The sequence below is a fragment of the Demequina gelatinilytica genome (genome assembly GCF_000971115.1).
Lineage (GTDB): Bacteria > Actinomycetota > Actinomycetes > Actinomycetales > Demequinaceae > Demequina > Demequina gelatinilytica.
On the sequence record NZ_BBLV01000009.1, the window covers coordinates 24,432 to 79,591 of the forward strand.

The following is a 55,160-nucleotide window of genomic DNA, read 5'->3' on the forward strand; positions in this document are numbered from 1 at the left end:
GCCGGCACGGGCCGACGTCGCCTGCGAACCCGCCGACACCTCGGCGTTCGCCGCCGACAGCTCCTCCGCAGCCGCAGCCACCGTCACCGCCGACGACACCACACCCGACATCGTCTCCCGCAGCGCGGACTGGGCCGCGGACAGCAGCTCCGCCATCTCACCCATCTCGTCACGGCTGGAGACCTGAGCGGTCACGGTGAGGTCGCCTGCGGCCAGCGCAGCCATCGACTCCTTGAGGATCGCCGAGTTGCGACGGATACGACGACCGACCAACCACGCGAAGGCGGCTCCCGCGCCGGCGCCGACGGCCAGCACGATGAACAGCAGGGTGGTCGCGCTGGCGGCGTCATCCGCCACCTCGACCGACGCGGCCTCGAGGTGCATGTCGACATGCGCATCGAACTCGTTGAACTGGGACTCGACCGTGGTGTCGAAGCCGGAGCGCTCCGCCTCGGATGCCGGACGCACGCCCTCGGTGGGCTCCCACGCCGACAGCACGGCGGCCTTGTACTCGCCCCACGTGCTGCTCGCGAGCTCGGCGAACGGCAGCTCCTCGCCGAAGGTGTCCGCGTAGAGCTGCTCGAAGGAGGCCAGCTCCTGGTCCACGAGGTCGTAGCGATGCTTGAGCCTGTCGACCAGGTCGGGCACGGCGGCCTCGGCGGCCGCGTCGAGCTTGAAGCCCGCGAGGCGCGCCTGCCACAGCGTGTCGAGCAGGTCCGCCATGCCCTCGGTCATCGCGGCCTGGTCGGCGCGCAGCTCGGCGTCCCGGTCCTGCAGCTCGCTGACGGTGCCGATCGACACCGCGGTCGCGAGCCCGAGGGCGGCGAGCACGCCGCCGACCGCGCCGAAGACCTGTGCCGCGAGCGGGAAGCGGCGTCCATGACGCGTCCCAGCGACCTCATGCGTGTTCATGTCTCTCCAGTCCATTGGTGAGGAGGGCGCGAACGCCCCCTAGGGGTCCTAGTAGGTGAAGGTCTCGACCTTGGCGCGCAGGTCCGCGGACAGCTCGGCGAGCTCCGCGACGGACGCACCGATCTGGTCGAGCACGGCCGCGGCATCCGAGGACGCCTGCGCCACCGTCGAGATCGAGCCCGCGATGTCGCCCGATCCGGTCGCTGCCTCCGCAACGCCGCGGCTCATCTCCGCCGTGGTCGCGGTCTGCTCCTCCACCGCCGACGCGATGGTCAGCTGGAAGTCGTTGATCTGCTTGACGATGTGCGAGATCTCGCCGATCGCCTCCACGGCGCCACCGGTGTCCTCCTGGATCGCAGAGACCCTGCGTGCGACCTCCTCGGTCGCCTTCGCGGTCTCCTGCGCCAGATCCTTGACCTCGCCGGCCACGACCGCGAAGCCCTTGCCGGCCTCGCCGGCACGAGCGGCCTCGATGGTCGCGTTCAGCGCCAGCAGGTTCGTCTGCTCCGCGATCGAGGAGATGACCTTGATGACCTCACCGATCTCCTGGCTCGAGACGCCCAGACGGGCCACCTTCTCGTTGGTGGACTCCGCCACCGTCGTGGCCTGAGCCGCCACACGAGCGGCCTCGTTCGCGTTGTGCGAGATCTCCTTGATGGACGCACCCATCTGCTCCGCACCCGACGCGACAGCCTGAACGCTGCGGTTGACCTCATCGGCAGCGTTCGCGACCACGCCGGCACGGGCCGACGTCGCCTGCGAACCCGCCGACACCTCGGCGTTCGCCGCCGACAGCTCCTCCGCAGCCGCAGCCACCGTCACCGCCGACGACACCACACCCGACATCGTCTCCCGCAGCGCCGACTGCGCGCGGGCGAGCGAGGCGGCCATATCACCCACCTCGTCGTTGCTCTTCACCGTCGCCTCGACCGTGAGGTCGCCGTCGGCGAGCGCATCGATCGACGTCTTGAGCGCACGGACACCCCGCAGGATCGCCCGCGTGATCACCGTGCCGACAACGATGCAGCCGAGGAGGGACAGCACGACCACGATCGCGATGAACACCCGCGCCTGGTTGCCCCCGTCGATGGTCTCCTGGAGCTCGAGGCGTGCCTGCTCAGGCGCCTCGCTGGTCATCGCGACCACGCTCTCACCGAGCGCATCGCTCAACGCGGCCATCTCCTGGCCTGTGGGGGCCGTGGCGGCCAGCGCGGGATCGCCCTGCGCGAGCGAGCCGCTCTTGAAGGCCTCCCAGGCAGCAGCCGCCTCCTCGTCATCGGGAAGCGGCGACCCGTACGCCTCCTCGAACAGGACGGCGTACGTGGCCACCGCCTCCTCGAAGTCGGCGAACAGGGTCGCTGAGCCGTCGGGGTTGCCGGCACCGATCTGGGAAAGCACCGCGTTGAACCGCACCTGCCACAGCGCCTCCGTGACCGCCGCGGCGGCGGCGTTCAGCTCGAGCGAATGCTCGATGGTCTCGGTGTCGCGGTCGCCCTGCCAGGTGATCTGGCTGAGCGCCGTGACGCCCAGCAGCGAGACCAGCACCGCGAGGGTGCCGAAGGCGGCGACCATCCGCGCGCCGAGCGTGAAGCGGCGTCGCTTGGTTCCGGAAAGGGCGGTGTGCGCGTCCATGCGGGTTCCTTCTTGTTGCTTCCGTGCGAGTACGGAGGGAATGGGATCGGATCAGTAGGTGAAGGTCTCGACCTTGGCGCGCAGGTCCGCGGAGAGCTCGGCGAGCTCCGCGACCGACGCACCGATCTGGTCGAGCACGGTCGACGCCTCCGAGGCGGCCTGCGCGACGGTGGAGATGGACGACGCGATGTCGCCCGATCCGGTCGCGGCCTCCGCGACACCCCGGGACATCTCCGCCGTGGTCGCGGTCTGCTCCTCCACCGCCGACGCGATGGTCAGCTGGAAGTCGTTGATCTGCTTGACGATGTGCGAGATCTCGCCGATCGCCTCCACGGCACCACCGGTGTCCTCCTGGATCGCAGAGACCCGACGGGCAACCTCCTCGGTCGCCTTCGCGGTCTCCTGCGCCAGATCCTTCACCTCACCGGCCACGACCGCGAAGCCCTTGCCGGCCTCACCCGCACGAGCAGCCTCGATGGTCGCGTTCAGCGCCAGCAGGTTCGTCTGCTCCGCGATCTGGGAGATCACCTTGATGACCTCACCGATCTCCTGGCTCGAGACGCCAAGACGGGCCACCTTCTCGTTGGTGGACTCCGCCACCGTCGTGGCCTGAGCGGCCACACGAGCGGCCTCGTTCGCGTTGTGCGAGATCTCCTTGATGGACGCACCCATCTGCTCCGCACCGGAGGCGACAGCCTGAACAGACCGGTTGACCTCATCGGCAGCGTTCGCCACCACACCGGCGCGGGCCGACGTCTCCTGCGAACCGGCCGACACCTGAGCGTTCGCGGCGGACAGCTCCTCGGCAGCCGCGGCGACCGTGACCGCGGAGGTCACCACACCCGACATCGTCTCCCGCAGCGCCGACTGCGCGCGGGCGAGCGAGGCGGCCATATCGCCCACCTCGTCGTTGGTGCGGACCGTCGCCTCGACCGTGAGGTCGCCGTCCGCCATCGCGTCGATCGCGCCCTTGAGCTCACCGGCAGCGCCGGTGATGCGGCGTGCCAGGACCAGGCCGAGCCCGATCGCCACCGCGATGCCGGCGACGACGATCGCGGTGAGGAGGGTCGCGGCCGTGGAGACCTCGGAGTCGCTGGCCTCGATCTCGGCCTGGATCTGCGGGCCGATCTGCTCGGTGAGCGAGCCGACCGCGGCCACCATCGCGTTGCCGAGCTCCGCGCGCTCCTCCTTGGTGATCTCCTCACCCGTGTAGGAAGGGTCGAAGGCCGAGGCCTGCGCGAGCTTGTAGCGCGCGTAGGTCTCCGCCGCGCTGCCGTCGTCGGCGAGGGGGACGCCGAAGAGCTCCTCGAACTCGGCGCTCAGCGCCGCGTACTCGCCTTCGAAGGCGGCCTGGAGGTCGGTGAGGGTCGCGTACTCCGCGGCCAGCTCCGCCGGCTCCGTCGCGCGCAGGCGCAGGCTCTGGGCCCGCATCTGCCAGAACGCATCGGTGAGGCTCGCGACCGCCATGTCCGCGCGGTAGGCGTGCTCGGTGGTCGCCCTCTGAGCATCACCCTGGCGATGCATCTGGGTGATCGAGAAGACACCGACGGTCGCGAGGATCGCCACGACCAGCCCGAAGGCGCCGAGGATCTTCGCGGTCAGGGGGAAACGCCGTGAGGTGGCGTGCGGCACAGCGGGCAGGACGTCCATGACTCTCCAAGGGGGTCGCGTTGTTCACAGCTTTGACGCGGGTCTCATCGGCCTGGCGAGGTCCGTGGTGAGCGTTACCCGGGTGCGGCGCGTATCACGGTTCCGTGCCGTCCGGAACGCTCAACCTGCCCGGTCCGGAGCCGATGGGGCACGGGAGACCTGCATGGAGGGAGCCGCCGGTGGACGCGATCGCCGCGATCGAGCAGCGCATCAGCGAGATCCACTCGCTCATCGGAGCGGTCAGCCCCGGGACCGCCTCGACGGCGGTCGCGTACTCCGCCGCCGCATCGTCCACCGCGTTCGCGACCACCTTGGCGACCGCGGTCTCCTCGGTGGACCCGCTCGCCACGGCCGCGGCGCAGCTCAACGCCGACGGCGTCCCGACCACGCTCGCCGGCTACGGCAACGGGCTCATCCCGGAGAGCGCCCTGAGCCCGATCACGGGCTCCACCGAGCGCCTGTGGGCACCCGCGGCCGAGCAGCTGGACGCGCTGCTCGCGGACGCGCAGGCGGACGGCGTGGTGATCGGCATCACCGACGGGTATCGCGACTACGACACGCAGGTGGGCGTCGCCGCGTCGAAGGGGCTGTACCAGTCGGGCGGGCTCGCCGCCGTGCCCGGCACCAGCCAGCACGGGTGGGGCCTCGCGGTCGACCTGAGCCTCGACGACGATGCGCTCGCCTGGATGCGCGAGAACGCGGGACGCTACGGCTTCGTCGAGGCCGTAGCGCGCGAGCCCTGGCACTGGGAGTTCCAGCCCGCCGCCTGACCGGCGCGAGCCGCACGCGACGACGGCCGCGCTCCCGAGGGGGAGGCGCGGCCGTCGCGAGGCGCGGAGGTCCGGCGTCAGTAGGCGACGACCACCGAGATGCGGCCGGTGCCGTACCCCTGGATCTCGAGGGCGCCGTCGATGCGGCTGCCCTGGAGCAGGCAGAGGTCGTTGACGTCCGCCGGGAGCGTCTCGCGCGGGGCGAAGGTCTCCCTGAGCTTGAGGTGCGGCGTGTCCGACTTGTTGAACATCGAGGCGGCGACGTTGAGGATCTCCGCCATGTTGTCGAACATGGCGGGGCTGATGAGGCCGTCCTTGACGGCGCTCTCCGCACCCATGGGCGGCATGAGCGCGATGGCCGAGCCGGCGCGCGCGGTCAGCGGGACGTCCGCGAGCGCGACCGCGGCGAGGTTGCCGAGGTCGTCCACGTACATCGCGACGGTGGCACCGTCGAGCGGGTCGACGCGCTTGGCGTTGCCGTCCCATTCGACCTCGCGGCCGAGCATCCCGGCGAAGAGCTCGCGGATCTCGAACGCGCTGGGGACGGGGGTGGGTCGCAGGCCTTCCATCGCGCTCACCCGATGAAGGGGTCGATGGTCTCGCGGAAGATGTCCGCGGTGAACGGCTTCGCGATGAGGAACAGCGCACCGGCCTCATCGGCCTGCTCCCGCATCTGCGGCGAGCCCTCGGAGGTCACGAACGCGAACGGCGTCTCGTTGCCCTCAGCGCGCAGGGCGCGCAGCAGGTCGATGCCGGTCATGTTCGGCATGTTCCAGTCGGAGAGCACGAAGTCCGGAGCGGTCGCACGGATCTTCGCGAGCGCGTCGGCGCCGTCCTCGGCCTCCTCGATCTCCCACCAGTCGTAGCCCGCCTGCCGGAGCGTACGGATCACGATCTGCCGCATCACGCGGCTGTCATCGGCGACGATCACCTTCATGTCGTCGGCCTCCCTTCCCTACTTCGAAGAACAGTGTGCGTCGGTGCCGCTACGGCAGCACCCAGAGCGAGACCGTGAGCGGCGCACCGCGCCAGCTCAGGCACGCGTCGACCAGGCGCTCGCCGTCGCCGAGCGGCGGCGGCGCATCGGCCACCACGGGGATGGTGAGCGTGCCCGGGTGGGTGACCAGCGACTTCACGTTGCCGCACACCACGTTGGCGACCTCGCCGACCGCGTCGACGAAGTCCTCGTCGGTGACCTCCTCGCCCGGGGCCATCCTGAGCAGCGCGCGCGTGATCGCCTCGCCGGTCTCGCGACCGGTGCCGATCACCACGCGCACGATCTGCTCGTCGGCGACGTCGACCCACGTGTGGCGCGCGTCCTCGAGCTCGGGACGCTCGCCCTCCCAGTGGGACACGTACCCGGGCTCGTCGTCGATCATCGTCGCGAACAGGTCCTGGGTGATCTGCAGCAGCGGGTCCGCGTCGAGCACGGGGGCCCAGTCGACCGTGGCGGTCATACGGAGACCTCCTGGTCGAGCAGGCCCAGGTAGTCGAGCTTGTCGATGATGACGTCCGCCGTGAACGGCTTGATCACGTACTCATGGGCGCCGGCCGCGAGCGCGCGGACGATCTGATCCTGCTCGCCCTCGGTGGTGATCATCATGAGAGTGATGTCGCGGTACTCGGGCTTGGCACGTGCCGCGACGATGAACTCGTAGCCGTTCATCACGGGCATGTTCCAGTCGATGCAGCACAGACGCACGTCCGGGTGCTGCTCGAGGCGCATGAGCGCCTCCTGGCCGTCGCCCGCCTCGACCACCTCGAAGCCGACGTCCTTGAGGATCGTTCCCACGATCCTGCGCATCACGCGAGAGTCGTCGATGACAAGAGCCTTCATGCTGCCTTCCCTTCCCGGGGCCGGTACAAGGCGCCGCCCGCGACGGGCACGCGCTCCCAGATGTCGTCGACGCCGATGGTGCTCTCCGCCGCGCCCAGGAAGACCCAGCCGCCGGGGGCGAGCACCGACCGCACGCGACGCATCACGTCACGCTTGGTCGCCACGTCGAAGTAGATGAGGACGTTGCGGAGGAACACCACGTCGTAGGGGCCGCCCAGGGGCGGCGCGTCGAGCAGGTTGTGGCGACGGAACGACACCATCGACCGCAGGCGCTCGTTCGCCTCGAAGAAGGCGCCCTTGCGCTCGAAGTGGCGCACGAGCATCGGCGCCGGGAGGCCGCGGTTGACCTCGAGCTGCGAGTACTGCCCGCTGCGGCCCTTGGCGAGGACCTCCTCGGACAGGTCGGTCGCCACGATGCTCGCGCGGACGTCGGGGAAATGCTCCGCGATGGTCATCGCGATCGAGTACGGCTCCTGGCCGGACGAGCACGCGGCGGACCACACCTTGAGGTGCTTGCCGCGTCGCGTGATCGCGTCGGGGATCACGGTGTCCTTGAGCACGGTGAACGGGTGACGGTCGCGGAACCACGAGGTCTCGTTGGTGGTGAGCGCCTCCACCACCTTGTCGTGCAGCGTGACGTTGGCACGCACGGAGCGGATGTACGACTCGACGTCCGCGGCACCCGCGGAGCGGGCCAGCGGCGCGAGGCGGCTCTCGACCAGGTACTCCTTGCCGGAGTCGAGCTGGATCGCGCTGCGGCGCCTCACCAGGGTCGCGACGAAGTCGAAGGAGTCGGGGGCGATGGTCATGCGACGGCCTCCTTCCCGGTGGTGCCGCCTTGCGTGGCACGCACGATGGCGGGCGCGATCGCGTCGAGCGGCAGGATCTCGTGGGCGAGCCCCGCACCGGCGACCGCTCCAGGCATGCCCCACACCACCGAGGTGGCCTGGTCCTGCGCGATCATGCGGCCACCCGCGTCAACGAGCCCGCGGGTCGCGTCGCGACCATCGGAGCCCATGCCGGTGAGCATGACGCCCAGGAGGTCGCCGCCGTAGACCTTGACGGCCGAGCGGAACAGCACGTCGACCGCGGGACGGCAGAAGTTGACCTGGGGCCCCTTGTTGAGGGACGTGATCACGGCGTTGCCGGCCTGCCGGACCTCGAGGTGCATGTCACCGGGGGCGACGTACACCGTGCCCGGCGTGAGCCGCTCGTTGCCGGCCGCCTCGACCACCCGCGACGGACCGATGCGGTCGAGCCGCGCGGCCAGCTGCGTGGTGAACATGGGCGGCATGTGCTGCACGAGCACCACCGGCACCGGCAGCGGCGCGGCGAGCGCGCCGAAGACCTTCGACAGCGCCTCGGGACCTCCGGTCGAGGAGCCGATCACCACGGCCCGCGGCGGACGTGCCGGCGCGGTCGCGGCACGCGTGCGGACGCTGCCCGCCGCGATGGCGGGGGCGCCGCACAGCGCCTTCACCTTGGGGATGAGCTGCGAGGTGATGACGCGGATCGCCTCGGCGGGGTTGGCCACCTGCGTGGGCTTGGTCGCATAGTCCGACGCCCCCGACGCGAGCGCGTCGAGCGTCGCCGACGCTCCGTGCGACGTGAGCGTCGAGAACATCACGATGGGGGTGCGCACGCCAGAGCGGCGCAGCGCGCGGACCGTCTCGATGCCGTTCATCACGGGCATCTCGATGTCCATGGTGATGAGGTCGGGCTTGAGCGTCGCGACCTTGGTCAGCGCGATCGAGCCGTTCTGCGCGACCCCGACCACCTCGATGGCGGGATCGGACGCGAGCGATTCTGAGACGATGCGCCGCACGACGACCGAGTCGTCGACGACGAGCACCCTGATCGGGGACATCCGTGCTCGCCTAGACCTGGACCGCGAGATCGACGTCGAGCGCGAGGAGCAGCTCGTCGTCCAGCTGGTACACGCCGGTGACGAAGTCGCGCAGGGCGGGCTCGAGCGTGGGCGGCGGCGAGCCGAAGCGGCTGCCGTCGATCTCGAGCACGTCACCCACCTGGTCCACCAGGAGCGAGACGGGCTCGCCGTCGACCTTGACCACCATCATCATCGGATCGTCGTCCTCGCCGAAGCCCTCGCGGCCCAGACGCACGCGGAGGTCGACCAGCAGGACCACCTGACCGCGCAGGTTCACCAGGCCGGCGACGCCCTTCGGGGCGTGCGGGACGGGGGTGTGCGCCTGCATGCGCAGGGCCTCCTGGACGCGCGCGACGTCGATGCCGTAGAGGCAGTCGTCGAGCTTGAAGGTCGCGAGCTGGTGTCGCATCTCAGTGCTCCGATCCGGCGCCGACGAGCTCGGCGTCCTGCACGTCGTAGAAGGCGGAGTCGGCGTCCCTCACGGTCGCCTCGAGGTCCAGCAGCTCGGTGACCCGGCCGCGGACGATGATCGAGCCCAGCAGGCCGTAGCCCGAGACCTCGGAACGGTCGGCGATGGCGCACTCGACGATGTCGACCACCTCGTCCGCGACAAGCGCCACCGAGCGGTCGCCACGCTGGCAGACCACCACGGCGAGCTCCTCGCGGAACGTCGAGCCGAGCCCGAGCACCTGGGCGAGGTCGACCACGGGGGTGATGCGCTCCCGGTACTGCATGACGAGCGAGCCGGAGACCCGCTCGAGCACGTCCATGGGGAAGCGCTCGAGGCGCGTGACGGCGCCCATGGGCATCGCGACCTGGCGGTCCTCGCCCACGGAGACGATGAGCATCTGCTCGGTCTCGCCCGTGCTCGTCGCCACCACGTCGCGGTCGTCCCCGATCGCCTCCTGGAGCTCGAGCGCACGGCGCGCCACGGCGGGGATGTCGAGGATGAGCGTCACGGAGCCGTCGCCCAGGAGCGTCGCACCGGCGTAGAGGCCGATGCCCTTGACTGCGGCGGCGATGGGCTTCGCCACGATCTCCTCGGTGTTGCGGACGTGGTCGACCAGCAGGCCGAACCGTCCTCCGTCCGCGTGCATCACCGCGATGACGGCACCCACGAGCGACTCGCGCGGCGTGCGGCCGAGCACGTCGCGCAGGTCGACGAGCGGCAGCAGGCGGCCGCGCAGGCGGAACACGGGGGCCTCGCCCACGTACTCGACGCCGCTCTGCTTGTCGTCGATCGCGAGCAGCTCGAGCAGGTTGATCTGGGGGATCGCGTAGGTCTCCGACGCGCACTCGACGGTGAGCGCCGGCATGATCGCGAGCGTCAGCGGGATCCGCAGGCGCCACGTGGTGCCCACGCCGACAGCCGACGTCACGTCGACCACGCCGCCGATCGCGTCGACCTTGGTCTTCACCACGTCCATGCCGACACCGCGGCCGGACACGTGCGTGACCTTCTCCGCCGTGGAGAATCCGGGCAGGAACAGGAGCTGGAACACGTCCTGGGGCGCGAGGTCCGCGACGTCGGCGGCGGAGCGGAGCCCCCGCTCGACCGCCTTCGCGGCGATGGCCTGAGGATCGATCCCCTTGCCGTCGTCGGCGATCTCGATGACCACCTGGCCGCCCTGGTGGAAGGCGCGCAGCGTGAGCACGCCCTGCTCGGGCTTGCCCGCGGCGACGCGCTGCTCGGGCGCCTCGATGCCGTGGTCGATCGCGTTGCGGATGAGGTGCGTCAGCGGGTCCTTGATCGCCTCCAGGACGCCGCGGTCGAGCTCGGTCTCCTTGCCGATCATGTCGAGCCGCACCTGGCGGCCCAGCGAGGCGGAGATGTCGCGCACCATGCGCGGCACCTTGGACCACACGTTGTCGATCGGCTGCATACGCGTCTTCATGACACCCTGCTGCAGCTCGGTCGCGATGAGCGCGAGGCGCTGCGTCGCGTGCACGAGCGCGGGGTCGTCGATGTCCGCCGCGATGCTCGTCATGGCGTTGCGCGCGAGCACCAGCTCGCCCACGTGGCGCATGAGCGCGTCGAGGACCTCGACGTCCACGCGGATCGAGGACTCGGTCGCGGAGCGCACGGGCGCCTCCTCGGCGGAGGGCTCGGCCGCGGCCGGCTCGGGGGCGGCTGCGGACGGTGCCTCGGCGGGCTTGGCAGGCAGCGGGGCCTTGGCCTTCTTGCCCGGCAGCACGGGGGCGGGCTTCGCCTTCTCCGTCGGAGCCTCATCCACGGGTGCGGCGTCCACCGGCTCGGGCTCGACGGGAGCCTCCTCCGCGGCGGGCGCCGGTGCGTCGGTGCCGTCGAGGACGGCCTGGATCGAGGCGACCACGGCGGTGGTGTCGAGGTCGCCCTCGGCGCCGGTCGACTCGATCGAGCGCAGCAGCTCGCGCACCGTGTCGACCATGGTGAGCAGCACATCGGTGGTGCGCTGCGTCATCTCGCGCTTGCCGTCGCGGAGCTCGGCGAGCAGGCTCTCGCCCACGTGCGTCACACCCTCGAGCGCGCCGAAGCCCAGGAATCCGCTGGTCCCCTTGATCGTGTGGATGGTGCGGAACACCGAGCTCAGCAGCGAGCGCGAACCCGCGTCGCCCTCGAGAGCGACCAGATCCGAGTCGAGCTGGTCGAGGTTCTCGTAGCTCTCCACCACGAACTCGCGGACGATCTCGTCCATCGCGTCCATCGTCATGCTCCCTCACCCGTCAGGGGCGGCATCGCCGCCATGTCGGGGGACCCATCGGCCGGAGCCGTCGGGTGGTGAGCAGTCCTGCCGCGTGGGCGAGGAGGAGCGTCAGGGAGTCGGCGGGGCGAGGGAGCGCAGGCTCTCCTCAGCGGCGTCGTCGGCCTGCGCGGCCGCCGCGTTCTCCTGCTCGATCGCCTCGAGGATCTCGGCGCGGGTCACCCGCACGTCGCGCGGCGCGTCGATGCCCACGCGCACCCCGTCCGAGCGCACGTCGAGCACCGTCACGACGATGTCGGTGCCGATGACGAGCTTCTCGCCGATGCGGCGGGAGAGGACAAGCATGGGTCAAAGGTAACGGCTCAAGCGCGAAGGCGACGAACCGGCGTTATGCGCGCGCCGTCCGCGCCCTCAGCATCGACAGCGCCTCGTCGAGCCGTGCGGCCCACGCGACGCGCGTCGCGGGCACGCCGTCCATCCACGCGACCGGCAGCGGATCGCCGAGCGCACGGCCCGGCTCCTGAGACCGGGCGAGGCCCGCGACCGCGGTCGCGTCGACGCTGCCGGCGGCGATGAGCGACTCGACCGGGGCACCGCCGCGACCGTCCGCGTCCACGGCCGCCCAGCACGCATGCGCGTCGAGCGCCTCGACGAGCGCCGCCGCGAGCGAGGCGTCCGAGGCCGCCTCGATCCCGAGCGCCACGATCGTCCGGGCCGTGGCGTCCGGGCCGCCGGCGCGCTCGCGCAGGCTGCGGGCGGCGGCCGCCGTGCGGATCCGCCGGCCATGCCCCGGCACGGCCGCGGCATCGCCCGCCAGCGCGACGTCGGTGGTGGCCATGCCGCGCCATCGCGCCACCTGGCAGGCGACGTCGAAGGCACGGTCGGGCGCGCCCACGACCACCAGCAGCTCGCCGGGCGCGGACGCCTGCGGAACGATGTCGAGCCCGCGGACCAGCGAGGCCAGCGCGATGCGCGATCCGGGCTCGTCGTGCTCGAGCAGCGCGGCCGGGACACCCAGCGCGAGGAGCTCGTCCGTGGTCGGGTCCGCATCCCGGTCCGGTGCGGAGGCCTCGACGGACACGTCGTCAGTGGCAGGCGCCGCCTGCCGCGCGGGCTCGCGGACCACGATGCGGTCGGCGGCATCGGCGACGGGGAAGCGCGCGGGCACGAAGTCGCGCATCGTCGCAGGCTCCGCCGCAGGCACCGCAGGCTCCACGGCCCACGCCGGGACCGGAGGGAGCGGCTCGGCCTGCGCAGCGTCCTCACGAGGCTCGGCGACCAGCCGCGCGAGCAGCGCGCCGAACTCGTCCTGGGCCTCCGCCGAGCGCCGCGCGGGCGCCGCGTCGCGCGCGACCGAGGCGAGCAGCTCGCGGCTCACGGCCGCGACGTCCGCGAGCTCGTCGTCGAGGTCCGCGTCGTCGCGCGCGCCTACGCCCGCTCCCGCGAGGGACGATGCGGGGCGCAGGCGCCCGGGCGCCTGGTCCGGGACCTCGACCGTGAGCGCGTAGGTGTCCTTCGCGAAGAATCCGAGCACGCCTCCGGTGCGCACGCGCTCCGCGTGCACCACCCGCGCCTCGGGGCCGTGCTCCTCACGAGCACGCACGAGCAGCGCCTCGGGGTCGGCACCCTCAAGCAGCAACCTGCGCGGCATCGCTCACCACCCCCACGGCCTCGACCTGAAGCGGAGCGCACGTCACCTCGGAGTAGGACAGCACGGGCACCAGCGGCAGCGCGGTCGCGACCGTCCGACGCAGCGCCGGGCGCAGCGCGGGCGCGCACGCGACCACGGCCTCGTGGCCCGAGTGCTCGACCTCGGCCAGGCGCCTGCGCAGCGAGCCGATCATGCGCTCCAGCCGGTCGGGGTCGACCGCCAGGATCATGCCCTCGTCGCCCGGGCGACGCTGCTCGACCAGGTGCTGCTCGAGCAGCGGCTCGAGAGTGACCACCCGCAGCACGCCGTCCTCGGCGTACGGCGCCGCGATCGCGGGGCCGAGCGCGCCGCGCGCCGCCTCGATGAGCCCCTCGGGATCCGTCGAGACCTTTGCGCGCAGCGTGAGCCCCTCGAGGATGCGAGGCAGGTCGCGGATGGACACGCGCTCCGTGAGGAGTCCGTGCAGCACGCGCTGGACCTCGCCGAGCGACAGCAGGCCGGGTACCAGCTCGTCGACCACGGCGCGGTCGAGCTGCTTGACGTTGTCGACCAGGATGCGGACGTCCTCGCGGCTGAGCAGGCGCGGCGCGTTGGCCGAGATGATCGAGCCCAGGTGCGTGACGAGCACGGACACGCGATCCACCACGGTCGCCCCGGAGAGCTCGGCCTGGGCGCGCACCTCGGCCGGGATCCATCGGCCCGCGAGCCCGAAGACGGGCTCGCGCACCGGGGTGCCCATGAGGTGGTCGAGGTTGTCGCCGAGCGCGAGGAGCCGGCCGGGAGGCGCCTCGCCGCGTCCGACCTCGACGCCCGCGATCTTGACCACGTAGGTCGAGCGCGGGAGATCGACGCTGTCGCGCGTGCGCACGGGCGGGATCACCAGGCCCAGGTCCATCGCGATCTTGCGCCGCAGGCCGCGGACGCGGGCGAGAAGGTCCTGCTCGGAGCACGAGCCGACCAGGTCGACCAGGTCGGGGGCGAGCTGGATCTCGAGCGCGTGGACCCTCATCTGGTCCATGAGCGCCTCCGGGGAGTCGGGCTCGGGCGCGCCGGGCTCGAGCTGCGCGGGTCCCGCCTCGGCCTGGGCGAGCTCCGCCTTCTCCTTGGCGCCCACGCGCTGACCCGCGATGAGCAGCACCGCGCCGACCAGGACGAACGGCACCTTGGGCAGGCCCGGCACGAGCGCGAGCATGATCGCCGCGCTGCCGGCGATGAGCAGCGCGATGCGCGACTGTCCCAGCTGGCGGCTCGCGGTGGTGCCCATGTCCTCCGAGGCGGTGGCGCGGGTCACGATGATTCCGGTGGACACCGACAGCAGCAGCGCGGGGATCTGCGAGACCAGGCCGTCGCCGATGGTGAGCATCGAGAACTTCTCGATCGACTCCTGCGGGGACAGGCCCATCTGCATCATGCCGACCGCGAAGCCGCCGATGAGGTTGACGATGGTGATGATGATGCCCGCGATCGCGTCGCCCTTGACGAACTTGGAGCCACCGTCCATGGCGCCGTAGAAGTCCGCCTCGGCCGCCACGTCCGCGCGGCGCTGGCGCGCGGTGGCCTCGTCGATGAGCCCCGCGTTGAGGTCCGCGTCGATGGCCATCTGCTTGCCCGGCATCGCGTCGAGCGTGAAGCGCGCCCCGACCTCGGCGACGCGGCCCGCACCGTTGGTGATGACCGCGAACTGGATCACCACGAGGATGAGGAAGATCACCAGGCCGATGACGAGCGAGCCGCCCACCACGATGTTGCCGAACGCGCCGATGGCCTCGCCCGCGTAGCCGTCGCGCAGGACCAGCCGCGTCGACGCCACGTTGAGGCCCAGGCGGAACAGCGTGAGCACCAGCAGCAGCGACGGGAACACCGAGAAGTCGAGCGGCCGCTTCACGTACATCGACGTGAGCAGGACCACCAGCGACATCGCGATGTTGAACACGATGAGGAAGTCGAGCATCGCCGCGGGCAGCGGCACGACGAGCAGCATGACGATGCCGACGACGCCGACCGGCACGGCGAGCGTGCTGATTCGTAGCTTCACAGGGTTCCCTCCTGACGGGACGGGCGGGGGGCGGGAAGGGTGCGGGACGGGTTCATGCGGTGACCGCCTCGGCTCGGGGGTCGGCGACCTCCTCGGCCTGCGGATCGCGATGGATCCCGGAGGCGGCGCCGCGGCGCCGCAGCGCCATGACGAACGCGAGGACGCGCGCGACGGCGGCGTACAGGTGGGCGGGGATCTCCTGGCCCACCTCGCAGGCATCGTGGAGCGCGCGTGCCAGCGGGATGTCCTGGACCATGGGGACCTGGCCCTCGGTGGCCTTCTCGCGGATGCGGGTCGCGATATGCCCGCGACCCTTGGCGATCACGCGCGGCGCGCCCGTGCCGGGCTCGTAGCGCAGCGCGACCGCGACGTGCGTGGGGTTGACCATGACCACGTCCGCGTTCACCACCTCCGCCATCATGCGGTTGCGGCTCATCGCGATCTGACGCTGACGGATCTGGCCCTTGACGTGCGGGTCGCCCTCGGACTGCTTGTGCTCGTCCTTGATCTCCTTCTTGGACATGCGCGTCTGCTTGCGGTTGCGCTTCATGACCACCAGGGCGTCGAAGCCGGCGAGCACGAACCCCGCGATCACGGCGGTCTTGATGAGCGTGGTCGCGCCGCCCACCGCGATGTCGAGGGTCGAGGTGAGCGAGTGCGCACCCGACCCGATGAGCAGAGGCACCACACCCTGGATCACCAGGTAGAGCACCGTGCCGATCGCTCCGGCCTTGAGCGCGGCCTTCGCACCGTTCCACCAGGCCTGACCGCCGAAGAGCTTCTTGGCGCCCTGCTTGGGCGAGAAGTGCTTGAACGAGGGCTTGAGCTTCCTGGGCGCGACGCGGATCCCGCCTTGCGCGGCGGCCGCCACCACGGCGGCGAGGACGGCCGCGGCGAACGCCGGCGCGAGCGTGGTGAGGAGCGAGCCGAGGGCGTCGCCGAGCATCTCGAGCGCGACCCACGGGTCCGGCGCGGCGGCGACCGCGTCGACGCGCGCGAGCTGCCCGTGCGCGGCGTCGCGCGCGTTGCGGATCACGAACGGCAGCGCGATCACGACCGCGCCGATGACCATCCACGCGGACAGGTCCTGCGAACGCTGCAGCGACCCCTCCTTGCGGAGCTTCTTCATCCGCTGGGGTGTGGCCTTCTCGGACTTCTCGCCGGAGTCGTCCTTGCTCACCATGCACCTCCGCCCGCGAGGTTGGTGGCGCGGTCGGTGAGACCGCTGATGACGGAGGGCAGCGCGAGGAAGGCGATCGACCCGAGCGACAGGGTCACCAGGATCTTGAGCGGGAAGCCGAGCGCGAACGCGTTCAGCGCAGGCGCGACGCGCGTGAGCAGGCCCAGGCCTACATCGGTGAGGAACAGCACCGCGATGAGCGGGCCCGCGATCTGCAGCGCCGCGATCATCATGTCCGCGATGCCGCCCGTCATGAGCTCGCCCAGGACGGCCAGGTCCATGCCGCCGCCGAGCGGCAGCGCGTCGAAGGAGCGCACCATGCCCGCGAGGATGAGCTGGTGGCCGTCGGAGGCGAACAGCAGCGCGAGCGCCGCCATGTTGTAGAAGCGGCTGAACTGCGCGCCCTGCGAGCCGCTGGTCGGGTCGAAGGCCGCGGCGACCTCGAAGCCGCCGAACAGGTCGATGAGTCCACCCGCGGTCTGGACGGCCGCGAACACGAGGCGCACCAGGAAGCCCAGCGCGAGCCCCACGAAGGCCTCCGTCACCACGGCGCCGATGAACGCGCCGGTGTCCGACACCAGCATCGTCCCGGGCTCGACCCCCGCCCGCGCCGCCGCGGCAGGCCCGACCGCGAGCGCGAGGCCCAACGCGAGCGCGACCTTGACCGTGCCGGGGAACACCTTCACGTGGAACGGAGGCGCCACCACGAGGAACGCGACGATGCGCACGCTGGTGAGCATCGTCGTCTCGATGAGGCCGAGGTCGAAGGTCAGGTCCATGTCAGCCGCCCAGGAGCGAGGGCAGCTTGTCGAAGAGCGTCTGCGTGAAGTTCACGGCCTCCTGGATCATCCAGTGGCCGCACACGAGCAGCGCGACGGCCACCGCGATCGCCTTGGGGACGAAGGACAGCGTCGCCTCCTGGATCTGCGTCACGGACTGGAACAGGGAGACGGCGAAGCCCACCACGAGCGCGGTGATGAGGAGGGGCGCGGAGAGCTTCGCGGCGAGGAGCATCGCCTCGAGCCCCACGTTGAGGACGGCGGACGTATCCATCAGCCGTAGCTCCCCACCAGCGCGGAGATGATGAGCGTCCAGCCGTCCACCAGCACGAACAGCAGCAGCTTGAAGGGCAGCGACACCATGACCGGCGGCAGCATCATCATGCCCATCGACATGAGCGCGCTCGACACGACCAGGTCGATCACCAGGAACGGCACGAAGATGACGAAGCCGATGATGAACGCGGCCCGCAGCTCCGACAGCATGAACGCGGGCATGAGGGTGGTCATCGGCACCTCCGCGGCGGTCGCGGGGTTGGCGGCGTCCGCGGCACGCGTCATGAGCGCGATGTCGGACTCGCGGGTGTGGGCGAGCATGAACTCGCGCAGCGGGTCGATCGCGGCCTGCAGGCCCTCGGCGAACGTCATGTCGCCCGCGAGGTAGGGCTGCACGCCCAGGTCGTTCATCTCGCTCAGCACGGGCGCCATGATGAACATGGACAGGAACAGCGCGAGGCCGGCGAGCACCTGCGCGGGCGGCGTCGACTGGAGGCCGAGCGCGTTGCGGGTGAGCCCGAGCACCACCAGGATCTTGGTGAAGGCGGTCGTGAGCAGCAGCAGCGACGGGGCGACCGACAGCAGCGTGATCGCGATGAGCACCACGATCGACGTCGACGGCGCGCCGTCGACGCCGTAGATGCCGACGCCGATGCTGTCCTGGACCTCGGGGGAGATCGGGGTGCTCGGCGACACGGGCGTGTCAGGGTCGACGGGCGCTGCCAGGGACGGCGCCGCGACGATCATCATCAGCATCGCGGTGACGAAGACGATGAGCATCGAGCGTCGCACGGTCCGCAGCTGGACCCCGAGCGCGACTCGGTTCATGAACGACGGATGGTCCGATCTTGCAGCGCCACCACCGCCTTGCGCCACGTGTCGGGCGCGAGGATCGATCCGTCGAGGGGTGCGTGCTGCCGTGGGACGTCGGCCATCCGGGCCTGCGTCAGGTGGGTGTTGTCGGGAAGGGTGCGGGGGTCCGCGGAGGCGTGCGCCTCCGCGGCGAGCGCCCGTTCGAGGTCGGCGTCGAAGCCGCCCGTCTCAGGCGTGGACGATGCGGGCTCCGGCTCGGGCTCGGGCGCGTCCCCCGCATCGTGCAGGAAGGACACCCCCTGGTCGCCGTACCCGACCACCAGCCGGCGGCCGTCGACCTCGATGAGGGCGACGCCGCTGCGCTTGGTCAGCTGCTGGCGGCCCACCACGCTGAGCGTGGCGCGCCGCTGCGTCCTGCCGTTGGACTGGAGCTTGCGGGAGAGCCACAGCATCAGTCCGAGCACGGCGACCAGCGAGAGGCCGACGCGCAGCACGAGCAGGAGCGTGTCCATGGGTCAGTGGCCGCCGTCCGTGGCGACGATCTCCGAGATGCGGATGCCGTAGTCCTCGTCGATCACCACGACCTCGCCGCGCGCGACGAGGCGGCCGTTGACCATGACGTCGGCGGGGGCGCCCGCGGAGCGGTCGAGCTCGAGGACCGTGCCCGGCACCAGGTCGAGCACCTGGCGCATCGGCAGGCGCGTGCGGCCGATCTCCGCGGTGAGGACCAGCTCGACATCGTGGAGGACGCGCATGCGCGAACGCTCGGATGCGGCATCGACATGTCCCGGGGCGGCCGGGGCGGGGGCCGCGGCCCGGACGCGCATGGCGAACCAGGCGCGCGCCGTGCCGGTGGCGTCGACCAGGGCGAACACCTCGGTGTCGGCGTCCCCGAAGGCATCGCCGAGCACGTCGACGCGGGCGGTGTCGAGCACGCCGGCGCCCAGGTTCGAGGCCGCGGCCTCGAGCGCGGGACGCAGGATCTCCGCGGCGGAGACGTCGCCTCCGGCGGCCGCGATCGCGTCGGCGATCACCTCGTCCGCGACGACCATGAGGTCGGCGCTCGTCGCGCCGACGAAGTGCGCGCGCACGCACGAGGCGCCGGCCGCGGGGGCCGCACCGGGCGTGGGCTCCGCGACGGTGAGCGGGACGGCGCTCGGGATCTGGGCCGCGAGCTGCTCGGCGGCGCCTCGGGCGGTGGTCAGGGTGGTCATGCTTCCTCCTCGGTCGCGACGACAAGAGCGGCGGCGCGGGTTCCGTTCGCGCCGATGGCGGCGTGCGCCAGGATCACGTCACCGACGACCACCTCGAGCGGCTCGTCGGAGCGGTGGCGCAGCGGCACCACGGATCCGACCTCGAGCGCGCTCACGGCGGCGGCGGTCATCTCCCGTCCGGTGAACCGGACGGACACGGGCAGCGGCACCTCGCCCAGGCGTGCGGACAGCAGCTGGACCGCCTCCTCGTGCTCGCGCTGCTCCTCCGCGGAACGGCCCTCCTGGGCGTCCGCGGTGCGCAGCAGCGTGAGCACGGGCTCGGCCATGAGCATGAGCGTGATGGGCGCGGTGACGGGCCCGAGCGAGAGCTCGAGGCGCGCGACGATCACCTGTTCGGAGGCCGGCACCAGCTGCATGAAGCCGGGGTTGTACGCGACCGACCGGACCTGGAAGGCCACCTGGCCCACGGTCGCGAGCCCGTACGCAAGATCGCTGCAGGCGTACTCGAGCATGTCGCTCATGAGCTTCCACTCGATCTCGGTGAGCTCGCGGAAGGGAAGGTCGAGGTCCATCGCGGGACCGCCGAGCATGCAGTCGACCAGCGCCATCGTCGCGCCGGTGGGCACCTGGATCAGCGCGGGGGCGCGGCTGGGGTCCATCTGGAGCACCACGGCGGTGGTGGAGCCCGGCAGCGAGTCGATGTAGTCGCCGTACGTGAAGATGTCGAGCCGCTCGAGGCCCACCGTGGTGAGCACGCCCAGGCGCGAGGTCAGCAGCGTGCCCCACTGGCGCGCGAAGCTCTGCAGCCCCACTTCGAGCGCGCGGGCATGCTCGCGCGTGAGCGTCATCGGCTGACGGAAGTCGTAGAGCTCGGGCACGCCGGAGCCCCGCTTGCGTCGCGCTGGGGTCTGGGGAGTCACGCGCCCCACATCGTCGCCGCGGCGGACGATGTGAGCGTTATGCCCGGGACGTGCGCGATCCCACGCACGGAGTGTGACGAACGTCTCCCCCGCGAACCCTCACGCGCGTCCCGCGCGCCCTTGTCACGCCACCCGGATCACTGGGTGACGAAGTCGGTGTAGTAGACGCCGACGACCTCGCCTTCGTAGAGCTCCTCGAGCGTGTGGGCGAGCTCGGTCTTGAGCTCCTCGCGGACCGCCGCATCCGCCAGGTCCGTCTGGCTGTGGCCGGAGAACAGGCTGATCGCGGCGTCGAGCGCCTTCGCGGTGTCGACCTCGCCGTGCGCGTCCGCGGGGAGCTGGAGGCCCAGGCCGATGCGGAGGTAGTGGCCGCCGCTGAGGTTGAGCGAGATGGGCTCGAGGATCTGGACATCGCCCAGCTCGACGTGCTCCACGGCCGCCTCCGCGGCGTCCGCATCGGACGCCGCGCCCGGCCCCGCGAGGAACCAGTACGCCGCGGCGGCGCCGACCACGATGAGCAGGCCGATGATCAGGCTCGGGAGACGCTTGCCCTTGCCCGCGGGCTTCTCGGGCTCGGGCTCGGGCTGCGGCGGCAGGGAGGACGTCGGGGGACGCATGCCGATCTTCGGCTTGGGCGCCATCACACGGGTCTCGGTGCTCATAGGTCTCCTGCTTCCTTCGGTGCGGCGGTGGCCGCCGCGATCTCGGCGCGCACGTCCCCTGCGGTGATCGCCCCGGTATCGATGGCCTCGGCGATCTCGGCGAGCAGCGCGCGGACCTCCTCCGAGGCCCCCGACCGCACCACGATGTCGACGCGACGGTTGGACTCGAGCGCGCGCTTGCTGTCGCCCTCGACGGACGGACGGGCGTCGCCGTAGCCGGTCGCCGCGATCTGCTCGGGCGCGACGCCCCCGGACTCGACGAACCGGCGCAGCACGCGGGTCGCACGCTCGCTCGACAGCTCCCAGTTCGAGGCGAAGTTGCGCGAGGGAAGCGTGTTCGCGTGGCCCTCGATGGAGAGCTCGCGGCTCTGGTTCCTCAGCGGCGTCGCGAGCGTGTCGATCACGCGGCGTGCGACGGGCGTGAGCCGCGCGGTGTCGGCATCGAAGAAGACGTTGGAGCCCACCAGGCCGATCACCAGGCCCCGCTCGTCGATCTGGAACGTGACGTTGGCGGCGAGGCCCTTCTTCTCGAGGCGCGCCTCGAGCGCCTTCTGCACCTCGCTCAGCTGCTCGTACTCGCGTGCCGCGGCGACGTGGTCGACCGTCTCCTGGTTGACCGTGGTGGGCGCCTGACCGCCGGCGCCCTCGGCGCCCTCCGTCGCGACGGTGGTGAAGTCGGGGGCGATCTCGAAGGACTCCAGGCCCAGCATCGTGCCGGTGGAGCCGGGGATGATCGACGCGGCCTCGTGGCCGAAGCCGAGCGCGAGCGACTGCCGCAGCTCCTCGAACTTCTCCTGGTCCACGGCGGACATGGCGTAGAGGACGATGAAGGTCGCGAGCAGCACGGTCATCATGTCCGCGTAGGACACGGCCCAGCGCTCGTGGTTCTCGGGCTCCTCCTCGTGGCCCTTGTGCTTGCGGGAGCTCACGCCGCCTCCTTCTGCTTGGTGTCGCCCACGAGCGCGCGCAGGCGGGCACCGACCACGCGCGGTCCGGAGCCCGCCTGGATGGCCAGCAGGCCCTCCATCGCGAGCTCCATGTGGGCGGCCTCGAGCTCGGAGACGCGCTTGACGCGCGAGGAGATCGGGAGCCAGATCAGGTTGGCGGTGAGCAGGCCCCACAGCGTCGCGACGAACGCCGCGGCGATCATGTGGCCGATGCTGGACGGGTCGGAGAGGTTCTCGAGCACGTGGACCAGGGACACCACGGTGCCGATGATGCCGATGGTGGGGGCGAAGCCGCCCATGTCCGCGAACAGCTTCGCGACGGAGCGGTCCACGGCGCGCTTGCCGTCGACCTTGGCCTCCATCATGGCGCGCAGGTCCTCGGGGTCGGTGCCGTCGATCGCGGCCTGCAGGCCGTCCTTGAGGAAGTCGTCGTCGATGTCGCGCGCAGCATCCTCGAGAGCGAGGAGGCCCTCGCGACGCGCACGGTCGGCGAGCGAGACGACCAGCTCGACGGTCTCCTCGGGGTCGCGCGGCTTGAAGGTCAGGTAGTGGCCGAGCGCGCGCAGGCTCCCGATGAAGTCGGGGAGCGTGGTGGTCGCGAGGCCGGCGCCGATGGTCCCGCCGATCACCAGCAGCATCGGGGCCGGGATGATCACCGACATCGGCGACGATCCCTCGAGGAAGATCGAGACGATGATCGCGCCGAACGCGATCGCCATCCCGACGAACGTTGCCGGATCCATCAGTCGACCTCCGGCTGCACCGTGAGGTGGGCGCGGCTGCGTGACCGCGGGCGCTGCGCATCCTCCTCGGCGGCAGCGGCGGCGTTGGCGATCTCGATCGATCGCGCGACCATCGCGGCGCGGTGGTCGTCGACGATGGCGATGACCTCGTCGAGACCCTCCTTGACGAGCAGCTTGGTGCCGTCCACGAGCGTGACGATGGTGTCGGGAGTGGCCTCGGCGCGCTGGATCAGATCGGGGTTGACCGCGAAGCGCTGGCCGTTGAGGCGCGTGAGAGAGATCACGAGGGCACCATCCTGGTAGTTCTTGCGGTCCCATCCGTGGTCCCGCTTACACCTCCCCATCGGCTCGGGCCGGCGGAGTGTGAGCCGAACCGGACCTTTCGCGCGCAGATCCCATACATCGGCACCCAGGCGCAGAAACGCCCTGGCGGGACAGGGGTGCCGGATCCGTGCGAGATCCAGCACCCCCGTCCCGCCAGGGCGGGGGAGCGACGACGCGAGACGTCAGCGCTTGAGGTTCACCAGCTCCTCGAGCACCGAGTCCGAGGTGGAGATGATGCGCGAGTTCGCCTGGAAGCCGCGCTGCGCCACGATGAGGTTGGTGAACTCCGCGGAGAGGTCGACGTTCGACATCTCGAGCGAGCCGCCCGTGATGGACCCGCGGCTGCCGGAGCCTGCCGTGCCCACCTGCGCGTCGCCCGAGTTCACGGACGCGCTGTAGAGCGAGTTGCCCGACTTCGACAGACCGTTGGGGTTGGAGAAGCTCGCGAGCGCGACGCGGCCGATCGCCTGCTTGAGGCCGTTGTCGAACGTGCCCATGATGGTGCCGTCGTTGTTGACCTCGAACGCGGTGAGCGAGCCCGCGGCGCGGCCGTCCTGCGTGTTCGCGGCGACGGTCTCGATCGCGGCGTAGCCGGTGAGCGCGGACAGGTCGACGTCGATCCCCGACAGGCCGGTCGCGGCGTCCGCGGGGAAGGTCGGCATGGTGAGGGACGCGATCGAGCCGTCCGTGTTGAAGGCGATCGAGCCGGTCTGCGCCGACGACGTGCCGTTGACGGCTCCCGAGATGTCCCAGCCGGCGGCGGTCCTGGTGAACGCGAGGTTGAGGGTGTGCGCGGTGCCCGAGGCGTCGTACACGTCGATCTGGCGGTTGAGCACGGTGCCGGCCGCGGCGTCCGACGGCAGGTTGCCCTCGAAGTCCACCGACGTGGTCGCGGAGGCCCCCATGAGCGTCGAGATGGGCAGGCGCAGCGCGCCGAGCGCACCGTTGGTGTTGATCGCTCCCGAGGCGTCCGCCGCCCAGCCCTGCACCAGCGAGCCGTCCGCCGTGGTGAGCTGACCGGTCGAGTCGAACGTGAACGAGCCGTTGCGCGTGTACATCTGCTGGCCGCCGGAGTTGACGATGAAGAAGCCGTCGCCGTTGATCATCATGTCCGTCGACACGTTGGTGAGCTGCGCCGCGCCCTGCTGGAAGTTGGTGGAGATGCCGGCGACCTGGACGCCGAGGCCCACCTGCGCGGGGTTGGTACCGCCACGACCGCCCTGGGGCGCGCTCGCGTTGCTGAGCACCTGCGACAGCGTGTCCTGGAACTGCACGTTCGAGGACTTGAAGCCGGTGGTGTTGACGTTGGCGATGTTGTTGCCGGTCACGTCGAGCATCGTCTGGTGGGCGCGGAGGCCCGAGATGCCGGAGAACAGGGAGCGAAGCATGATCGAGTCCTTCTAGTCGGTGGTGACGGTGGTGTCGGTGGCATCCGTGCCGGTCGGGTCCGCGGCGTCCGTGCCGCTGGAGTCGGAGGAGGCGGCCGCCGTGACGCCCGCGGAGAGGATGTAGTCGAGCGCGACGTCGGCGTCCCCGACCTTGAGGGTCGGGACGCCGTACGCGAACGAGGTCGACTGGGCGGTGCCCGTGACCACGTCGCCGTTCTCGTCGTAGTACGAGACCTCCGTGCCGATCATGCCGAGCGCCGCCGTGCGCATCGAGAGCGCGAACTGCTCCTGCATGGTCGTGTTGAGCTCGGTGAGCTGGGTCACGGTGGCCAGCTGGGTCTGCTGCGACATCATCTCGGACGTGTCCATCGGGGAGGACGGGTCCTGGTTCTGCAGCTGCACGATCAGCAGGTTCATGAAGTCGTCGGCGTCGAGCTCCTGGGAGGAGGTCGACGCCGTCGCGCCCGCGCTGATGCTGGACACGAAGCTGACGCCGTCGATGCTCATGGGTTTCCTTTCACAGGAGGATGTCGACGCCGCCTGCGCGGGCATCGAGCCGGATCGGGGTCGGGAGGTCGGTGGTGACGATGCCGGTCGTCGAGGCGCCGGGCCAGGCGTCGGTGCCCGCGGTGGCGCGGGCGCGCTGCTCCTCGCCGCCGGCGTCGCGCGGGTCGCCGCCGTCGGAGCCGAGGTCGAGGTTGGAGCCGAGCCCGGCGTCCTCGAGGTCGCGGCGCAGATCGGACAGCGCGGCGCGCAGCGCCTCGCGGCCCGCCTCGGTCGAGCCGAACAGCTGGACGGACACGCCCTCGGGCGTGATCTTCGCGACCACGCGGACGTGGCCGAAGCTCTCCGGCGTGATCGCGATCTGCATCTCGTGCTCGCCCTGGGGCAGCTGCTTGAGCGAGGCGAGCGGGGTGCTGAGCTGCGAGGCGACCGGCACCTCGCGGGCGTAGGACGCGGGCGCGGCGGGCTGAGCCGTCGGCGCGGGTGAGGTGGGCTGCAGCGGAGCGCCCGTCGCGATGGCCTGAGCGGGCTCGGCGCCACGCGCCTGCACGGGCTGCGCCGTCTCGCCCTGCGACGTGGCGGCGTCGCGCGCGACCGGCTCGAGCGCCGCGAGCACGCGCTCGAGGACCTGGGGCGCCGGGGTCTCGGCCTCGGACGATGCCGCGGCGGGGACGGAGGGGACGGCGGGGGCGGTCGGGACCAGCGCCTCGTCCGCCACGGCACCGGTCGCCGTGAGGCCCCCGGTCGCGGGCAGGGACGCCGCGGCCACCTGGGCCTCGGAGGCAGCCGCGGGCGAGGTGGCGACGGTCGGCGCCGGCGAGGGGTCGACGCCCCGGCCGCCGGCGATAGCGGGCGGCGTGGTCGCGGCCACCGCGGCCGTGACGCCCGTCGCCGGGATCTGCACGCCCTCGACGGCCGGTGCCGCCGCGAGCGCGTCCGCTCCACCGGTCCCCAGGGGCAGGGTCACGGGCATCGCGGGGACCTCGTTCATGACAGGTGACGGGACCGGCACGGCGGTGACGACGGGAGCCTCCGCAGGCTGCTCGGCGCCTGCCGCCTGGTCCGCGGGCGCGGCCTGGTCGGGCGAGGCGGACGTCGCGCCCTCGGGACGGGACTCCTCCCGCGGGGCAGCCGAGGCCGCGTGACGGTCGTCGTCGCGGCGCGAGCCGACGCGCGAGCGGTCGCCCGCATCGTCCCGGCGAGCACCTCCGGACGCCTGTGCGAGCTCACGCGCGAAGGCGTCGCCGTCGGAGGCGGAGCCGGAGCCGGAGCCGGAGCCGCGGGACGCGGAGGCACGCGCGGGCTGCGGCGTGGGAACGGTCGGGGCGATGGTCATCGGTCCTCCTCGGTGGCGCGGCGCAGGGCCGCCTCGTCGAGCGCGACCTGCTCGACGCGCAGCTCCTCGGCGGCGACCTCGTGGTCGTGGCGCTCGCGCAGACGGTCGATCATCGAGGCGCGCGTGCGCGCCTGGCTCCACGCGCCGGTCGCGCCATCGGCGTGGGACTGCGCGACGGCGAGCGCGAGCTGCAGCTCCTGGACCCGCGCCGTCAGAGCGGCGCGCGAGGCCACCATGGCGCTCCATGACCGCGTGACATCGGGCTGGTCGGCATCGCTCTGCATCCGCGGATCGCGGAACTCGAGGCTCGCGAGCTGGGAGCGGGCCGTGCGGACGGCCTGCGCGGCCTCCTCACGGGCGCGGTTGGCGTGCGCGAGCTCGGCCGCGGCCTGCTCCTCGGCCAGCTCGCGCGCCCGCAGCAGCCCCGCGAGGGGGAAGGTCCTGCTCATGCGTGCACTCCCATCTGCGTGAGGAGCGCAGCGAGCCGCGCCCATGCCTCATCCGCCCCGACCGGCTGGTCCACGGGCTGCTGGAGGAAGGCGTCGATCGCGGACGCGTGCGCGACGGCGGCGTCCACGAGCGGGTTGGTGCCCGCGGCGTACGCGCCCACGTCGAGCAGGTCCTGCGCGCGCCGCCGCGCCGCGAGGACCTGGCGCAGCGCGAGCGCGAGCCCGCGCTGCTCGGCGGTGGTGACGCGGCTCGCGACACGGGAGATCGAGCCGAGCACGTCGATGGCGGGGTAGTGCCCCGCGACCGCGAGGTCGCGCGTGAGCACCACGTGGCCGTCGAGGATCGAGCGCGTCGCGTCCGCGATGGGCTCGTTGTGGTCGTCGCCGTCGACCAGCACGGTGTAGATGCCGGTGACCGAGCCGGTGGCGTCGGTGCCGGTGCGCTCGAGCAGCTGCGCGAGCATGGAGAAGGTCGACGGCGGGTAGCCCCGGGTCGCCGGCGGCTCGCCCACCGAGAGGCCGATCTCACGCTGCGCCATGGCGACGCGCGTGAGGGAGTCCATCATGAGCACCACGTCGCGACCCTGCGAGCGGAAGTCCTCCGCGATGCGCGTCGCCACGAAGGCCGCGCGGAGGCGCACCATGGCCGGCTGGTCGGACGTCGCGATGACCACCACGGACCGTGCGAGGCCCTCGGGGCCGAGGTCGTCCTCGAGGAACTCCCGGACCTCGCGACCGCGCTCGCCGATGAGCGCGATGACGCTCACCTCGGCCTCGGTGCCGCGCGCGACCATCGACAGCAGGCTCGACTTGCCCACGCCGGAACCGGCGAACAGGCCGATGCGCTGGCCGCGTCCCACCGTGGTCATGGTGTCGAGCGCGCGCACGCCCATGCCGAGCGGGGTGTCGACGCGTGCACGGTCGAGCGCCGAGGGAGCGGTCGCATCGACCGGCACGCGCCGGGCCTCGGGCCCGTCGAGCACGGAGCCCTTGCCGTCCATCGGACGGCCCAGGCCGTCGAGGACGCGTCCGAGCAGCTGCGGGCCCGCGGGGACGGTGAGCGGGCATCCGGTGGCGCGCGCGGCCATGCCGACGTGCAGCCCATGGACCGGGCCGAGCGGCATGCACCGCAGGGCGTCGCCGGTGACCGCCACGACCTCGGCCTCGGTGGTGCCGCCGTCGCCCGTGTCGATCGCGACCAGGTCGCCCACGGCGCCCTGGAGCCCCGCGACGTCGACGGACAGGCCCACGATCGAGGACACCGACCCCACCAGCTCGGGCGCGCCGGCGGCCGCCGCCCGCGCGATCAGCGGCGAGCGGAAGCGCGAGCCGGGCGCGCTGTCGAGGAGCACGGGGGTGGTCACAGGCCTGCCTCCAGCGCCGCACGGGCGCGAGCCAGCCCGGCGCCGATGCGCGCGTCGAGCGCGCCGTCGGCGTGCTCGACGATGACGTCGCCGGGAGCGAGGCGGGGGTCGCCGGCCAGGTCGATGCCCTCCGGAAGGGACGCTGCACCGGAGTCGAGCAGCCGGCGCACCTCGGCGAGGGTCGCGGGGTGCAGACGCATGAGGGTGGCGTCGATCCCGGTCGGGAGGAACGATGCGCGGATCAGCACCGAGCGCGCGGCGGTCGGGCCGTCGCCGAGCTCGTGCCCGAGGATCGCCTCGGCCAGCTCGACGGCCGCGCCGTTGAGCGACTCCTCGGCCTCCGCGAGCACGGGCAGCGCGCGCTCGTGCCACGAGCGCGACGCGGCTGCGAGCGCGAGCAGCGCATCGCACAGCGCGGCGTCACGCGCGGTCTCGCGGCGCTCGTGGTCCGCGCGCTCCGCGTCGCGATCGCGCTGGGCGGCCTCGGCCGCGGCGCGTGCGCCCGCGGCCCAGCCCGCGGCGAAGCCGCTCGCGTGCGACTCGCCCGCGGCGTCCGCGCGCTGGGGCGTGATCGCGGCGGGGACGAAGGTGGAGACCCGGCTGTCAGGCGACATACTCGTCCTCGCCGTCGCGGCTGATCATGATCTCGCCGCGCTCCTCGAGGCCGCGGATGACCTGGACGACCTTCGAGCGCGCCTCCTCGACCAGCGAGATGCGGACGGGGCCCAGCGCGTCGATCTCCTCGACGAGGTTCTCGCGCGCCCGCTCCGACATGTTGCGCAGGATCTTGTCGCGCACCGAGTCGTCCGCGCCCTTGAGCGCGGTCGCGAGCGTCCCGGTCTCGACCGAGCGCATCACCAGCTGGATCGCGCGGTCCTCGAGCATGGTGATGTCCGCGAACACGAACATCAGCTGTCGGATCTGATCCGCGAGCTCCGGGTCCTGCTCGGTGAGGCCCTCGAGGATGAGCTTCTCCGTCGCCGCATCGGCGCGGTTGATGATCTCCACGAGCGGCTGCACGCCGCCCACGGACGTGAGCTCCTGCGACGTGATGAGGTTGGTGGCCTTGAGCTTGAGCTGGTCCGCGATGAGGCCGACCACGTCGGGCGAGGCGCCCTCCATGGTGGCGATGCGACGCGCGACGATGGTCTGGGTCTCCGGGCTGAAGCCGGCCATGATCGCCGAGGCGTGCTCGGGACGCAGGTGCGCGAGCACGAGCGCGATGGTCTGGGGGTGCTCGCCGCTCAGCAGCGACACCACCTGACGCGCGTCGGCATGCATGAGGAACTCGAAGGGCTGCACCTGGACCTGCGACTTGAGCCGCTCGAGGACCTCGGCGGCCTTCTCGCGCCCCAGGGTCTCCTCGAGCAGCTTCTTGGCGTACGAGTACCCGCCGCTCGCGACGGTGAGCGCGCGCGTCGCGGTGCGCTGGAACTCCTCGAGCACCTCCGCGACGGTCGCCTCGTCGACGCTCTTGAGCCGCGTGATCTCGGCGGTCACCAGCTCCATCTCGTTCTCGGAGAGCTGCGCCATCACGCCGGAGGCCGCCTCGCGGCCCATCTGGATCAGCACGAGCGCCGCCTTCTGGGTGCCCGTCAGCATCGTGGTCATGCGTTCCTCCCCGAGCCGATCCAGCCGCGGAGGACCTCGGCGACCTCGGCCGGCTGCTGTGCGGCGAAGCCTGCGATCTCGTCACGGATCGCGAGCGCGACCGCATCCATGGTCGGCACCGGGGCCGCCTCGATCGCGAGCTCGGCCTCGTCGGCCACGGAGCTCGCCTGGTCGAGCAGCGCCTGCGTGCGGGCGTCGAGCGCGGCCTGGGCCCGCGCCTCGAGCTCCTCGACGGCCTCGACGCTGAGCGCGATGCGCTCATCCGTGTCGCCGCGGCGACGACGACCCTTCACGAGCGCGAGGATCACGATGAGGATCACCGACAGGAGCAGCACGCCCCACTTGGCGATCGACACGTACATCGTCCGGTTCGCGGCCTGCTCGTCGGCCGTGGCGGCCTCCTCGAGCGCGGTCGCGGCGGCGTCCGCCACGGACGAGTCGAAGTTCATCGCGGCGACAGAGACCACGTCTCCGCGCGACTCGTCGATACCCGCTGCCGCGGCGACCATCGCGCTGAGCTCGTCGAGGTCGATCGACGCCGCCGCGGCCTGGTTCGCGACCACCGAGACGGACTGGCGCTTGACCGAGCCGGGCGCCGTCTCCGTGACCTCGACCGTGCGGTCGACCGCGTTGTTCTTGACGGTGTCCTCCTTGCGGTACGCACCGCTGCTGCCGTCGTCGCCCTCGGGCACCGAGATGTTGTCGGGGCCCAGGACGCCGGCGCTGGTGGTGCCGCCGTCGCCCGAGTACTCCTCGACGGACGAGGACTCGGACAGCGGCGCGGCGTCCGGGTTGGAGGTGTAGGACTCGGACGTGGTCGACCGCTGGTCGTAGTCGAGCTCCGCGGTGACCGAGACGATCGCGTTGCCGGTGCCGACCACGCGGTCGAGCATGGCCTGCACGCTCGAGGCGATGCGCGACTCGTAGTCCGCCGTCTGACCGGTCTGCTCGAGCGCGGTCTGGCCGCCGCCGACGGTGGAGAGCACCACGCCGTTGGCGTCGATCACGGCGACGTCCTCGGGCTCCATGCCCTCGATCGAGGCGGAGACCAGGTGGACGATGGCCTGGACGCTCTGGGTGTCGAGCGACGCCCCGGCGCGGGTCGCGACGAAGACGGAGGCCGTGGGGTCCTCCTGCTCGTCGACGAACACGGTCTCCTGCGGCAGCGCGAGCTTGATGGAGGCGGTCTCGACCGCGTCCATGGCGGTGATGGTCGCCGCGAGCTCGCCCTCGAGGGCGCGCTGGTAGGTGACCTGCTGCTGGAAGTCCGAGCTGGTCATCGACATGTCGTCGAGCAGCGCGTACCCGGTGGTGGTGCCGTTCGGCAGGCCCGCCGACGCGACGGCGAGGCGCGTGTCGTAGAGCTGCGACTGCGGCACCAGGATGGTGCCGCCGCCCGCGGTGAGCTCGTAGGGGATGCCGCCGGCGTCGAGCTGGTCCACGATCGCCGCCGCGTCGTCCGCCGCGAGGTTGGTGAACAGCGGGGCCATGGTGGGCTTGGTCGTGTACTGCGCGAGCGCGACGAGGCCCACGACGAGGAGCGCCGCGAGCAGGCTCGCGAACACCTTCTGGGCCACCGACATCTCGCCGGCCCATGCACGGAGCTGGTCCCACCGGCTCTGGATCTGCGCGGGCATCAGACGGTGATCCTCAGGACCTCGGTGATCGAGTCGACCATCTTGTTGCGCAGCGCGGACGCGAGCTCGAGCGCGACCGCCGCCTCGGTGGCCGCGATCGTGTAGTCATGCACGTCGGACAGGTCGCCGGTGAGCGCTCGCACGGCGAGCTCGCTGCTGGTCGACTGGAGGCCCTGGATGCCGTCCACCGCGGACGTGAGCTGCGACGCGAAGGCCGCGTCGCTGCCCTCGGCGCCCGACACGGCGGTCGTGACCTCGGCAGGCATGGAGAAGGACGCGGCGGAGACCGCGGAGATGGGGGTGATCGACATCAGCCTCTCCCGATGGTGAGCGCGGTGGAGTACATGTCGCGGGCGCGGTCGACCACGGCGGCGTTCGCCTGGTAGCCGCGCTGGGCCATGATGAGCTGGGTCATCTGGCTCGACGCGTCGATGTCCGGGTAGCGGACGTAGCCGTCCTCGTCCGCGAGCGCGTTGGTGGGCTCGTAGACCATGCGGCCCTCGGCGGAGCCGAGCACGGTGCCGGCGACGTGCACGCCGCCGGAGTCGCCGCCCTGGTTGTCGTTCGCGGCCGCGACCACGTAGCGCGCCTGGAACGCGTCCTCCGACGTCGCCGTCGCGGTGTTCATGTTCGCGAGGTTGTCCGAGATGGCGTCGAGCCACTTGCGGTAGACGGTCATGCCCGAGCCCGCGATCCCGATCGCGGCGAAGGTGCCCATCAGGCGTTCCCGAGCGCGGTGCGGATCGAGGAGAACTTGCCCTCCATCGCACGCGTCGCGAGCTCGTAGCGCAGGCCCGTGTCGATGTTGGCGAGCGTCTCGGTGTCCAGGTTGACGTTGTTGCCGTCGAGGCGGGTGGGCTCGAGCGAGGTCGCGATGGTCGCGCTCACTGCACCGGAGCCGCCCGACACCGCGGCGGCCAGGGCGTCCTCGAAGACGACCTTCTTGGCCAGGTAGCCGGGAGTCTGGAGGTTGGCGATGTTGTCGGCGGTGGTGCGCTGGCGAAGCGACAGCGCGTCAAGCGCGCTGGAGATCGCATCGAAGCTGACGGATCCGAACACAGGTCACCCTTCTCAGGAACTGCAGGGGGCCGGTCCGTGGCCAAGGCGTGAGCGATCCGTGCTCACCGTCCTCATCGGACGTCGGTGTCCGCCGGTGAGAGGTCTCGATGTGACCTGTGTCACGCCCCAGAAGGGTGTTAAGCAGGGATGTCGACGTACACCGGGGGTGCCGGCGTGCCGAGCGTCATGCGCGAGATCGCGCGGCCCTCGCGACGCGAGGCCCCCGCCGCGGTCGCGAGCTGGCGCGACACCTCGACCTGGCGCGCGAGCAGGGTCCGGGCACGGTCGACGAGCGGCGCGGGGATCCGGCCGATGCCGGCGGGCGGGGTCCACACCGCGGCCGTGTCGGGCGCCGGGACGTGATCGGACGCGAGCATCGCCTCCGCGTCCTCGAGCGTCATCTCGAACTCGGCGAGGGTCGCCTCCCAGGCATCGTGCCAGGGGTCGGCGGGCGTGGTCATGCCACGCCGGACATCGCGAGGTGCTGGGTCGCGGCCGACGCCACCTGACGCGCCGACTCGCGCCACGTGTCCCGCAGCGGGGCGACGATGCCGCGGCACGCGGCGACCTTGTCGGCGTCCTGGGCGACGTTCGCGTCGACGAGCGCGCCCGTGAGGAACGTGTAGATCGAGAGCAGGCCGGGTGCGCCGTCCCACGCCGAGACGTCCAGGGTGCTGGTGAGCTCCGCGACGATCTGCTGGGCGTGCGTGAGCTGCGCGTGCGCGACCGGACGGTCGCCGGCGCGCATCGCGAGCTCGGCCCGCTCGAGGTCGAGCACCAGCCGGTCGTAGAGCATGACGAGGAGCGTCGCGGGGGTCGCGGTCGAGACCGCGTCGTCGAGGTAGCGGTTGCGCGCCGCTGCGTATCCGTTCATCGTGACCTTCCTGTGCCTACTCGGCGCTGAGGCTGTCGAGCGCCGACGTGAGGTACTCCATCTGCGCGTTGAGCTTCTGGATGGAGACCTCCATCGCGGTGAACTTCGCGTAGAGCGCCTCCTCCTTGAGGGCGAGCCTGGTGTCCCAGTCGGAGATCTGCTTCGCGAGCGAGTCGACCTCCTTCTGACGCGTCGTGAGGCTCTGCGTGAGCATGCCCTCGTACGGGTCGGAGTACTGCGTGGCGGTGTCCTCGATGCGGGTCGCGAGCTCCTGCATCGCCGAGGCGACGCCCTGAGGGTCGGCCGCGAGCGCCGCGCCGAAGGCCTCCTCGTCGAACGTCACCTCGCCGTAGCGGTCCACGTTGATGCCGTACTCCGACAGCGACTTGCCGTTGATCGGGTACGTCATCGACTCGGACAGCTTGAGCTTCATGTTGCGCACCAGCGAGTCGCCGGACAGGATGCCGCCGCTGACGGCGGTGGTGCCGTCGGAGTTCGTGGTCGACGTCGATGCGGTACCCGTGTCGATCGCATCGAGGATCGACATCATCTGGGTGACCAGGCCGCTCACCATGGAGCTCACGCCCGAGGAGTCCGTCGCCACGTCGATCGTGACATCGGCCTCGACGGCGGACACGGTGACGTCCACGCCGGTCATGAGGCCCTCGAACGTGTTGGAGGACTGCGTGATGGTCTGCTCGGCCGCGGTGCCGGCCCACAGGGTGATCTGCGCGTCGGAGGCCGCGCGCGTGACGGTCGCGTCGATGCGCGTGGCGGAGCCTGCGTCGACGGTCGCCTGATCCGCGGCGTACACCTCGAAGGCGTTGTCCGTGCCGGTCGCGGCACCGGTGAACTGGAGACGGTAGGAGCCGGCGCCCGCGGAGACGATGGTCGCGCTGATGCCCATGTCGCCGCCGTTGATCGCCGCGGCGATGTCGCTCAGGGAGTTCGAGGCCGCGGTGACGGAGGTGGAGGTGCCGTCCGCGAGCTTGACCGTGATGGTCGGCGGGTTGTCCGCCGTGATCCCGCTGCCGTCGGCGACCGCGGCGCTCAGCGACTTCTGCGACGCCGCGACGGCGTCGACGTTGAAGGTGAGCGACCCTGTGGTCGACGTGGAGGACGTGGTCGCGGTCGCGGCGGTCGAGGAGGAGGTCGCGGTGGTCGCGGTCCAGGCCGTGGGCTTCTTCGCCGCGGCGGCGGCCTCGGCGAGCGCCTTGATCTTGGTGTTGATCGACTGCAGCGAGGAGACCACCGACTCCGCGGAGGTCTTCTTCTTCGACAGCAGCGTCTGCTGGTTCTTCTCGATCGCGATGAGCGCGGAGATGACCGACGCGGTGTCGAGTCCCGAGGCGATTCCATCGACTCCCAAGGTGGCCACTGGCGCTCCTTCATCAGTTCGTGGGTGATGCGGCTTCGCGCCGCGGAAGAGGTCGCTGAGGACCCTCCCGCGGCGCGAAGCGTGGGTGGTGCGAGCCCGTCGCTGAGGTCAGGGCTCGACCGGTGCTGCTTACTGCAGGAGCGAGAGCACGCCCTGCGGGATCGACTTCGCCTGCGCGAGCATGGCGGTGCCGGCCTGCGAGAGGATGCTGGCCGAGGTGTACTCGACCATCTCCGACGCCATGTCGGTGTCGCGGATGCGCGACTCCGAGGCGGTGAGGTTCTCGATCGCGACGTTGACGTTCTTGATCGTGTGCTCGAGGCGGTTCTGGTAGGAACCGAGGTTCGCACGCGAGGTCGAGACGTTGGTGATCTCGGTGTCGAGCGAGGCGATCGAGGTCAGCGCGTTGGCCGACGTGGACACGTCGAGGGCCTTGACCGTGGCACCGAGGCCCGAGATGTCGGCCAGGCTGACGGTGATCTGGTCGTTCGCCGCCGAGGAGCCGGCGCCCACCTGGAACGTCAGCGTGCCGCCCTTGAGCAGGTCGGTGCCGTTGAAGTTGGTGGAGTCCGCGATGCGGGTGAGCTCGTCGCCGAGCGAGTCGATCTCGGTCTTGATCGCGGCGCGGGCCTCGGTGTTGTTCGAGTCGTTACCGGCCTGAACGGAGAGGTCGCGGACGCGCTGGAGGATCGAGTGGACCTCGGTCATCGCACCTTCAGCGGTCTGGACGACGGAGATGCCGTCCTGAGCGTTGCGGGCGGCGACGGTGAGGCCACCGATCTGCGAGCGCAGGCCCTCGGAGATCGCCAGACCGGCCGCGTCGTCGGCCGCACGGTTGATGCGGAGGCCCGACGAGAGCTTCTCGAGCGACTTCGAGAGGTCGTTCTGCGTGTTGGAGAGGTTGCGGTACGCGTTGAGCGCGGCAACGTTGTTGTTGACGGTGAGACCCATGGTGATACTCCATCCTTGAGTGGGGCCGGACTGTTAACCCATCCGTGGGTGAACACTTCCCTCATCGGTCTGGCGACGAGGGTGTTAAGAGATTCGTCGGCGAATTTCTTGGGGGTGTAGACGCCGGCCGTGACATGCCGGAACAACGCCACCTGCCAGGCGTGATGATCCTGCTGCGATCGCCGGCGGCACAAGGCGGCACCTGCCCGGGCGGGCGCCCTCCGGGGGGCGCGCGGAGCCTCGCGGGCTCAGGTCTCGCGGGCTCAGGCCTCGCGGGTCGCGGGCGCGGCCGCGAGGGCCGCAGCCGCGGTCAGCATCGCGGCACGATGCGCGGCGATCCGCGCGGCGGTGGCGGCGGCGCAGGCGCGCAGCCGGTGCTCGGGCTCATCGGGCACGCGGGTCGTCACGGTCCGCTCCTCGGCGGTCCGCTCCTCGACGTGTCCGATGCGCATGAGCGCTCCTCTCAGGAGGCCGCGCGCACTCGCGCGGGGCGGGCGGGCACGGCGCCCAATGCGGCGATCGCGCCCGTGTGGGTGGAGGTCCGCGCCGCGATCGACGCGAAGTAGGCCTGGCGGCGACGCTCGGCGACGCCCTCGTTCGGGTCCACCGTGGGGACCTCGTCGCGGTCGAGATTGGCCTCGAGGCCGTCCTTGAGGAGCGACAGCGCCTCGGTGCGCAGCTGGCTGATGCGCGAGCGCGTCACGCCCAGCTCCTCGGCCAGCTCGAGCACGGGGCGGTCGTGCATGAAGAGCTGCTCGATGACGTAGCGCAGCTTCTCCGGCAGGCACTCGACACCGGCACGCAGGTACTCGATGCGCTCCGCGCCCACGACGGCGTCGAGGGGACCGCTGCTCGAGTCGACCACCACGTCCGCGATCGCGCCGTCGAAGGCCTCGATCGACAGGACGCGGGCGTCGGTGTCCGCGTGGGCGGCCTGGACCTCGGCCAGCGAGACCCCCAGCGCGGAGGCGATCTCGGCGCGGCTGGGCTCGCGGCCCAGCGTCGCGGCGAGGCGCTCGGTGACGTCGGCCACCTGGCGGGCACGCTGGCGGGCGCCGCGGGACACCCAGTCCATCGAGCGCAGCTCGTCGATCAGGGCACCACGGATCCGCATCGAGGCGTAACGCGCGAACGGCACGCCCTTCGACTCGTCGAACGAGCGCGCAGCCCGCACGAGCGCGATCGAGCCCGCCGAGGTGAGATCGGCACGCGACACGTGTGCAGGAACCCTCGCCATGACCTCGTTGACGTTGTAGCCCACGAGAGCGAGGTGCTCCTCGACAAGTGCGTTCGAGGCGGTGTGGTCCGTGTTCATGGCAAGAATGCTGACACCTGTTCAACGAGGGATGACGCCGTCAGGAATGACATCGATGGCATTTGCGTTGGATCAGGGACCTTGGCGCTCGTTCACATGTCCGGTTCACCCGTTTCGTCGGTGTCGAACCGTAGGTATTGTCCGGATTCGCACCTTCCGGCATCGAATGCCAAAGTGAGCAGGTTCACACGAGTGTCGCGCATCACATCGGCGCGCCGCTCGTCCGCTTTGCATGCTGATGCCCGGATCAAGATGCCCGTTGCGCCCCACATGTCCTCCTCGCGCGCGCGAGGCGCGACCCCCGGGAGCCGCTCCGCCGCACCGATCCGGGGCTCCGCCGCGCAGGCATCCGCGTCCCGCCGGCAGGTCGGCCGCCTCCGGCCCGCGAACCGCGCCCGTCAGACCGCCCTGTGCGGCGGAGCCGCGGGTGCGGGCGGCAGCCTCGGACCAGGGGACACTCGCGCAGGAGCGGGATAACCGTCACAATTGCGGGGCAGGTGCCGATAAGGATCCTGTGACCGGGCGGCAGACCCCGTACCGGCCGACAACGTAGACGACCGGCGAAGGGATCCCGAGGACCGTCATGTCATTCGATGAGCTGTCCGCAGTGCTGTGGCGCGAGCGCGAGCTTCTGGAGACCCTGCTGTTCAAGCTGGAGGCCGAGGAGCTCATCATCGCGAGCGGTCGCAGCCGTTGGCTGGGCCGCGCCGCACGGGAGGTCGAGCTGGTGCTCGACCAGATCCGCACCGCGGACCTGGGCCGCGCCGCCGAGGCGGATGCGGCCGCACGCTCGATCGGGCTCGACGGCGACGTCTCCCTGCGCGACCTCGCCGCCGCGGCCCCCGCGCCGTGGGACGAGATGCTGACGGCCCACCACACCGCTCTCGCCGGCCTCGCGGCGCAGATCGCCACGCTGGGCGAGAGCAACCGCGAGCTGCTCGCGGTCTCGCTGCAGGCGACGCGCGAGGCGCTCGTGGGCATCGAGGCGACGGTCGGCACGTACGACCAGAAGGGCACGGCCGCGCGCGGCACGGGCTCGTACCTCATCGACGAGGCCCTCTGATGAGCACCTTCTCCGGGATCTCCAACGCGCTGTCCTCGCTCACCGCGCAGCGCATCGCTCTCGACGTCGCGGGACAGAACATCGCGAACGCGAACACCGAGGGCTACACGCGTCAGCGCGTGAACCTCCAGTCGGTGTCCACCGCCGCGGTCGCCTCTCTCTTCTCGGGCGGCACCAAGACGGGCTCCGGCGTCACCGTGGCCGGCATCGACCGCCTCGCGGACGCCTTCCTCGACGCGCGCCTGCGCTCCCAGACCTCGTACGCCGCGAGCACCGGCTCCGCCGCGACCGCCCTCGAGCGTCTCGAGAGCATGATCCAGGAGCCCAGCGACACGGGCGTCACCTCGAGCCTGCAGGCCTTCTGGAGCTCGTGGCAGGACGTCGCGAACTCCCCCGACAGCACCGCGATCCGCACCGCGCTGCTGGGCAACGCGGAGGCGCTGACCTCTCAGATCAAGGACACCTACAACGCGTTCGCCGCGCAGTGGGACCAGGGTCTGGCGGAGGCCAAGGCGCTCGTCACGGACGTCAACTCCACCGCGCGGAGCATCGCGGACCTCAACAAGCAGATCCGCAGCGTGCTCGCCTCGGGCGGCTCGACGGCCGAGCTCATGGACCAGCGCGACCTGCTCGTCACGTCGCTGTCGAAGTCGGTGGGCGCCACCGCCACCACGCTCGAGGACGGCACCATGACCGTCTCGGTGGGCGGCAACGCCCTGGTCCAGGGCGTGCGCGCCAACGAGATCACGCTGGGCGGCTCGGCGGTCATGACCGCGGCGCTCGCCGAGCCCGCCGGCACGGACGCGATCAGCCTGTCCTGGGCGGACGGCACCCCCCTCACGCTCTCGGGCGGCTCGCTCGCGGGCACCATCGCCTCGCTCAAGCCGAGCTCGCAGGGCGGATCGATCTCGACGGCCGTGGACGCGGTCAACGCGCTCGCCACCAACCTCGCCACGTCCGTCAACGCCATCCACACCAGCGGCGTCACCGTCGACGGCACGGCCGGCGCGGACTTCTTCTCCTTCACCGCGGGAGCCCCCGCGGCGCTCGGGCTCACCGTCGCGATCACCGATCCCGCGGGGATCGCGGCGGCCGACTCCGCCACCGGCGGCTACGACGGCACCATCGCGGACCGCATCTCGCAGATCGGCGAGCGCACGGACGGCCCCGACGCCGAGTGGACGGCCTACGTGGTCGACCTGGGCGTCAGCACCGCGGCTGCCCGCCGCCGCGCGGACGTCGCCGAGTCGACGCGCACGACGGCGGAGTCGCTCCAGCTCGGCAACGCGAGCGTCGACACCGACGAGGAGGTCGCGAACATGCTCATGTACCAGACCGCCTACGAGGCGGCGGCGCGCGTCATGACCGTGCTCGACGAGATGCTCGACACGCTCATCAACAAGACCGGAATCGTCGGGAGGTAACCGTGATCCACCGCGTCACCCAGCAGACCGTGCACCGCAGCACGCTCGCGAACGTGCAGATGAACCTCAGCAAGATGTCCTCGCTCCAGGCCGAGATGTCCTCGGGGAAGCGCGTCTCGCGCGCCTCGGACGACCCGATCGCGGCAGGCCGCGCGATGGCCTACCGCTCGGAGAAGGCGGCGGCCGAGCAGGCCGTCACCAACGCCTCGGACGGCGCCGCGTGGCTGTCCCAGATCGACTCGACGCTGCAGAGCTCCGTGTCCGCGCTCCGCCGCGCGCGCGACCTCACCGTGCAGGCCGCCAACACGGGCGTCCTCAACGACACGTCCCGCGAGGCGATCGCCGTCGAGATCGAGGGGCTGCGCGACACGCTTCTCGGCCTCGCGAACACGCAGCTCAACGGCCGTTCGCTGTTCGCCGGCACGTCCTCCACCGCCACGGCGTTCGAGGACGGAGCGTCCGCGACCCCGTACTCGTGGAACGGCGTGAGCGGCTCCTCGGTCACGCGCCGCATCAGCCCCGACACCACCGTCCGGGTCGACGCGGACGGCGCCGCGGCGTTCGGGAACGGGGCCACCTCGGTGTTCCAGCTCCTCGACGACCTCGCGACGGAGATCCGCTCGGGCAGCGCGGTCGGCGTCAGGCTCGACGACATCGACTCGCGGCTCGACGCGATGGTCTCGACGCTCACCACCGTGGGCGTGCGCTACGACCAGATCACCAAGGCGCAGAGCGCGGCCGAGGCCAAGGTCACCACGCTCCGCGCGAGCATCTCGGACGTCGAGGACATCGACCTCGCCGCGACCGTGCTCGAGCTGCAGATGCAGGAGGTCTCGTACCAGGGCGCGCTGAGCGCCGCGAGCCGCGTCCTCCAGCCGACCCTCCTGGACTACCTCCGATGACCGTCGCGGTCGCGCTCGACGCCGCTCGCACCGACGTGCGCGAGCTCCCCGACGACCTCGCGTTCGTCGACCCGATCCCGGGCATGGCCTCGCTCACGCGCTTCCGGCTCGCCGGCATCGACGAGCTCGGCTTCGTGTTCACGCTCCGCAGCGAGGACGAGCCCGGGGTCCGGCTCTTCGCGGCCTCGCCGCAGGCGTACTTCCCGGACTACGCCCCCGCGCTGTCGCTCGAGGTGCGCGAGGCGCTGGGAGCGAAGGACGATGCGGGGCTCACGATGCTCGCGATCGTCCACCCGGGCGGCGACGCCGGGCCCACCACGGTCAACCTGCTCGCCCCGCTCGTGATCGACCCGACCACCGGCGCGGCCCTCCAGGTGGTGCTCGACGGCGACGAGTGGCCGCTGCGCGCGCCGCTCGGCGGTGACGCCCACGCTGCCTGAGCCGCGCACGGCCAGGGCTCACGGCACGGGCAGGCGCTCACGTTACGATGCCCGCATGGGTGTCCTGGACCGCTTCGAGCGCGGCGTCGAGAACGTGATGCAGAACGCCTTCGCGCGCACGTTCAAGGCCGGGGTCAAGCCGGTCGAGCTGGCCGCCGCGGTCAAGCGCGAGTGCGACGCCCGCGCGGCCGTGGTCGACCGCGGCCGCACCGTCGCCCCCAACGAGTACGTCATCGCGCTCGCCCCCGCGGACAAGGACACCGTCGACCAGTGGGGCGAGGACGCGCTGCGCCATGAGCTCGCCGACTCGCTGCACAGCCACGCGGAGCGCCAGCGCTACTCCTTCGTCGGGTCCGTCGAGGTGACCTTCGAGGTCGACGAGTCGCTCGCGACGGGCCGCTACGCCGTGGTCTCGCGCACCACGCGCGGTCCCGTGGCCCCCGTGACCGGGTCGAACCCGAGCTCGCGCTACCCCCTGCTCGACATCGACGGCGTCCGCTACTACCTCACCGGCGACTCGACCACCCTGGGCCGCGGCACCGAGTCCGACATCGTGGTGGACGACACCGGGGTGAGCCGGCGGCATGTGCGCCTCGAGGTCACCGACCACGGGACCATCCTCACCGACCTGGGATCCACCAACGGCACGTTCGTCGAGGACCAGCGCGTCGGCGAGGCGACGCTGCTCGACGGCAACGCGATCACGATCGGGCGCACCACCATCATGTACTGGGACGCGGTCTCCGGGGACGAGGACCTCTGACGTGAGCCAGCTCTCGATCACCCTGCTGCGCATGGGCTTCCTGGTGCTGCTGTGGGCGCTCGTGCTGTCGGCGATCGCGGTGCTGCGCGCGGACCTCTACGGCACGCGCGTCACCGCGCGCGGTCGCGGACGCGAGTCCCGCCGGGATGCCGAGGCCCGCGCGGAGAAGACCGCGTCCCCGAGCCGCGCCGCGACGGGCATCCGGACGGGCTCCATCTCGACGCGCGAGCCCTCGGCCGGCCACCTGGCCGTCACCGGCGGGCCGCTCAAGGGCACCACCATCCCGCTCGGCGGCGCGCCGATCCTGGTGGGGCGCGCGAGCACGTGCACGCTCGTGATCGACGACGACTACTGCTCCGCCAAGCACTGCCGGATCTATCTCGAGGGGGATCGCTGGATGGTCGAGGACCTGGGCTCCACGAACGGCACCTTCCTGGGCAACCAGAAGGTCACCGACCCGGTGCCGTTCCGCACCGGCGACGTGGTGCGCATCGGCGCGACGGCCCTGGAGCTGCGCGGCTGATGTACCTGGGCATCCATTTCGCGGCGCGGTCCGATGTCGGCCTCGTGCGCGCCAACAACCAGGACTCGGGCTTCGCCGGGCCGCACCTGCTCGCCGTCGCGGACGGCATGGGCGGCGCCGCCGGCGGCGACATCGCATCGTCCATCGCGATCGCGCGGCTCGCCGCGCTGGAGGGCGAGGCGCACGGCCCGGACGATGCCCTCGACGAGCTCAAGACCGCCATCTCCGATGCGCATGCCCAGATCGTGGAGCGCGCACGGAACGATCCGGAGCTCTCGGGCCTGGGCACCACCGTCACCGCTCTGCTGCGCTCCGGCTCGACGCTGTCGATGGCGCACATCGGCGACTCCCGCGCGTACCTGCTGCGCGGCGGCGACCTCGAGCAGGTGACCACGGACCACTCGTTCGTGCAGCACCTGGTCGACACGGGCCGCCTCTCGGTCGCGGACGCCGAGCACCACCCCAAGCGTTCGATGCTGCTGCGCGTGCTCGGTGACATCGATGCGGATGTGCCGGTCGACATCTCGGTGCGCGAGACGCACCCCGGGGACCGCTGGCTCCTGTGCTCCGACGGCCTGTCCGGCGTGGTGAGCAAGGACACGATGCGCACCACCATGCTCGAGGTCGAGGACCCCGGCGACTGTGCGGACGCGCTCGTCGGGCTCGCCCTCTCCGCGGGCGCCCCGGACAACGTCACGTGCATCATCGGAGACATCGTCGACATCGACACCGCGCCCGACGGCGTGGGCCCGTCGACCACGTCCCAGATCGTCGGATCCGCGGCCCGCGACCGACGCAAGCCCTCCGCTGGCGGCGACTCCCCCGCGGGCAAGGCCGCGCGCCTCGCCACGCGCGAGGAGCCGGACGACGACGACGAGCCCTCGCGCGACCGCTGGTCCCGCCTGCGCCCCTGGATCCTGCCCGTCGTCGCGCTGCTCGTGATCGCGGGCGCCGCGTGGGGCGGCTACTGGTGGTCGCAGCAGCAGTACTACGTGGGCGAGAGCGAGGGCTTCGTCACGGTGTACCGCGGCATCCCCGAGTCGGTCGGCACCGTGTCGCTCTCGCATGTGGTCGAGCAGACGGGCGTGCCGCTCGACGAGCTCGAGCCCTACCAGCGCGAACGTGTGCTCGACGCCATCCGGGTGCGCAGCCTGGACGAGGCCGCCGAGGTGGTGCTCGGGCTCGAGACGGGCGCATAGTGGCGACCGTCGCGGACGTCACGGTCCGCACCGGCCGGCGGAGCGAGCTGGGCCTGCTGGGCCTCGCGGTCGCGGTCGCCGTGCTCGCGCGCGGGCTCGTCGACTACCACGCGGACTTCCTCGAGCTCGACGAGCTCGCGCTCTACGCCGCCGCATGGTGCGGCACGGCGCTCGTCATCCATCTCGCGATCCGTCGGTGGGCACCGTTCGCGGATCCCGTGCTCGTGCCGGCGGTGCTCGCGCTCAACGGCATCGGCCTCGCCATGATCCGGCGCATCGACTTCGCGTACGCGAACCGAGGGCGCGACACCGACTTCGGCCAGGTCCAGGAGGTCTGGACCCTCCTCGGCATCGTCCTCGCGCTGCTGGTGATCCTGCTGCTGCGCGACTACCGCCTGCTGCGCCGCTTCACCTACACCGCCGGCGTGCTGGGCCTCATCGGCCTGCTGCTTCCGCTGGTGCCCGGGCTGGGCAAGGAGATCAACGGCGCCAAGATCTGGATCTCGGTGCTCGGGCGCTCGCTCCAGCCCGCCGAGTTCGCCAAGATCGCGTTCGTCGTCTTCTTCGCCGGCTTCCTGGTCACCAACCGCGACACGCTCGCGCTGGCCGGGCCCAAGGTGCTGGGCATGCGCTTCCCCCGGCCGCGCGACATGGGTCCGCTCGCGCTCGTGTGGGTGGCGGCGATGCTCGTCCAGATCTACGAGCGCGACCTGGGCACCTCGCTGCTGCTCTTCGGCATCTTCGTGGCCATGCTCTACGTCGCGACCGAGCGCCTCAGCTGGGTGCTGGTCGGTCTCGGGATGTTCGGCTTCGGCGCCGTCCTCGCGGGCACGCTGTTCAGCCACGTCCAGGTGCGGTACACGGCATGGCTGCACGCGCTCGACCGCGAGGTGTACAGCTCGGGCACCAGCGAGCAGCTGGTGCGCGGGCTCTTCGGGATGGCGAACGGCGGGCTGTTCGGCACCGGCCTGGGCGAGGGACGCCCCGACCTGGTGCCGTACGCGGAGTCCGACTTCATCGTGGCCTCGCTCGGCGAGGAGCTGGGCCTCACGGGGCTCATGGCCATCCTCACGCTGTACGTCATCATCGTGCAGCGCGCGATGCGGACCGCGATCGGCACCCGCCACGGCTTCGGCAAGCTGCTCGCCGCCGGCCTGGGCTTCGCGATCGCCCTCCAGGTGTTCATCGTGGTCGGCGGCGTCACACGCGTCATCCCGCTCACGGGGCTCACCACACCGTTCCTCGCGTACGGTGGCTCCTCCATGCTTGCGAACTGGATGATCATCGGGCTCCTGCTGCGCCTGTCCGATCAGGCGCGCAGACCCGAGGAGGTGGCCGCGTGAACGAACCCGTCCGCCGCCTCTCCGTGGTGGTCCTCGCGCTCTTCCTCACCCTCATGGTGGCCGCGTCCTACATCCAGGTCATCGCCGCGGGCGACCTCAACGCCGACGCGCGCAACGTCCGCACGCTGTACCGGGAGTACGGGACCTTCCGCGGACCCATCGTGGTCGACGGGCAGTCGGTCGTGTGGTCCAAGCCGGTCGACGACTCGTTCAACTACCAGCGCACCTACGCCGACGGCCCGCTGTACGCCGCCGCGACGGGCTACTACTCCATCGTCTACGGGCGCACCGCGATCGAGCAGACGGAGAACGACCTGCTGTCGGGCACCGCGGACTCGCTGTTCTGGACGCGCCTGTCGAACCTGGTGTCGGGCGAGACGCAGCGGGGCGCGAGCGTCGAGCTCACGCTCGACACGGAGGTCCAGCAGGCGGCCGCGAGCGCGCTCGGCGACAACGCCGGTGCCGTGGTCGCGCTCGACCCCCGCACGGGCGAGGTGCTCGCCATGGTGACCAGCCCCACCTACGACCCGTCGACGCTCGCAGGCCACAACAGCAGCGTGGTGAACGAGAACTACCAGGCGCTGCTCGCGCAGGAGGACGGTCCGCTGGTCAACCGCGCGATCGCGGGCGACCTCTACCCTCCGGGCTCGACGTTCAAGCTCATCGTCGCGGCGGCCGCCCTCGACTCGGGCTACGACGCGGACACCGAGCTCTACGCCCCCGACGAGCTCGACCTGCCGCTGTCCTCGAACACGCTCGGCAACTACGGCGGGGAGTCGTGCTCCGCGAACGAGCGCCAGACGCTCGCGGACTCGCTCGCGATGAGCTGCAACACGTCCTTCGCGAACCTCGGCATGCAGCTCGGCTGGAACGTGGTCGCGCGCAAGGCCGCGCAGTTCGGCTGGGGCGATCAGCTGTCGATCCCGCTCGCGGTCACCCCGTCCGTGCTTCCCGACGACCCGGACGAGGCCCAGACCGCGATGTCCTCGATCGGCCAGTTCGACGATCGCGCGACCCCCCTCCAGATGGCCATGGTCGCCGCCGGGATCGCGAACGACGGCGTGCTCATGACCCCCTACCTGGTCGACTCGGTGCGCGATGCGAACCTGCGCCTGGTGGAGGAGAGCGAGCCCACCGAGCTCTCGACGCCCATGACGCGCGCCGACGCCGACGAGCTCACGGACATGATGGTGCAGGTGGTCGAGTCCGGCACCGGCAAGGCCGCGCAGATCGCCGGGGTCCAGGTCGCGGGGAAGACCGGTACGGCGGAGACGGGCACCGGCGAGCGCCCGCACACCTGGTTCGTGGGCTTCGCCCCGGCCGACGACCCGGTGGTCGCGGTCGCGGTGCTCGTGGAGAACGGCGGCTCGATGCAGGGCGAGGTCACGGGCGGCAAGGTCGCCGCACCGATCGCCCGTACCGTCATGGAGGCCGCGATCGCGGCCGAGGGAGGCAGCTGACATGGCGATCCACGCGGGGACCACCCTGGCCGGGCGGTACGTGCTCCGCTCGCTGCTCGCGGTCGGCGGCATGGGCGAGGTCTGGCGCGGCACCGACACGGACCTGGACCGTGAGATCGCGATCAAGCTGCTCAAGGACGGCGCCGCGGAGAACGAGACGTTCCTCAAGCGCTTCCGCAACGAGGCGAAGAACGCCGCGGGCCTGCTGCACGCGAACATCGCGCAGGTCTTCGACTTCGGCGAGCACGACGGCACGCCCTACATCGTCATGGAGCTGGTCGAGGGCGAGCCGCTGTCGACCATCCTCGAGCGCGAGCGCACCATCGACGAGGCCCGGCTGGTGACCATCCTGCGCCACACGTGCCGCGGCCTCGACGCGGCGCACGCGGCCGGCGTCATGCATCGTGACGTCAAGCCGGGCAACCTGCTGGTCCAGGAGGGCGACCGGGTCAAGATCACGGACTTCGGCGTGAGCCGCGGCACCGATCAGACCACGCTCACCGCGACCGGCATGGTCATGGGCACCGCGCAGTACCTCGCGCCCGAGCTCGCGCTCGGCAAGCCGGCCACCCCGGCGTCCGACATCTACGCGCTCGGGATCATCGCCTTCGAGGCCGTCGCGGGGAAGCGGCCGTTCACGGCCGCGAGCGCGGTCGACATCGCGATCGCGCAGGTCAACGAGCCGGTGCCGCCGCTGCCGGTCGGCGTGTCCCCCGCGCTCGCCGCGCTGATCCTGCGCCTGCTCGACAAGAACCCACGTCGCCGCCCGGGCTCCGCGCTCGAGCTCGACCGCATCCTCGCGGAGCTCGAGCTCGTCGAGCCGGGCTCCGGCGCGCAGGCCCCGCTCGACCTGGCGCTCCCGGCCTCGCCGCCGCGACGCGCGATGCCGCCGAGCATCGCGCCCCGCGAGTACCGGCCGCGCCCGGATGTCGAACGTCGCAGGCACAGGCCCCGGTAGATGGAAGAATGGCCCCCAGAACGTAGGACCACGAAGGACGTTTCATGAACCAAGAGCCGAAGATCCTCGCCGGTAGGTACGAGGTCGGCGACCTCATCGGCCGTGGAGGCATGGCGGAGGTGCACGTCGGCTACGACACGCGCCTGGGCCGCACCGTCGCGATCAAGATCCTCCGCGCCGACCTCGCGCGCGACCCGTCCTTCCAGACGCGCTTCCGTCGCGAGGCCCAGGCCGCCGCCGGGCTCAACCACCCCAGCATCGTCGCCGTCTACGACACGGGCGAGGACAGCATCGTCAACGCCGACGGCAACCCGCAGGCCGTGCCGTTCATCGTCATGGAGTACGTCGAGGGCCACACCGTCCGCGAGATCCTCAAGGGCGACGTCGCCGCCCCGATCGACGAGGCCGTCGAGATCACCGCGGGCGTGCTGGCCGCGCTCGACTACTCGCACCACGCCGGGCTCGTCCACCGCGACATCAAGCCCGCGAACATCATGCTCACCCCCACGGGCGCCGTGAAGGTCATGGACTTCGGCATCGCCCGCGCGCTCGCCGACTCGGGTCAGACCATGACCCAGACGCAGGCCGTGGTGGGCACCGCCCAGTACCTGTCCCCCGAGCAGGCGCGCGGCGAGAACGTCGACGCGCGCTCGGACCTCTACTCGACCGGCTGCGTGCTCTTCGAGCTGCTCACGGGCCGCCCGCCGTTCATCGGCGACTCGCCCGTGTCCGTCGCCTACCAGCACGTGCGCGAGCCTGCGCCGCGGCCCTCGGAGTTCGCCTCCGACGTCCCGGAGGAGCTCGACCGCGTGGTGCTGCGCGCGCTCACCAAGAACCGCGACGAGCGCTACGCGAGCGCTCAGGAGTTCCTCGCGGACCTGCGCTCCGTCATGTCGGGCGAGCCGATCTCCCCGTCCACGGGCGCGATCGCGCTCGGCTCCGCGGCGCTGGGCGCCGGCGCGGCGGGGGTCGCCGCGGCCGCGCTGAACGACGGGCCCGACTCCGGCGCGACCGAGGTCATGCCCGAGCCGACGCTGGGCGGGGAGACCGCGGTGATGCCCGGCGCCAACCCGTGGGCCACCGTCGATCAGGCGGGCGGCTTCGACCCGTCCACCACGGCCGTCGAGACGCTCGAGGAGGACGAGGAGGATCCCGCGGCCGCGCGCCGCAAGAAGATCATCCAGTGGTCCGTGCTGGGCGCCGCGGCTGCCGCGGCGATCCTGCTGATCCTGGCGCTGTGGATGATGACGCGTGACAACGGGTCCATCGCCGAGCCCAGCCCGAGCGCCTCCGCGACCGTCAACATCCCCGACCTCGAGGGGATGACGCGGGACGAGGCCCAGGCGGAGCTGGACGAGCGCGGGCTGCTCGCGAGCTTCGACACCGAGCCGTCCGACACCATCGACGTCGACCTGGTGACACGCACCGATCCCGAGGTCGGGCGCGATGTCGAGGAGGGCTCGACCGTCACGGTCTACCTCTCGACCGGTCCCGACGTGGTCGCGGTCCCCGACGTCCGCGGCATGGCCAAGGAGGACGCGATCCAGGAGCTCGAGGACTGGGGCCTGCGCGTCGTCGCGACCGACACCGAGAACGATGCCGCGTTCGCCGCGGACTTCGCCACGCGCACGGATCCCGCCGCGGGCGAGGAGGTCGGCGCGAACTCCACGGTCACGCTGTACCTGTCCTCGGGCAAGGTCGAGCTGCCGGACCTCACCGGCAAGACCATCTCCGAGGCGCGCAAGATCCTGGGCGACCTCAACCTCGTGGCCGACGAGTCCACCGAGGAGACCACCGACAAGGCCGAGGGCACCGTCCTGCGGCAGGACCCCGGCGCGAGCGTGGTCGAGCGCGGCTCCACCGTCTCGCTCGTGGTCGCCGAGGCGCCGTCCACGGTCGCGGTGCCGGACGTCGTGGGCAAGTCTGAGGCGGCGGGGCGCTCCGACATCGAGAACGCTGACCTGGTGGTGGGCGACGTCACGGTCGACACCGTGCCCGACGCCTCCTTCGACGGCATCATCAAGTCGACCAACCCCAACGGCGGCACGCAGGTGGCGCCGGGCACGGTGGTGAACATCGTGGTCGGCTGCCCCGTCACCACGGTGTCCGTCCCGGATCCGAACTTCACGCCGGATCCGGCCGACCCGGACGCCACCGCACCGATGATCGACCAGCTGCAGTGCCGGTGATCGACCGATCGCAGTGACACGGGGCCCCGCGGGAACAATCCGCGGGGCCCCGCTGTCTATCCTGGCGTGATGACGCCAGTGGGCACCGCCGAGCAGGTGCATGAGTTCGTGGACCAGGGGCTTCCCCTGGTCAGGGACGCGCTCGGCGCGCATGTGGCACGCGCCCAGGTGGAGCTGCCCGCCGGCGGCCCCGACTACCGCGACCTGTGGACGTCGGTAGGGGCGCTCCAGCTCGGAGGCAAGAGCCTGCGTCCGCAGCTCACGCTCGCCGGCTACGCCGGCCTGGGCGGGGACGATGCACGGGCCGTGGTGCCCGTCGCGGCGGCCATGGAGATGCTCCACACCGCGATGCTCATCCACGACGACCTCCTCGACGGGGACGAGGTCCGGCGCGGCCGGGCCAACGTCGCGGGCACGCGGCGCGCGGCGATCGCCGCATCCGGGCTCGCCCCCGCGCAGATCGAGGCCCACGTCCAGGCCGCGGCGGTGCTGGGAGGCGACCTCGCGCTGTCCTCGGCGTACGACCTCATCGCGTGCGCGGACATCCCGGCGCACCATCGCCTCGCATGCCTCCAGCTGGTCACGCGTGCCGTGCGCACCACCATCGGCGGCGAGCTGCGGGACATGTACGCGGACGCGCACGCGCCGGACACGGCCGAGCCGCTGGTGATCGCGGAGCTCAAGACCGCGACGTACTCGGTGGTGGTGCCGCTCCTGGCCGGCGCGCAGCTCGCGGGCGCCGACCCCACGATGGTCGCGCACCTCGAGCGGCTGGGCACCGCGCTGGGCCTCAGCTTCCAGCTGGTGGACGACGACCTCGGCGTGTTCGGCGATCCCGGCGTCACGGGCAAGTCGGTGCTGTCCGACCTTCGCGCAGGCAAGCGCACCGAGCTCCTGCGGCTGGGCCTCGAGCTCGCCGACGCCGCGGGGGCCGCCGTCCTCGCGTCCCATGTGGGCGACCCCGAGCTCGACGAGGACGGCGCGGCACGCGTGCGCCAGGTGCTCGTGTCCTGCGGTGCCCGCGAGAGGGCGCTCCGGACCGCGGACGCGCAGGCGCGCATGGCCCGGCGCATCGCCTACGAGCGCATCCCCGCGCCGCTGTCGAGCTACCTGGTCGACCTGATCGACGGCCTCGGGGAGCGGCGCTCATGAGCAGGCGCCGCCATCACGACGATGCGACCACGTCGCGCGCGCTCTACGACGAGGCCGCGTGCGCGGCCGCCGCCCAGGTGATCGCGCGGTACTCGACCTCCTTCGGGCTGGGCACGCGCCTGCTGCGAGGCGACGAGCGCGCCCACATCCGCAGCGTCTACGCCATGGTCAGGGTGGCCGACGAGCTGGTGGACACCTACCGCGGACCCGACGCCGGCACCCTCCTCGACGGCTTCGAGGAGGAGGTCCACGGCGCGATGGACCGCGGGTACAGCGCGGACCTCGTCGCGCATGCCTTCGGCCTGACCGCGCGGGCGGTCGGCATCACGCGCGAGCAGACCGAGCCGTTCTTCGCCGCGATGCGGATGGACCTGGTGCGCACCGTCCATGACGCGGACTCGCTCGCTCGCTACATCCACGGCTCCGCCGAGGTGGTGGGGGAGATGTGCCTCGCCGTCTTCGTCAACACCGGCCGCGGCCCGCGTCCTCTCGACCCCGCGGTGCGCGAGGGCGCGCGCCGGCTCGGGGCGGCCTATCAGAAGGTGAACTTCCTGCGCGATCTGGGCGCCGACGAGCATCAGCTGGGGCGCCTCTACCTCCCGGGGGTGTCCGCCGCGGGGCTCGACCAGGCACACCTCGAGGCGGTGGTCGACGACTGCCGCGCCGACATGCGTGCCGCGGCCGCGGTGCTCGATGCGCTTCCCCGGCGCGCCCGCGCCGCCGTGGGCACCACGCTCGACATCTACGCGCGGCTGCTGGACCAGGTCGCGAGCACGCCGCCCAGCGAGCTCGCCTCCAGGCGCGTGCGCGTCGCGAACCCCGTCAAGGCCGTGCTCGCCGCGCGCAACCTCGCGGGCCTCCACGGGAGGCTGGCCGCATGACCGTGCCGCGCATCGTCATCGTGGGCGGCGGCGTGTCGGGCCTCGCCACCGCGGGCCTCCTCGCGCGCGGAGGCGCCGAGGTGGTGCTGGTCGAGCGCCAGGGCGAGCTCGGCGGCCGCATGGGGCGGCTCGAGATCGCCGGGCACACGTTCGACACGGGCCCCACCTGGTACCTGATGCACGAGGCCTTCGCTCAGTGGTTCGCGCTCATGGGACGCGACGTCGGGTCCGAGATCGATCTGGTGGACCTGGATCCTCGCTACCGCGTGCTGTTCGAGGGCGAGGAGCCGTGGGGCCCCGCCGAGCGTCTCGACGTCTCCGCGGACCCCGAGGAGAACTGGCGGCGCTTCGAGGAGCTCGCGCCCGGCGAGGGCGACGCCATGCGCGCCTACGCGAAGGATGCGGAGGAGCTCTACCGGATCGCGTTGGACCGGTTCCTCTACACCACGTACGCGAAGCCCCTCGAGGTCGCGGACCGCACCGTGCTGCGGCGGCTGCCCACGCTCGCGGGGCTGCTCTCCCGCTCGCTGGGCGCGCGCATCGCGTCGCGCATCCGCGATCCACGCCTGCGCCAGGTGCTGGGCTTCCATGCGGTCTTCCTGGGCTCGTCGCCCGATCGCGCGCCCGCGCTGTTCTCCCTCATGAGCCATCTCGACCTGGGCGAGGGCGTGCGCTACCCCCGGGGTGGGATGCACGCGGTGGTCGAGGCGATCGCGCGGGTCGCGCGCGAGGAGGGTGCGGAGCTGCGCACCTCCGCACCCGTCGAGCAGATCACGGTGGACGATGCCGGCTTCGCGACCGGGGTGGTCCTCGAGTCCGGCGAGGTGCTGCGCGCGGACGTCGTGGTCGCCGCCGCGGACCTCCATCACGTCGAGACGGTGCTGGTCCCCGAGCGTTGGCGCACGCATCCGGCGAAGAGCTGGAAGCGCCGCAGCCCCGGCGTGAGCACGCTGCTGGTGCTCGCGGAGGTCGACCGCGAGGTCCCCGAGCTCGCCCACCACACGCTCCTGTTCACGCGCGACTGGGACGCGAACTTCGCCGCGCTCCGGGAGGGCGACCTGCCTCCCGTGCCGGCGTCCGTCTACGTCGCCAGGCCCGGAGCCACCGACCCGTCCGTGCCTCCCCCGGGCAAGGACTCGCTGTTCCTGCTGGTGCCGTTCCCGGCGGACGCGACCCTGGGCTCGACGCCCGAGTCGCGCGCCGAGCTCGTCGCGATCGGGCGTCGCTACCTCACCCAGGTGGGGGCGTGGGCGGGCGCCCCGGACCTGGCCGAGCGCTCCACGGTGCTCCAGGTCATCACCCCCGCGGATTTCGAGTCGCGCTTCGGGGCGTGGCGCGGGGGCGCGCTTGGCCTCGAGCACACGCTCATGCAGACCGCGATGATGCGCCCCTCGAACGTCTCCTCCAAGGTCCCGAACCTGCTCTACGCGGGGGCCTCGACGGTCCCCGGGATCGGGGTGCCGCTGTGCCTCATCTCCGCGGAGCTCGTGGCCAAGCGGCTGCTCGGCGCGGTGGACGCATCCCCGCTGCCCACGCCCGCGCCGCCGGGCTTCCTCGCGCGCTCGCGCGACCGCGGCGTGCTGGGCAACCTGGCGCGACGGGTCCGCGCGTGAGCGCCTTCGCCTACCTGGCCGCGCTGCTGGTGTCCCTGGGCGGGCTCGGCCTGCTCGACCGGCGCTACCGGCTCGCCGTGTTCGACCGGCCGCGCGCCGCGCTCCTCACCCTGGGTGCCACCGTGGGGATGCTGCTCCTGTGGGACCTGATCGGCGTGGGGCTCGGGATCTTCTTCGTCGGTCCGTCGACGTGGCTCACGGGCATCCGCATCGCGCCCGAGGTACCTCTCGAGGAGCCCGTGTTCCTCACCCTGCTCGCCTACCAGACCCTGCTGCTGTGGCGCTGGCTCGATCGACGGGAGCGCCCCGCGTGACATACGTCGTGCTCTCGGTCGCGGTGCTCGCGCTGCTCGCCGCGGCGACCCTGCCCACCCTGCGCCGCCTCCCGCACCGTCCCCTGCTGCTGACGGCGCTCATGCTCGTCGCGCTCACCGCGGTGTTCGACCCGATCATCGTCGCCGCGGGCATCGTCGACTACGACGAGGCGCTGATCTCCGGGGCGCGCCTCGCAGGCGCCCCGGTCGAGGACGTCGCGTACGCCCTCGGCACGGTCATGCTGGTCCCCACCCTCTGGACCCTCCTCACCAGCCGGGACGCTCACCATGCGTGACTCCGCCGATCCGCACCACACGGCACCACCACCTGCACCCGCCCTGCTCGGCTCCCTCGTGAAGGCCTCGCGCCCCGTCTCCTGGATCAACACCGCGTTCCCTTTCGCCGCCGCCTATCTGCTGGCGACGCACGCGTTCGACGCGATCCTGGTGGTCGGCACGCTCTTCTTCCTCATCCCGTACAACCTGCTGATGTACGGCATCAACGATGTCTTCGACCACGAGTCCGACCTCGCGAACCCTCGCAAGGGTGGCGTGGAGGGCGACGTGATCCGCGACCGCGACCGGGCCCGGCGGGTGCACCGCGCGATCCTCTGGGCCTGCGCGGTCACGGTGGTCCCACCTTTCGTGTGGCTGCTCGCGCAGGGCTCGGTCGCGGCCGGCATCACGCTGGTGCTGGTGCTGGCCGGCGTGCTCGCGTACTCGGTGCCGGGGCTGCGCTTCAAGGAGCGCCCGTTCCTCGACTCCCTCACCTCGGCGCTGCACTTCGCCGGCCCGCTGCTCTACGCGCTGGTGCTCGCGGAGCAGCCGCTGCTCGCGCGCACCACGTGGCCGGTCTGGGCGGGCTTCATCCTGTGGGGCATGGCCAGCCATGCGTTCGGCGCGGTGCAGGACGTGCGCGCGGATCGCGTCGGAGGCATCGCCTCGGTCGCGACCGTCATCGGAGCGCGCGCGACCGTCCAGCTCTCGATCGGCCTCTACGGCGCATCGTCCCTGGTGCTGCTCGCGCTCCCGTGGCCGGCAGCGGTCGCGGCGCTGCTCCCGCTCGCGTACCTCGCGTCCGTCGCGCGGTTCATGCGCGTCACCGATGAGACGTGCGAGGACGCCAATCGAGGTTGGCGCACGTTCCTGTGGCTCAACCAGCCGGTCGGCTTCGCGGTGACGATGCTCGTGATCGGCGCGTGGAAGGGCTGGGGGTAGGCGCAGGCAGGCTCACGGCGCCGCGCTCGGCCCCGCGTCGGCCCGCATCCCCGCGTCGGCCCGCATCCCCGCGTCGAGGCGCTCGAGCACGTCGAGGACCTCGGCGGCGGCGGGCGCATCGGCACCCATCGCGTCGCGGATGCGCCCGGCCCAGAAGGTGCGGAGCCGTGCGATCCCCTCATCCGCGAGCGCCGTCGCCTCGAGCCTCACCTGCCGGTGATCGGTCGGGTCCGTCTCGCGGGTCACCAGGCCCTTGCCCTCGAGCTCCCGCAGCGCCGCCGAGAGGTTGGAGCGGCGCAGGGCCGTGCCGTGCGCCGTCGCGCTCGGCGACGTCCCCGGGTTGCGATGAACCCAGCGGAGCACCGCGGTCTCGGTGCCCGTCAGCGGGATCACGTCGACATCGGGCGAGGCGTGCGGGTCGAGCTCGCGCGCGATCCGGAGGATGCACTCGGCGAGCTCCGCCAGGTCGCGATCGTCGCGGGACGTGTCGGGCATGCGATCGAGGCTACCGCCGGTCGCCGTGAGAGACGCCGCGCCACGTCATAAGTTATGATTTCATAATCACCCCGTTCCGAGAGGATCCGTCATGCCCGTTGCGCCCCGCACCTCCGACGACGTGCGCCCCACCACCGAGGCGGCGCCGGCCGGCCCGGGCCGCGCCGCGTCCGCGGGGCCGAGCGCGGGCGAGGGCATCACGGCCGCGCTGCTCGGCGTGCTCGGGCTCCTGTCGGCGATCGCCCCGCTCGCGACCGACCTCTACCTCCCCGCCTTCCCCCAGATGACCGCCGACCTCGGGGTCGGCGCGACCAGCATCCAGCTCACCCTCACCGCGTTCCTGCTCGGGGTCACCGCCGGCCAGCTGGTGTTCGGCCCGCTCTCCGACAGGTTCGGTCGCATCCCGCCGCTGCTTGCCGGCGCGGCGCTCATGGTGGTCGCGG

General features: G+C 71.7%; 62 protein-coding genes (1 of these 62 only partly in view). 19 read left to right on the plus strand and 43 right to left on the minus strand.

What is annotated here, in order from left to right:
• From AOM00_RS08850 to AOM00_RS08860, 3 genes are all read right to left on the minus strand, one after another.
• The coding region (locus AOM00_RS08850) for a HAMP domain-containing protein (protein WP_156159108.1) at nt 1–912 on the minus strand (912 nt) is incomplete at its 3' end.
• Nucleotides 913–960: 48 nt separating this feature from the next.
• Nucleotides 961–2,544, minus strand: a complete 1,584-nt coding sequence (locus AOM00_RS08855; RefSeq protein ID WP_062517458.1) for a methyl-accepting chemotaxis protein — start codon at nt 2,542–2,544, stop codon at nt 961–963.
• A gap of 51 nt (nt 2,545–2,595) precedes the next feature.
• Nucleotides 2,596–4,194 carry a methyl-accepting chemotaxis protein gene (locus tag AOM00_RS08860; protein ID WP_062517459.1) on the minus strand — a complete coding sequence of 533 codons (1,599 nt, stop codon included), beginning with the start codon at nt 4,192–4,194 and terminating at the stop codon, nt 2,596–2,598.
• 179 nt (nt 4,195–4,373) lie between these two features.
• Here AOM00_RS08860 and AOM00_RS08865 point away from each other — a divergent pair, with 179 nt between their 5' ends.
• Nucleotides 4,374–4,964 (plus strand): M15 family metallopeptidase, encoded by a 591-nt coding sequence (locus AOM00_RS08865; RefSeq protein WP_062517460.1) that lies wholly within the window; start codon nt 4,374–4,376, stop codon nt 4,962–4,964.
• Nucleotides 4,965–5,041: 77 nt separating this feature from the next.
• Here the strand turns inward: AOM00_RS08865 and AOM00_RS08870 are convergent, their stop codons facing one another.
• The 39 genes from AOM00_RS08870 to AOM00_RS09060 all read right to left on the minus strand — a co-directional run bounded on the left by AOM00_RS08870 (nt 5,042) and on the right by AOM00_RS09060 (nt 36,780).
• Nucleotides 5,042–5,542, minus strand: coding sequence for a hypothetical protein (locus AOM00_RS08870; protein ID WP_156159109.1), 501 nt, complete (start codon nt 5,540–5,542; stop codon nt 5,042–5,044).
• Complete coding sequence (locus AOM00_RS08875; RefSeq protein ID WP_062517462.1) at nt 5,539–5,901, minus strand: response regulator; 363 nt, start codon at nt 5,899–5,901, stop codon at nt 5,539–5,541. Before AOM00_RS08875 ends, AOM00_RS08870 begins: the two co-directional genes overlap by 4 nt.
• Nucleotides 5,902–5,950: 49 nt before the next feature.
• The gene (locus tag AOM00_RS08880; protein WP_062517463.1) at nt 5,951–6,421 is read right to left on the minus strand and encodes a chemotaxis protein CheX; all 471 of its coding nucleotides are present in this window, start codon (nt 6,419–6,421) and stop codon (nt 5,951–5,953) included.
• Nucleotides 6,418–6,801 (minus strand): response regulator, encoded by a 384-nt coding sequence (locus tag AOM00_RS08885; RefSeq protein WP_062517464.1) that lies wholly within the window; start codon nt 6,799–6,801, stop codon nt 6,418–6,420. Before AOM00_RS08885 ends, AOM00_RS08880 begins: the two co-directional genes overlap by 4 nt.
• Nucleotides 6,798–7,610 (minus strand): CheR family methyltransferase, encoded by an 813-nt coding sequence (locus AOM00_RS08890; RefSeq protein WP_062517465.1) that lies wholly within the window; start codon nt 7,608–7,610, stop codon nt 6,798–6,800. Before AOM00_RS08890 ends, AOM00_RS08885 begins: the two co-directional genes overlap by 4 nt.
• Nucleotides 7,607–8,668, minus strand: a complete 1,062-nt coding sequence (locus tag AOM00_RS08895; protein WP_062517466.1) for a protein-glutamate methylesterase/protein-glutamine glutaminase — start codon at nt 8,666–8,668, stop codon at nt 7,607–7,609. Before AOM00_RS08895 ends, AOM00_RS08890 begins: the two co-directional genes overlap by 4 nt.
• 10 nt (nt 8,669–8,678) lie before the next feature.
• Complete coding sequence (locus tag AOM00_RS08900; RefSeq protein ID WP_062305249.1) at nt 8,679–9,098, minus strand: chemotaxis protein CheW; 420 nt, start codon at nt 9,096–9,098, stop codon at nt 8,679–8,681.
• A gap of 1 nt (nt 9,099) precedes the next feature.
• A complete protein-coding gene (locus AOM00_RS08905; RefSeq protein WP_062517467.1) occupies nt 9,100–11,373 on the minus strand; it encodes a chemotaxis protein CheW in 2,274 nt (757 codons plus the stop codon).
• A 108-nt stretch (nt 11,374–11,481) separates the two neighbouring features.
• A complete protein-coding gene (gene csrA, locus AOM00_RS08910; protein ID WP_062517468.1) occupies nt 11,482–11,715 on the minus strand; it encodes a carbon storage regulator CsrA in 234 nt (77 codons plus the stop codon).
• 43 nt (nt 11,716–11,758) lie between these two features.
• The gene (locus AOM00_RS08915) at nt 11,759–13,021 is read right to left on the minus strand and encodes a hypothetical protein (RefSeq protein ID WP_062517469.1); all 1,263 of its coding nucleotides are present in this window, start codon (nt 13,019–13,021) and stop codon (nt 11,759–11,761) included.
• Complete coding sequence (locus AOM00_RS08920; RefSeq protein WP_062517470.1) at nt 12,999–15,056, minus strand: flagellar biosynthesis protein FlhA; 2,058 nt, start codon at nt 15,054–15,056, stop codon at nt 12,999–13,001. The genes AOM00_RS08915 and AOM00_RS08920 overlap by 23 nt, the downstream gene beginning before the upstream one ends.
• A 52-nt stretch (nt 15,057–15,108) precedes the next feature.
• Nucleotides 15,109–16,236 (minus strand): EscU/YscU/HrcU family type III secretion system export apparatus switch protein, encoded by a 1,128-nt coding sequence (locus AOM00_RS08925; RefSeq protein WP_228373457.1) that lies wholly within the window; start codon nt 16,234–16,236, stop codon nt 15,109–15,111.
• On the minus strand, nt 16,233–17,015 hold the full coding sequence (locus AOM00_RS08930; protein WP_062517472.1) for a flagellar biosynthetic protein FliR: 783 nt from the start codon (nt 17,013–17,015) through the stop codon (nt 16,233–16,235). Before AOM00_RS08930 ends, AOM00_RS08925 begins: the two co-directional genes overlap by 4 nt.
• A 1-nt stretch (nt 17,016) precedes the next feature.
• Nucleotides 17,017–17,289 (minus strand): flagellar biosynthesis protein FliQ, encoded by a 273-nt coding sequence (fliQ, locus tag AOM00_RS08935; RefSeq protein ID WP_062517473.1) that lies wholly within the window; start codon nt 17,287–17,289, stop codon nt 17,017–17,019.
• On the minus strand, nt 17,289–18,119 hold the full coding sequence (fliP, locus tag AOM00_RS08940) for a flagellar type III secretion system pore protein FliP (protein WP_062517474.1): 831 nt from the start codon (nt 18,117–18,119) through the stop codon (nt 17,289–17,291). Before fliP ends, fliQ begins: the two co-directional genes overlap by 1 nt.
• Nucleotides 18,116–18,616 carry a FliO/MopB family protein gene (locus tag AOM00_RS08945; protein WP_062517475.1) on the minus strand — a complete coding sequence of 167 codons (501 nt, stop codon included), beginning with the start codon at nt 18,614–18,616 and terminating at the stop codon, nt 18,116–18,118. Before AOM00_RS08945 ends, fliP begins: the two co-directional genes overlap by 4 nt.
• Nucleotides 18,617–18,619: 3 nt before the next feature.
• Nucleotides 18,620–19,318 carry a flagellar motor switch protein FliN gene (gene fliN, locus AOM00_RS08950; RefSeq protein ID WP_062517476.1) on the minus strand — a complete coding sequence of 233 codons (699 nt, stop codon included), beginning with the start codon at nt 19,316–19,318 and terminating at the stop codon, nt 18,620–18,622.
• A complete protein-coding gene (locus AOM00_RS08955; RefSeq protein ID WP_156159110.1) occupies nt 19,315–20,238 on the minus strand; it encodes a flagellar motor switch protein FliM in 924 nt (307 codons plus the stop codon). Before AOM00_RS08955 ends, fliN begins: the two co-directional genes overlap by 4 nt.
• A gap of 137 nt (nt 20,239–20,375) precedes the next feature.
• On the minus strand, nt 20,376–20,900 hold the full coding sequence (locus AOM00_RS08960; RefSeq protein ID WP_062517478.1) for a flagellar basal body-associated FliL family protein: 525 nt from the start codon (nt 20,898–20,900) through the stop codon (nt 20,376–20,378).
• Nucleotides 20,897–21,829 (minus strand): OmpA/MotB family protein, encoded by a 933-nt coding sequence (locus tag AOM00_RS08965; RefSeq protein ID WP_228373458.1) that lies wholly within the window; start codon nt 21,827–21,829, stop codon nt 20,897–20,899. Before AOM00_RS08965 ends, AOM00_RS08960 begins: the two co-directional genes overlap by 4 nt.
• Nucleotides 21,826–22,590 (minus strand): motility protein A, encoded by a 765-nt coding sequence (locus AOM00_RS08970; RefSeq protein WP_062517479.1) that lies wholly within the window; start codon nt 22,588–22,590, stop codon nt 21,826–21,828. Before AOM00_RS08970 ends, AOM00_RS08965 begins: the two co-directional genes overlap by 4 nt.
• Nucleotides 22,590–22,874 (minus strand): flagellar FlbD family protein, encoded by a 285-nt coding sequence (locus AOM00_RS08975; protein WP_062517480.1) that lies wholly within the window; start codon nt 22,872–22,874, stop codon nt 22,590–22,592. Before AOM00_RS08975 ends, AOM00_RS08970 begins: the two co-directional genes overlap by 1 nt.
• A gap of 222 nt (nt 22,875–23,096) precedes the next feature.
• Nucleotides 23,097–24,302 carry a flagellar hook protein FlgE gene (locus tag AOM00_RS08980; protein WP_062517481.1) on the minus strand — a complete coding sequence of 402 codons (1,206 nt, stop codon included), beginning with the start codon at nt 24,300–24,302 and terminating at the stop codon, nt 23,097–23,099.
• A gap of 12 nt (nt 24,303–24,314) precedes the next feature.
• Nucleotides 24,315–24,809, minus strand: coding sequence for a flagellar hook capping FlgD N-terminal domain-containing protein (locus tag AOM00_RS08985; protein WP_062517482.1), 495 nt, complete (start codon nt 24,807–24,809; stop codon nt 24,315–24,317).
• 10 nt (nt 24,810–24,819) lie between these two features.
• Nucleotides 24,820–26,142, minus strand: coding sequence for a flagellar hook-length control protein FliK (locus AOM00_RS08990; protein ID WP_062517483.1), 1,323 nt, complete (start codon nt 26,140–26,142; stop codon nt 24,820–24,822).
• Complete coding sequence (locus AOM00_RS08995; protein WP_062517484.1) at nt 26,139–26,591, minus strand: flagellar FliJ family protein; 453 nt, start codon at nt 26,589–26,591, stop codon at nt 26,139–26,141. The genes AOM00_RS08990 and AOM00_RS08995 overlap by 4 nt, the downstream gene beginning before the upstream one ends.
• Nucleotides 26,588–27,901 carry a FliI/YscN family ATPase gene (locus AOM00_RS09000; RefSeq protein WP_062517570.1) on the minus strand — a complete coding sequence of 438 codons (1,314 nt, stop codon included), beginning with the start codon at nt 27,899–27,901 and terminating at the stop codon, nt 26,588–26,590. The genes AOM00_RS08995 and AOM00_RS09000 overlap by 4 nt, the downstream gene beginning before the upstream one ends.
• 50 nt (nt 27,902–27,951) lie before the next feature.
• Nucleotides 27,952–28,569, minus strand: coding sequence for a FliH/SctL family protein (locus tag AOM00_RS09005; RefSeq protein ID WP_062517485.1), 618 nt, complete (start codon nt 28,567–28,569; stop codon nt 27,952–27,954).
• Nucleotides 28,559–29,566, minus strand: a complete 1,008-nt coding sequence (fliG, locus tag AOM00_RS09010) for a flagellar motor switch protein FliG (protein ID WP_062517486.1) — start codon at nt 29,564–29,566, stop codon at nt 28,559–28,561. The genes AOM00_RS09005 and fliG overlap by 11 nt, the downstream gene beginning before the upstream one ends.
• Nucleotides 29,563–31,203 (minus strand): flagellar basal-body MS-ring/collar protein FliF, encoded by a 1,641-nt coding sequence (gene fliF, locus AOM00_RS09015; RefSeq protein WP_062517487.1) that lies wholly within the window; start codon nt 31,201–31,203, stop codon nt 29,563–29,565. Before fliF ends, fliG begins: the two co-directional genes overlap by 4 nt.
• Nucleotides 31,203–31,514 carry a flagellar hook-basal body complex protein FliE gene (gene fliE / locus AOM00_RS09020; RefSeq protein WP_082096838.1) on the minus strand — a complete coding sequence of 104 codons (312 nt, stop codon included), beginning with the start codon at nt 31,512–31,514 and terminating at the stop codon, nt 31,203–31,205. The genes fliF and fliE overlap by 1 nt, the downstream gene beginning before the upstream one ends.
• Nucleotides 31,514–31,921: a flagellar basal body rod protein FlgC gene (gene flgC / locus AOM00_RS09025; RefSeq protein WP_062517488.1), complete on the minus strand. Its 408-nt coding sequence runs from the start codon at nt 31,919–31,921 to the stop codon at nt 31,514–31,516. Before flgC ends, fliE begins: the two co-directional genes overlap by 1 nt.
• The gene (locus AOM00_RS09030; RefSeq protein WP_062517489.1) at nt 31,921–32,262 is read right to left on the minus strand and encodes a flagellar basal body rod protein FlgB; all 342 of its coding nucleotides are present in this window, start codon (nt 32,260–32,262) and stop codon (nt 31,921–31,923) included. The genes flgC and AOM00_RS09030 overlap by 1 nt, the downstream gene beginning before the upstream one ends.
• Nucleotides 32,263–32,399: 137 nt before the next feature.
• Nucleotides 32,400–32,723, minus strand: coding sequence for a hypothetical protein (locus AOM00_RS09035; protein WP_062517490.1), 324 nt, complete (start codon nt 32,721–32,723; stop codon nt 32,400–32,402).
• Nucleotides 32,720–33,136: a flagellar export chaperone FliS gene (fliS, locus tag AOM00_RS09040; protein ID WP_062517491.1), complete on the minus strand. Its 417-nt coding sequence runs from the start codon at nt 33,134–33,136 to the stop codon at nt 32,720–32,722. Before fliS ends, AOM00_RS09035 begins: the two co-directional genes overlap by 4 nt.
• Nucleotides 33,137–33,152: 16 nt before the next feature.
• Nucleotides 33,153–34,514, minus strand: coding sequence for a flagellar filament capping protein FliD (gene fliD, locus AOM00_RS09045; protein ID WP_082096840.1), 1,362 nt, complete (start codon nt 34,512–34,514; stop codon nt 33,153–33,155).
• Between the two features lie 129 nt (nt 34,515–34,643).
• Nucleotides 34,644–35,465, minus strand: a complete 822-nt coding sequence (locus AOM00_RS09050) for a flagellin N-terminal helical domain-containing protein (RefSeq protein WP_062517492.1) — start codon at nt 35,463–35,465, stop codon at nt 34,644–34,646.
• A gap of 263 nt (nt 35,466–35,728) precedes the next feature.
• Nucleotides 35,729–35,917: a hypothetical protein gene (locus AOM00_RS09055; RefSeq protein ID WP_062517493.1), complete on the minus strand. Its 189-nt coding sequence runs from the start codon at nt 35,915–35,917 to the stop codon at nt 35,729–35,731.
• Nucleotides 35,918–35,928: 11 nt separating this feature from the next.
• Nucleotides 35,929–36,780 (minus strand): sigma-70 family RNA polymerase sigma factor, encoded by an 852-nt coding sequence (locus tag AOM00_RS09060; RefSeq protein WP_062517494.1) that lies wholly within the window; start codon nt 36,778–36,780, stop codon nt 35,929–35,931.
• A 583-nt stretch (nt 36,781–37,363) separates the two neighbouring features.
• On the opposite strand from AOM00_RS09060, the gene AOM00_RS09065 reads away from it, so the two are divergent.
• From AOM00_RS09065 to AOM00_RS09145, 17 genes are all read left to right on the plus strand, one after another.
• Nucleotides 37,364–37,843 (plus strand): flagellar protein FlgN, encoded by a 480-nt coding sequence (locus tag AOM00_RS09065; protein WP_062517495.1) that lies wholly within the window; start codon nt 37,364–37,366, stop codon nt 37,841–37,843.
• Complete coding sequence (flgK, locus tag AOM00_RS09070; RefSeq protein WP_062517496.1) at nt 37,843–39,267, plus strand: flagellar hook-associated protein FlgK; 1,425 nt, start codon at nt 37,843–37,845, stop codon at nt 39,265–39,267. The genes AOM00_RS09065 and flgK overlap by 1 nt, the downstream gene beginning before the upstream one ends.
• A 2-nt stretch (nt 39,268–39,269) precedes the next feature.
• Nucleotides 39,270–40,169, plus strand: a complete 900-nt coding sequence (gene flgL, locus AOM00_RS09075; RefSeq protein WP_062517497.1) for a flagellar hook-associated protein FlgL — start codon at nt 39,270–39,272, stop codon at nt 40,167–40,169.
• Nucleotides 40,166–40,609, plus strand: coding sequence for a flagellar assembly protein FliW (locus AOM00_RS09080; protein WP_062517498.1), 444 nt, complete (start codon nt 40,166–40,168; stop codon nt 40,607–40,609). Before flgL ends, AOM00_RS09080 begins: the two co-directional genes overlap by 4 nt.
• A 55-nt stretch (nt 40,610–40,664) precedes the next feature.
• Entirely contained in the window at nt 40,665–41,372 is a 708-nt protein-coding gene (locus AOM00_RS09085) for an FHA domain-containing protein (protein ID WP_062517499.1), read from the plus strand.
• A 1-nt stretch (nt 41,373) separates the two neighbouring features.
• Nucleotides 41,374–41,895: an FHA domain-containing protein FhaB/FipA gene (locus tag AOM00_RS09090; protein ID WP_062517500.1), complete on the plus strand. Its 522-nt coding sequence runs from the start codon at nt 41,374–41,376 to the stop codon at nt 41,893–41,895.
• Entirely contained in the window at nt 41,895–43,094 is a 1,200-nt protein-coding gene (locus AOM00_RS09095; protein ID WP_062517501.1) for a PP2C family protein-serine/threonine phosphatase, read from the plus strand. Before AOM00_RS09090 ends, AOM00_RS09095 begins: the two co-directional genes overlap by 1 nt.
• Nucleotides 43,094–44,437, plus strand: a complete 1,344-nt coding sequence (locus AOM00_RS09100; RefSeq protein ID WP_062517502.1) for an FtsW/RodA/SpoVE family cell cycle protein — start codon at nt 43,094–43,096, stop codon at nt 44,435–44,437. The genes AOM00_RS09095 and AOM00_RS09100 overlap by 1 nt, the downstream gene beginning before the upstream one ends.
• Nucleotides 44,434–45,897 carry a peptidoglycan D,D-transpeptidase FtsI family protein gene (locus AOM00_RS09105; protein WP_062517503.1) on the plus strand — a complete coding sequence of 488 codons (1,464 nt, stop codon included), beginning with the start codon at nt 44,434–44,436 and terminating at the stop codon, nt 45,895–45,897. Before AOM00_RS09100 ends, AOM00_RS09105 begins: the two co-directional genes overlap by 4 nt.
• Before the next feature lies 1 nt (nt 45,898).
• Entirely contained in the window at nt 45,899–46,855 is a 957-nt protein-coding gene (locus AOM00_RS09110; RefSeq protein WP_062517504.1) for a serine/threonine-protein kinase, read from the plus strand.
• A gap of 44 nt (nt 46,856–46,899) precedes the next feature.
• Complete coding sequence (pknB, locus tag AOM00_RS09115) at nt 46,900–49,044, plus strand: Stk1 family PASTA domain-containing Ser/Thr kinase (RefSeq protein ID WP_082096841.1); 2,145 nt, start codon at nt 46,900–46,902, stop codon at nt 49,042–49,044.
• Nucleotides 49,045–49,113: 69 nt separating this feature from the next.
• On the plus strand, nt 49,114–50,196 hold the full coding sequence (locus AOM00_RS09120) for a polyprenyl synthetase family protein (protein WP_082096842.1): 1,083 nt from the start codon (nt 49,114–49,116) through the stop codon (nt 50,194–50,196).
• Nucleotides 50,193–51,077, plus strand: a complete 885-nt coding sequence (locus AOM00_RS09125) for a phytoene/squalene synthase family protein (protein WP_062517506.1) — start codon at nt 50,193–50,195, stop codon at nt 51,075–51,077. The genes AOM00_RS09120 and AOM00_RS09125 overlap by 4 nt, the downstream gene beginning before the upstream one ends.
• Nucleotides 51,074–52,690 (plus strand): phytoene desaturase family protein, encoded by a 1,617-nt coding sequence (gene crtI / locus AOM00_RS09130; RefSeq protein ID WP_062517507.1) that lies wholly within the window; start codon nt 51,074–51,076, stop codon nt 52,688–52,690. The genes AOM00_RS09125 and crtI overlap by 4 nt, the downstream gene beginning before the upstream one ends.
• Nucleotides 52,687–53,004 carry a lycopene cyclase domain-containing protein gene (locus tag AOM00_RS09135; protein WP_062517508.1) on the plus strand — a complete coding sequence of 106 codons (318 nt, stop codon included), beginning with the start codon at nt 52,687–52,689 and terminating at the stop codon, nt 53,002–53,004. Before crtI ends, AOM00_RS09135 begins: the two co-directional genes overlap by 4 nt.
• Nucleotides 53,001–53,300, plus strand: coding sequence for a lycopene cyclase domain-containing protein (locus AOM00_RS09140; RefSeq protein WP_062517509.1), 300 nt, complete (start codon nt 53,001–53,003; stop codon nt 53,298–53,300). The genes AOM00_RS09135 and AOM00_RS09140 overlap by 4 nt, the downstream gene beginning before the upstream one ends.
• Nucleotides 53,293–54,222, plus strand: coding sequence for a prenyltransferase (locus AOM00_RS09145; RefSeq protein WP_082096844.1), 930 nt, complete (start codon nt 53,293–53,295; stop codon nt 54,220–54,222). Before AOM00_RS09140 ends, AOM00_RS09145 begins: the two co-directional genes overlap by 8 nt.
• 12 nt (nt 54,223–54,234) lie before the next feature.
• Here AOM00_RS09145 and AOM00_RS09150 read toward each other — a convergent pair whose 3' ends face one another.
• Entirely contained in the window at nt 54,235–54,717 is a 483-nt protein-coding gene (locus tag AOM00_RS09150) for a MarR family winged helix-turn-helix transcriptional regulator (protein ID WP_062517510.1), read from the minus strand.
• Between the two features lie 91 nt (nt 54,718–54,808).
• Between AOM00_RS09150 and AOM00_RS09155 the strand changes: the two genes are divergently transcribed.
• On the plus strand, nt 54,809–55,160 hold the beginning of the coding sequence (locus AOM00_RS09155; RefSeq protein WP_062517511.1) for a multidrug effflux MFS transporter. The gene runs 950 nt beyond the window's last position; the window shows 352 of its 1,302 coding nt (coding positions 1–352); it begins with the start codon at nt 54,809–54,811; its stop codon lies off the right edge, out of view.

Coding starts and splice junctions, on each gene's coding strand:
- fliS (WP_062517491.1), bottom strand. CDS start 33,136: ATGAACGGATACGCAGCGGCGCGCAACCGCTACCTCGACGACGCGGTC.
- flgK (WP_062517496.1), top strand. CDS start 37,843: ATGAGCACCTTCTCCGGGATCTCCAACGCGCTGTCCTCGCTCACCGCG.
- AOM00_RS08905 (WP_062517467.1), bottom strand. CDS start 11,373: ATGGACGCGATGGACGAGATCGTCCGCGAGTTCGTGGTGGAGAGCTAC.
- AOM00_RS08945 (WP_062517475.1), bottom strand. CDS start 18,616: ATGGACACGCTCCTGCTCGTGCTGCGCGTCGGCCTCTCGCTGGTCGCC.
- AOM00_RS09060 (WP_062517494.1), bottom strand. CDS start 36,780: ATGAACACGGACCACACCGCCTCGAACGCACTTGTCGAGGAGCACCTC.
- AOM00_RS09085 (WP_062517499.1), top strand. CDS start 40,665: ATGGGTGTCCTGGACCGCTTCGAGCGCGGCGTCGAGAACGTGATGCAG.
- AOM00_RS09065 (WP_062517495.1), top strand. CDS start 37,364: ATGTCATTCGATGAGCTGTCCGCAGTGCTGTGGCGCGAGCGCGAGCTT.
- crtI (WP_062517507.1), top strand. CDS start 51,074: ATGACCGTGCCGCGCATCGTCATCGTGGGCGGCGGCGTGTCGGGCCTC.
- AOM00_RS09005 (WP_062517485.1), bottom strand. CDS start 28,569: ATGTCGCCTGACAGCCGGGTCTCCACCTTCGTCCCCGCCGCGATCACG.
- fliF (WP_062517487.1), bottom strand. CDS start 31,203: ATGCCCGCGCAGATCCAGAGCCGGTGGGACCAGCTCCGTGCATGGGCC.
- AOM00_RS09095 (WP_062517501.1), top strand. CDS start 41,895: ATGTACCTGGGCATCCATTTCGCGGCGCGGTCCGATGTCGGCCTCGTG.
- AOM00_RS08915 (WP_062517469.1), bottom strand. CDS start 13,021: ATGCCGCGCAGGTTGCTGCTTGAGGGTGCCGACCCCGAGGCGCTGCTC.
- AOM00_RS08970 (WP_062517479.1), bottom strand. CDS start 22,590: ATGGATCCGGCAACGTTCGTCGGGATGGCGATCGCGTTCGGCGCGATC.
- AOM00_RS08985 (WP_062517482.1), bottom strand. CDS start 24,809: ATGAGCATCGACGGCGTCAGCTTCGTGTCCAGCATCAGCGCGGGCGCG.
- AOM00_RS08995 (WP_062517484.1), bottom strand. CDS start 26,591: ATGAGCAGGACCTTCCCCCTCGCGGGGCTGCTGCGGGCGCGCGAGCTG.
- AOM00_RS09150 (WP_062517510.1), bottom strand. CDS start 54,717: ATGCCCGACACGTCCCGCGACGATCGCGACCTGGCGGAGCTCGCCGAG.
- AOM00_RS08930 (WP_062517472.1), bottom strand. CDS start 17,015: ATGGACCTGACCTTCGACCTCGGCCTCATCGAGACGACGATGCTCACC.
- AOM00_RS08980 (WP_062517481.1), bottom strand. CDS start 24,302: ATGCTTCGCTCCCTGTTCTCCGGCATCTCGGGCCTCCGCGCCCACCAG.
- AOM00_RS09055 (WP_062517493.1), bottom strand. CDS start 35,917: ATGCGCATCGGACACGTCGAGGAGCGGACCGCCGAGGAGCGGACCGTG.
- AOM00_RS08990 (WP_062517483.1), bottom strand. CDS start 26,142: ATGACCATCGCCCCGACCGTTCCCACGCCGCAGCCCGCGCGTGCCTCC.
- pknB (WP_082096841.1), top strand. CDS start 46,900: ATGAACCAAGAGCCGAAGATCCTCGCCGGTAGGTACGAGGTCGGCGAC.
- AOM00_RS08900 (WP_062305249.1), bottom strand. CDS start 9,098: ATGCGACACCAGCTCGCGACCTTCAAGCTCGACGACTGCCTCTACGGC.
- AOM00_RS09120 (WP_082096842.1), top strand. CDS start 49,114: ATGACGCCAGTGGGCACCGCCGAGCAGGTGCATGAGTTCGTGGACCAG.
- AOM00_RS08895 (WP_062517466.1), bottom strand. CDS start 8,668: ATGTCCCCGATCAGGGTGCTCGTCGTCGACGACTCGGTCGTCGTGCGG.
- AOM00_RS09035 (WP_062517490.1), bottom strand. CDS start 32,723: ATGACCACGCCCGCCGACCCCTGGCACGATGCCTGGGAGGCGACCCTC.
- csrA (WP_062517468.1), bottom strand. CDS start 11,715: ATGCTTGTCCTCTCCCGCCGCATCGGCGAGAAGCTCGTCATCGGCACC.
- AOM00_RS09125 (WP_062517506.1), top strand. CDS start 50,193: ATGAGCAGGCGCCGCCATCACGACGATGCGACCACGTCGCGCGCGCTC.
- AOM00_RS08855 (WP_062517458.1), bottom strand. CDS start 2,544: ATGGACGCGCACACCGCCCTTTCCGGAACCAAGCGACGCCGCTTCACG.
- fliE (WP_082096838.1), bottom strand. CDS start 31,514: ATGTCGATCACCCCCATCTCCGCGGTCTCCGCCGCGTCCTTCTCCATG.
- AOM00_RS08885 (WP_062517464.1), bottom strand. CDS start 6,801: ATGAAGGCTCTTGTCATCGACGACTCTCGCGTGATGCGCAGGATCGTG.
- flgC (WP_062517488.1), bottom strand. CDS start 31,921: ATGGGCACCTTCGCCGCGATCGGGATCGCGGGCTCGGGCATGACCGTC.
- AOM00_RS09145 (WP_082096844.1), top strand. CDS start 53,293: ATGCGTGACTCCGCCGATCCGCACCACACGGCACCACCACCTGCACCC.
- AOM00_RS08890 (WP_062517465.1), bottom strand. CDS start 7,610: ATGACCATCGCCCCCGACTCCTTCGACTTCGTCGCGACCCTGGTGAGG.
- AOM00_RS09110 (WP_062517504.1), top strand. CDS start 45,899: ATGGCGATCCACGCGGGGACCACCCTGGCCGGGCGGTACGTGCTCCGC.
- fliP (WP_062517474.1), bottom strand. CDS start 18,119: ATGAACCGAGTCGCGCTCGGGGTCCAGCTGCGGACCGTGCGACGCTCG.
- fliG (WP_062517486.1), bottom strand. CDS start 29,566: ATGACCACGATGCTGACGGGCACCCAGAAGGCGGCGCTCGTGCTGATC.
- AOM00_RS08875 (WP_062517462.1), bottom strand. CDS start 5,901: ATGAAGGTGATCGTCGCCGATGACAGCCGCGTGATGCGGCAGATCGTG.
- fliN (WP_062517476.1), bottom strand. CDS start 19,318: ATGACCACCCTGACCACCGCCCGAGGCGCCGCCGAGCAGCTCGCGGCC.
- AOM00_RS08860 (WP_062517459.1), bottom strand. CDS start 4,194: ATGGACGTCCTGCCCGCTGTGCCGCACGCCACCTCACGGCGTTTCCCC.
- fliQ (WP_062517473.1), bottom strand. CDS start 17,289: ATGGATACGTCCGCCGTCCTCAACGTGGGGCTCGAGGCGATGCTCCTC.
- AOM00_RS08880 (WP_062517463.1), bottom strand. CDS start 6,421: ATGACCGCCACGGTCGACTGGGCCCCCGTGCTCGACGCGGACCCGCTG.
- AOM00_RS09080 (WP_062517498.1), top strand. CDS start 40,166: ATGACCGTCGCGGTCGCGCTCGACGCCGCTCGCACCGACGTGCGCGAG.
- AOM00_RS09050 (WP_062517492.1), bottom strand. CDS start 35,465: ATGGGTCTCACCGTCAACAACAACGTTGCCGCGCTCAACGCGTACCGC.
- AOM00_RS08960 (WP_062517478.1), bottom strand. CDS start 20,900: ATGAGCACCGAGACCCGTGTGATGGCGCCCAAGCCGAAGATCGGCATG.